Genomic DNA, 57,352 nt, shown 5'->3' with positions numbered 1-57,352 from the left:
TGACAGTCGCCAGTCGACGCTGGCCTCCACGCCGCGCACGCGGGCGCGCCCCAGGTTCTGGCGCTGTCGGCCCGCGTTGCCCGGCAGGGTGACGTTGGTGATGGGGTCCTCGAGCACGTTCCAGAAGCCGGTGACGCGCGCGGTGAGGGCGCGCAGGGGTTCGACCTCGACGCCGGCCTCGGCGCCCCACAGGCGCTCGGCGGAGAGGTCCGCGTTGGCGGCGGTGAGGACGGTGCCGACCTGGAAGGGGCGATAGAGCTCGTTGAGGGTGGGGGCCCGGAACGCGCGATAGCCGGAGGCGCGGAAGGTGACGGGGTCCCACGGGCGCACGCGCAGGCCCAGCCGTGGGCTGAGCTGGTGCTCGGTGCGGTCGTCGTACCGGGTGGTGTCCGTGGCGCCGTTGACGCGCTCCACGCGCTGCTGGCCGCGGGTGTTGCGCCACGCATCCAGGCGGAGCGCGGCGGACAGCTCCACGGCGGGGATGGGAGCGTAGAGGTCCTGCAGGAAGAGGCCGCCGCTCCACTGGGTGCCGCCGGCCTCGCGGGCGACGAGCGCCTCGGGGGCCTGGGTGGCGGGGAAGAGCTGCTCCTGCGAGGTGCCGGCCATGCGGCGGGCGTCGAGCCCCGTGGAGAGTTGATGGGTACCGCCCGCGCTCCAGGCGGGCGCGGTCCACACGAGGGAGGCGCCCTGGTCGTTGGCGGGGACGTCCTGGGAGGCGGCGCGGACCTCGGTGGCACGGTCCTGCGCCACGCGGGCGCGGTCCTGTTCGAAGCGGAGCGCGCGGCCGAAGAGGTCGAGGGTGAAGGTGCCGCGGGCCTCGGTCTGGAGGCGCGCGCTCGCGCCGAACTGCGCGAGCTCCACGCGGGCGGTGGTGAAGCGGGTGCCTCCGTTCTGGTTCTCGCGGAAGAGGTTGGCGCGGGCGGAGAGGGTGAGCGTGTCGGTGGGCTGGGCCTCGACGCGGCCGTTGAGCACGACGTGGTTGCTGGGCGTGTCGCCGTCGATGGCGCCGCGCTGGCCGGGGCTGACGATGCGGTAGCCGTCGCTGGTGAGCAGCTCGGTCTCCAGGGCGGCGGCGACGGGGCCCCAGCGCTGGGCGCCGCGCGCGGAGACGAGGCCGGTGCCGCGGTTGCCATAGGAGACGTCGGCGTCGAGGGCGGGGCCGGTGATGGGACGGGAGATGAGCTGCACGACGCCGCCGAGCGCGGAGCTGCCGTAGAGGGCGGAGCCGCCGCCGGGGACGACCTCGATGCGCTCCAGGCCCAGTCGTGGAAGCGAGCGCCAGAAGACCCAGCCTCCGAGCGGGTCGTTGACGGGGACACCGTCGAGGAGGACGAGCGTGCGCGCGACGCCGGAGGGCGCGAGGCCGCGCAGGTTGAGTCCCTGCGCGGTGGGGTCGGAGACGAGGCTCGGGGTCCGACGGAAGGTGGCGACGGACGGCAGCGAGCGGACCAGGGTGTCCTGGGTCAGCGTGGGGCTGCGGTCGATCTCCTCGCGAGGCAGCACCACGGTGGTGGCGGGCACGTCGCGGATGGGACGCGGCAGCCGCGTGCCCGTGACGACGGTGCGCGAGGTCGAGTCGGGTTCCGCGGGCTCAGGTGTGTCGTCGACGGGTGTCTTGCTCGTGGACGCGGGTTGCGCGACGACATGGCCAGGGAGGTGAGGACCTTCGTGCGCCGTCGGGGTCGTGCGAGTCGACGCGGCGGTGACAACGTCAAGCGGCGGGGGATTCGTCTCGGGGTCGGCGGACTGGGCCCAGGTCGCGGACGCGAGCAGCGCACCTGGAAGCAGGAGGCACCCACGGAGCTTCGACGAGGTGAGGCGAGACGACCTGCGAGGCATGTTCGGGTGGTCCCTTCCGGTGGGAGGCGAGGTGCCTCAGTATGCGCGGGGCGCGCACCGAGTCATGGCTTGACCATGGCGAGCGGTCCTGGTCCCGTGTGACTTCGTCCGATGGGCGACGCGAGGCGGAGAGAAGCACCCGATGTCCACGTCAGAAGAGACGCAGCGGGGAGGGCACGGCACGGGGGGCGTCCTGCGGATCCTCGAGGTCCGGAGACTCGACGCGCTGGACTGTGCGCTCGTCATCGAAGTGGCGGGGCTCCGCCATGAGCTGCGCGCCGAGCGCGTGGGGCAGAGCCCCTTGCTCGACATGTCGGTGGGTGACTTCTCTCCGTACCGGCTCTTCCGCGAGCTGCCGCTCAGCGCCCACCAGGTGCGGCAATGGGTTCGAGCCGCGGCCCTCGTTCACCGAGGAGAGACCCTGTCGCTGCCCTTGGAAGTCGCGGGCGAGACATCACCCGTCTGATTCACGCGGCGCGAGCCCGCGCACCGTGAGCACCGCCGTGTCCACCTCCGCGAGGATGCGGCGCGCGTGGTGCAGGAAGACCTCGCCAGCCGGCAGCAGGCGCATGCCCTGGCGCGTGCGCTCGAACAGCCGGGTGCCCAGCTCATCCTCCAGCGCGAGGATGTGCCGGCTGAGCGGCGGCTGCGTCAGGTGGAGCCGACGCGCGGCACGGCCCACGTGCTTCTCCTCGGCCACGGCGACGAAGGACTGGAGGTGCGTGATGCTCACGACCCCCACGTTATCGAGACCTCCCCCCGACGTGCACCCCCCATCCCCCGCCCCTGTTCCGAATCCAGCAGGAGGGCGACCGGCCGCCCGCTGATATCCTCGAATCCCTCATGTCGGACGGCAGGAACTGGAGCATGCGCGGGTGGATAGGGGGAACGCTCCTGATTCTGGGAGCGATGGCGCTCCTCTCATGGAAGCTGCTGGGCCCCGAGCAGTCCCAGCCCGAGGGCAACACCCGAACCCGCTCGGGCGGCACGCTCCCTCGCACCGCGCCCCCCAGGCCCCCCGCCGCCGCGGGGCTGCGCATCCAGGGCACCGTCGTGGACGCGTGGGGACAGCCCGTCACCGGCGCCCGGGTCTCCGCCTCCTGGCCCATCGAGGGCGAGACGATTTCAGCGCTGCCGTGCCCCGAGGACACGCCGCCTCCCGGGCCGGGGGACCCGGCTGAAGAGGTGGTGTCCGTCTTCCCGCGCACGCGGAGCCTGCCGTGGTGTCTGCCGTGGACGGAGGACCTCATCGTGCAGCGGCTCCTCGCGCGCGAGGGCGAGGCGCCCGTCTTCGCGCAGGCGGTGTCGGCGCAAGACGGCACCTTCGTCCTGGAGGGGCTTCCCGAGGGCCCTCAGTCGCTCTGGGTCCTCTCCGGGAGCGGCGCGACCGTGCACCCGGGCATTCCAGCAGGGAGCCGGGGTGTGCAACTGGTGCTCGAGGCGAGCACGCAGCGACAAGGAAAGGTCACGAGCGAAGGCGCACCGCTGCCCGACGTCTCCATCACCGTGGTGAGCCGCGGGCACACGCGCTTCTTCGACACGCGCACCGACAACGCGGGGCGCTTCCAGCTCGGTCCCCTGCCACGCGAAGACTATCTCGTGCTCGCGTCGAAAGAGGGCTGGTCCCCGGCGGTGACGACGGGGACCTCGGGATGGGACCTGGAGCTGCGTCCGGTGCGCGCTGTCTCCGGACGCGTGATGTCCCGCGGTGTGCCCGTGAAGGACGTGGAGGTCCGCGCCCTCAGGACCAGCGCCCCCGAGAATCCGAAGGCCACGAAGACAAGGACGGACGCCCGAGGCGCCTTCACCTTCGAGCTCTCGACGGGGCACCACACCCTCACCGCGGAGCACGAAGGTCTCTACGCCCTCACCCGACTGGACCTCGGTGCGTCCTCCCTTCGCGACGTGACGCTGGAGCTGGGCAGCGCGCTCCACGTCGAGGGCACGGTGTTCGACGACGCCTCCCAGCCGCTGGAGGGCGTGAGCGTGAAGCTGGCCTCCTCGGCGCAGCAGGGCGAGCCGCTGACGGCCGTCACCGACGCGCAGGGGCGCTATCGCCTGGGCCCCGTGGAACCCGGAGCCTGGGACTTCACCCTCCGGGCGAAGGGCTGGCTCGAGCCGTCAAAGGCCGAGCAGCGCCTCGTGTCCGCGGACACGGGCACGCAGGACTTCACGCTGGCGCGCGCGTACTCCCTCACCGGACGGGTCACGGATGGGGCGGGACATCCCGTCACCCACGTCCCCGTCGGGCTCCGCTGGGTCGGGGAGGGGAGTCGTCCGGAGCAGACCGAGGACGACACCACGGACGCCGAGGGCCGCTTCACGCTGGATGCCTCCGAGCCTGGTGACTACGAGGTCGTCGTCGACACACCGGACTTCCTCGACGCGCCCGTCCTCGCCAAGGTGCCAGCGCGCGACGTGCACATCATCGTGCGCGTCGGTGCGACGGTGGAGGGACACGTGGTGGATGGGCGTGGACACCCGCTCGTCGGGGGCGCCGTGGTGTTGAAACTCTTCACGGATGAGCTCAGGCTGAACGCGACGAGGACGGATACCCAGGGGCGGTTCACGCGCCGGGGACTCGCTCCGGGACGCTACCGGGTGGTCGTGGAGCGGACGACGGACAGCGTGGACCAGCGGGCCTGGAGCGACGTGGAGGTCGCGGCCGATGCGGTGACGCGCGTGGAGCTGCGCCTCGACGAGGGGCAGACGCGAGAGGGCCTTGTCGTCGACGCCGAGGGAGCCCCCCTCGAAGGGGTCCTCGTCCGCGCCGAACCGCGCGATGCGCTGCCCCCGGGGGGGCCCGCCATCCTCAAGATGGTGGAGCGCTTCGACCGGGGCGTTCCCACCGACGCGAGCGGCCGCTTCGTGCTGCGAGGGCTTGGCCCCAGCGCGCACGCCATCACGGCCTTCAAGCCCGGCTACGCGCTGCGCCTGGATGCCGCCACGCAGGCGGTGCTCCAGACCCACGGCGGTGTCCACCGCAGCCTCATCATCCAGGACACGCTCTACGAGCCCGCGCTCCGTGTGCCCTCCGGCACGACGCCGCTGCGGCTGGTGATGGACCGCCAGGCCTGGGTCCGGGGACGCGTCGTCGGCCCCGACGGAAGTCCCCTTCGTCGCTTCATGGCGGGAGGCGAGCTGGTGGAGTCCGAGGATGGGACGTTCTCGTTCCCCCGGAATCCTCACGTCTCCTCCAGGCGGTACTTCTTCGCGGCCGAGGGCCTGCGCTCCGCGGAGCGCCTCATCGACGGGGGCCCGCAGGAGCCGGACCTCGACCTGGGAGACATCAGGCTGGAGCGAGGCCGTCGTCTCCGAGGCCGCGTCGTGGATGCCCTGACGGACCAGCCATTGGCGGGAGTCACCGTCTCCGCGCGCGCGCAGGCCGCGGCTGCGGAGTCGAGGGAGCTGGAGACGCTCTCGGATGCGCAAGGCCTGTTCCTCTTCAAGGAACAGGAGCTGGCGCCGGGGCCGCTCACCCTGACGCTCCGTGAGCCGGCAGGCCACCATGTGCTGCGATTGTCGGTGGGCGAGGGGCAGGAGGAGGTGACGGCGAGACTGGAGCCCACGGCGCTCGTGAGCGTGACGGCGAAGGATGCCCGCGGCCGCCCCCTGGACGGCTACGTGGCGTACTTCAGTGCCCCGGATGGAGACTGGGCCACGAGTCCTCTCGAACGGGGACAGGCCTGGAAGGGTGGGCTGGCCCCGGGCACCTGGGTCGTCTCGGTGCTTCCCGCGCGGTACACGGAGCAGGAGTCCCCCACGTTCCTGCCCCAGCGCGTGGTGGTCCCCGAGCGCGGCCGGGCCTCCGTCTCCTTCCAGGCCCTGACGGCGGGTGCCACCGTGAAGCTGGTGGTGCCCTACCACGAAGACCTCAGCGTCGCGTTGGTGCTGGGGGGCGTCGCGCATCCGACGAAGGAGGAGGAGCTGGGGGCGTGCATGGCCCCGGGCCTGAGCGCGCAGTGGGGGGAGGACGCGCTGTATTTCCGACATGTCCCCGCGGGCCGGGCCACGCTCCTGCTCACGAGCAAGGCGCTGCCACGCTTCCACGTCAGCGACGTGGACGTGCCCAGGGAAGGCACGCTGGTGCTCACGCCTCGACTCGATTGGAAATCGCTCGCCGACGAGGCCGAGTAGGACTCACGCCAGGCCGCTGTCACTGGGCATCCTGGCGTGGGTTTCCACGATGGAGGCCCGGAGGGTCCGCTCGCTAGCCTCGCTCGGATGACACGATACAGCTGGCGTCTGGGGATGTCTCTGTTGCTTCCTCTCGTGGCCGCGTGCAACGGAGGAGACCCGGGTGAGGAGGACTTCGTCCCGGAGACGGCGGGGGCTTCGCAGGCGCTCGCCTGCGGCACCTCGCTGCACGGCACCATGGGGGACGGCTCTGGCTTCTCCTGTGCGGGGGCCTATACCACCGCGCGTATCGAAGCCCGGGTGAAGGCCAATGCCATCTGTCCCCAGGGTTTCTGCAACGTCGTCGAGACCCGGGGTGACTGCCGGGAGATCGACGACAGGGAGTTCTGGGCGGTCTACACCATGCAGTTCAACTGCTACACGCCCTGACGTCCGGGGACGATGCTGAAACAGCATTGGACGCTCCCGGGCGGGACGGTCACCTTGTCCCGCCATGGGAACTCCACTCTTCAAGGACGCGGAGGTCGAGCGTCTGCGGCTGGCGGGCGCGGCGGCGGCCGGCACGCTCGCCTGGGTCGCGCGGCGGCTGGCGCCGGGCATCTCCACCGAGGACATCAACCAGTGGGTGCGCGAGGACACGGCGCGGCGGGGCGGCATCCCCAGCCAACTGGGCTACCACGGCTTTCCGGCCACGGTCTGCACCAGCCGCAACCACGTCGTCTGTCACGGCGTGCCGGACCCGAACGAGCGGCTGGCGCCTGGTGACATCATCAACGTGGATGTCACCACGAACCTGAATGGCTATCACGGGGACACCTCCGCCACGTTCTGCATCGGCGAGGTGTCCGCGGACGCGAGGCACGTGGTGGACGTGGCCCGCAGGTGTCGGGACATCGGCATCTCCGTGGTGCGCCATGGCGCGAAGCTGGGCGACATCGGCGCGGCCATCCAGGAGCTGGCGGAGAAGGAGGGGTGCAGCATCGTGCGCGAGTTCGGCGGGCACGGCATCGGCCGCTCGATGCACGGGCCTCCTCACGTCGCGCACTTCGGCAAGAAGGGCACGGGCATCACCCTGCGCTCGGGCATGGTCATCACCATCGAGCCGATGGTGAACCTGGGGCGTCCCGACATCCGCATCCTGGAGGACGAGTGGACGGTGGTGACGGTGGACGGCAGCCTCTCCGCGCAGTTCGAGCACACCGTGCTGGTGACGCGCGAGGGCTGCGAGATTCTCACGCCCAATCCGGGCCTCCCGCTCTCAGTGGGTCCGATGCCGGCGTCCGCCGGGGCGCACCCGTGAGCGGGGCTTCGACGCGTCTTCGTTGAGCAGGACGCCTGTCGAGCCCCACCAGCTGAAGGGCCTCGTCGCATGTCTTCGCGCCGGCCTCTTGCGGCTCCAGGGAGGGGAGGTGCCGGAAGGGGGACGTCAAGCTCGCGGACAACAAGCTCCACACGGTAGCGGGTGTCCGTTGAGCGAGAGGGCCGCTCCTGGTCACGGGCGACCGAAGCTTTTCCGCCAGGCGCGTTGAGGTCCCGTCGGCCATGGGGCCGGAGGGCATGTGTCGGGTGAGAGAGGATTCATCCCGTGAGGGCATGTCCTGGCATGAGCACGGGGTGTTGGAGACCGGGCGGAGGTGGCCCTGCCGCCGCGTGGCCTGGGACGGGTGCTAGCATCAGGCGCGAGGGGGGCGGATGCGCGCACGAGCACGCTTGAGTGGAGTGATATTGGGCGCGGTGCTCGTCACCCTGGGCATCTGCGTGTCGGTGCCACCCGGGCGGCGTGAGGCGCCAGCCGCAGAGCCTCTTGCGGTGGCCACGTCCCCATCACCCGCGACGAACGACCCTCCGAAGGCGATGCCGGAGCCCGGGCTCCGTGTGGAGCAGGTGAAGGGCGCGGGTGGAGCGACGGTCCAGGTCGCGGGCCTCGTGCCCCCGGACTCCGCGCTGGCGCGCTTCGCGAAAGACGCGCTGGTGCCGCTGACGGCGGAGGAGCAGGCGCTGCTGCGCGAGGAGTCGGTGGATGACCTGTCCGCGCTCGTGGCGCGCACGGAGCGGGCCTTCATGGACGCCACCCCCGAGACGCGCGCACGGCTGGAGCGGCGCTACCACGCGGCGCTCGACCTGGTCGCGAAGCTCTCCGCCCCTCTCGCGGAGGATGCGCGGGCGCGCGAGGTGGATGCCCGCTACCGGCAGGCGCTCGCGCGGGAGCAGGAGAAGTGGCGAGAGCTCTCGCCCGAGGACCGAGCCCGGGCGCAGGACACGTTCAAGGAATGGTTCTTCCAGGGGGAGCAGACGCGATGAAGGGTTTCATGGGAGCGCTGCGCGCGGTCGTGCTGCTGGCACCGATGTTGGCGTGGGCAGGGCCGCACTACGTGGCCCCGAGGGACTGGGGCAGCTTCATCTGGCTGAGCACCTGGCTGGAGGCCGGACAGAGCTACACGTTCGAGACACGGGAGCTCTCGGGCTCGGCGCCGGACACGGTGCTGCACGTGTTGCGTGACAGGAGCGGCTGGAGCCAGGTGGCGGTGAGCGATGACTGCCTGGGCGGGACGCGCTCGTGCGTGACCTTCGTGGCGCCGGACACGGGCTACTACCGCGTCTGGGTTCGCGCCTACGCGGACGGGCGCGGCGGCACGGCGAGCGTGTACTGCAACAACGAGCGCATCCTGACGAATCAGCCCTTCGGGGGCGTGCCGGTGCTCTTCGCGTGGAATGCGAAGGACACCTTCCGGGCCTCGGCGGCCACGCCGGGAGGTGGAGACCACCTGCTCTTCCTGCTGCGCTCGAACACCGAGTACCTGCAGCACGATGACGACAGCGGCCCCAAGTACTACCCGCTCGTCACCGCGGCGAGCACGCAGAACGTGGGCGCGCAGCGCGTGGTGGTGGGCCGCTTCCCCGGGAGCACGGGCACGGCGAGCTTCATCCACGACGAGGAGCTCTGGTCCACCATCTTCGACGACAATGATGATGACGAGGACGGCCTGTCGGACGCGCTGGAGCCGCTCCTCGGGCTGCAGGTCGACGAGGAGGACTCGGATGGGGACGGCATCCCGGACACGCTGGAGGTGTTCGGCAACGACGGCTTCTCCTTCTCCGAGTGGGGGAGCCCCACGAAGCGGGACATCTTCGTGGAGGTGGACTGGATGCAGCACCCGACGAACCCGTACCTCACCCGGCAGCCCTATGCGGGGCTGGTGGCGGACGCGGCGGCGGTGTTCGCGCAGGACTCGGGTGGGAGCGTGCGGCTGCATGCCTTCATCGACAACCCGCTGCCGTGGAGCGAGGTGGTCTGCTACGGGAGCTGCACGGGCGGCGTGGACTTCTATTCACTGAAGGGCAGCCACTTCTCGTCGACGAACCCGGAGCGCCGGCCGTACTTCCACTATGCGATGTGGGCGTACCGGCACACGAGCCTCAGCACGTGCTCCTCGGGCAAGGCGGAGATGCTGGGCAATGACCTCATCGTCAGCATGGGCTGCTTCAGCAGCCCGAGCATCCAGGAGCAGCGAGGCACCTTCATCCACGAGCTGGGGCACAACCTGGACCTGGACCACAACGGCAACGACGTGGGGGGACAGTACAGCGTGGTGCACGACAGCGTGATGAACTACCGCTACCAGTTCACGGGCGTGAGTCACTCCGGCTGGCATTCGTACTCGTTCGGCGACAACGGCTGCGCGACGTGTGGCTCCTCGCCGAAGTACGAGTGTGTCTCCTGTCGGGACGGGTTCCTCGGATGCAGCTTCCCGGGGTGTGGCTCGTGTGACTGTGACGTGGGTGAGTGGGGCTCGCTGGAGGTCGACTTCACCGACGACGGGGATGCGGATGACGGCGCGGAGCGCGGCGTGAAGCGCTCGCTGCTCACGCGGTACGCGCCGGATGACAAGGGCGGGCCCGCGCGGTTCCAGCCTCGGGTTCCGCACGAGGAGCGCTCGGTGAGCCGCAGGCGTGAGGACGTCCGCCGCAAGCGGGAGCGATTGCTGGCGCGGGGGCGGGTGGAGGGGCGGGACTTCCACGTGTCCGCGGACGGGACGCTGCTGTACGCGGAGTGTCTCTGATGGGCCCGGACCGGAGGCCAGGCGGGACGACGAGACGCGTGCCTCGCGAGGCCTCTCGAAGTGGCCCCGCGCTCATGTTGCGCGTGGAACCGTCCGGGCGATGAAAAGGCATCCGCGATGATGAGGCGAGAGGTCGCATGTGACGGTTGGGGGCGGCCGAGGTGGCGCGCGGCGTCGCGCGTGCTCGTCGCGAGTGGGGGACTGGTGTTGGCGCTCGCCCACACAGCGTGCTTGTCCCGGACAGAGCCCGCGCGGTCGGACGCTGGCGAGTCGTCCACGACAGCGTCAGGTGGGTCCTCGCCTTCTTCGAACGATGGCGGTCGCGCGCCTGTCTCTCGGGAAGCGGGCGCCATGGTCATGGCGTCGCCGGAGGTCCGAACGCCGAGGGCCGCGTCGCCCGCTTGGGGCTCCTCCGCGACGACCGACTCGCATCGGGCCTGTGACGAGCTGTGGCCGGAGGCGAGGGTGGAGGTGGCCTTCAAGGAGGAGCCGGAGACGCTGGCGCTCGAGCGCGAGGGGCCTCGTTTGGAGCGTCAGTTCCAGGTGGCCCGACAGCTGCGAGGCGCCTACCGCCACGCGGACCAGTGGGCTTCGGTCCTCCAGTACGCGAAAGGCGAAGTGCACGGAGGCGTGAGCTACGGGCTCACGGTGCCGGAGGTTTTGGCGGACCTGACCGGGCGCATCTTGACGTGGGCCAGTCATCGCGAGCCCGCGAGCTGTCTGTCCGGTGATGGCGACCAACCCGCGCTCCTCGCGGGTGACACGCTCCGAGACGAACAGGGGCGCTTGCTGTTGCTCACGGTGCCGAGCGCGCCCACGACGCCGGACGGAGAGGTCCTGTTGCCTCCGGGGCTCGTGCCGGAGCTGAAGGTGCACTGGGAGCTGGCGGGCTGTGAAGCGAAGCCGGGCGAGCGGGCCCGTGGCGCGAGGCTGCGCTTCGAGGGACCACGGGGACGCGACTCGGCGCCTGTCACGGTCTCCGTGGGAGAGACGAAGCAGTTGCTGTTGAAGGGCCTCCGCTACGAGGTCCGCGTGGCCAGGGCCCGCGCGGATGCCTCCGACCGCTGCGGCCAGGCCGTGTTCACGCTGTTCCGCGAGGGGCTGCGCGAGCGTCTGTAGAAGGCGCTTCGATGGGACTTCACCCCACCACGTACAGCCGGTGGGGAACGTCTCCCGTCCCGTAGGGGATGATGCGCTCGAAGCGCAGCCCCAGTCGCTCCGCCACGCGGACGGAGGGCACGTTGTCGGGATGGATGATGGCGACCAGCGGAACCTCCGGCAGGTGCAGCCGCGCCTTCTCCAGCGCCACCCGGCTCACCTCGGTCGCGAACCCCGAGCCCCACGTGGACGGGAAGAACCGATAGGCCAGGTTCAACACCGTCCGCCCCTCGAGCGGCTTGTGCCGCACACCTCCGACTCCCACGACGACGCCGGGCGCCTCGCGCCGCTCCACCGCCCAGTACCCCACGCCCCGCTCGGCCCAATCCCCCAGCCACCGCGACAGCAGCTCCCGCGCTTCTTCCCGCGTACTCATCGCGGCGGAGGCATCGACCAGGTTCGTCCTCGGGTCGCTGTGCAGCTCGAACATCGCCTCCACGTCGCTCTCGCGGAAGGCGCGCAGCCGCAGCCGCTCGGTGTCCACCTGCTCCAGACCGTGAATCATGCGCCCATCCTGGTTCAGGGACCTGTCGCCCACCACCGACTTCGCACGCGCACCAGGAGTCTCAGGGCGGCAGGTTCGTCAGCTTGGGGACCGGGAGGCTCGCGAGCGTACTGGCCAGGTCCTGCTTGTGGCGGTGGAACGCCTTCAGGAAGTCGAGCGCGGGCCCGCGGGTCGCCGTGTGCACGTGTGAGGACGCCCACGAGCGCGGCTCCCCGGCACACACGTCGATGGCGTCCAGGAACGGCAGCACATCGTGAACGCCCATCAACAGTCGTACCGGGCGCCTGCCATTCATCACCACGTGGACCTGGCCATCGAAGCCCCGCCGCTTTCCCCAGCCCTGCGCGCACGCGCGCTTGAGGTATGCGTTGAACACCTTCTGTCCCTCCGGCAGGAGCAGCAGCTCGCGGAGCAACCGGGCCAACAACCCCCGCTCGGGGAGATGCCTGCGCTTCGTGCGCAAGCGCCACGCGGGCTGGTGCGCCAGCTCCGCGGTGCTCATGAAGTGCTCCTCGCGGCGAAGGTGCCCGAGCGCATGGGCGCCGATGACACCCTCCGGCACCGTGCCGCGGATCCGACTCAGGCGGGAGTCCCTCGGCTCCTCGGCGGTGCGGTGCTTCGCCCAGCGGATGAACGGGTTCACCTTGTCGGACCGGCGTCGACGGTGCACCACCCAGCCCATCTTCGACGCGGCATCCTCGTCGAGGTCGGCGCAGTCCTCGAAGAGGTCCGGCTCCAGCGCCAGCCGGGAGACGCGGACCCGGACGGCGCGCCGCGTGCTCCGGCTCTGGCTGGCCCGATACCAACGGGCCTGCTCCCGCCACTGCGAGGGCAACAGGCTGCGCGCCATCTGCAAGGACTTCTCGTCGCCGTAGAGCATGTCGCCCCTCTCGCGGGCGCGAGGGACGAAATGCCACGGCATTCCTGACACGGGCGCTACGCCTTCATCGACTCCGGCAGCACCCAGTCCGGCTTGAGCCGCTGGATGACCTTGGCCAGGTTCTCCTTGTCCTGGGCCTTCTCCAGCGCCGCGTCGGGCGTGATGACGTTGTCGCGCACCATGCGCTCCAGGTGCATGTCCAGCGTCTGCATGCCCTGGCCCTGGCCCGCCTGCATCTTGGACGCAATCTGGAAGACCTTGCCCTCGCGAATCATCGCCGCGATGGCCGCGCCGCCCACCAGGATTTCCAGCGCCGCCACGCGGCCCTTGCCGTCCGCCGTCTTGATGAGCTGCTGGGCGACGATGCCCGCAAGGCTCTCCGCGAGCATGCCGCGCACCTGCGCCTGCTCGTCCGCGGGGAACGAGTTGATGATGCGGTCGATGGTCGCCGGGGCGCTGTTGGTGTGCACCGTGGCGAACACCAGCACGCCGAAGCTCGCCAGCTGGAGCGCCAGCTTCATCGTCTCGTTGGTGCGCAGCTCGCCGATGAGGATGACGTTGGGGTCCTCGCGGCCCGCCGAGCGGATGGCCGTGGCGAAGCTCGACGCGTGCGGGCCCACCTCGCGGTGCGTCACCTGCGCCTTCGCGGACTCGTGGACGAACTCCACCGGGTCCTCGATGGTGAGGATGTGCGCCGGGCGCGTCTGGTTGATGTGGTTCACCATGCCCGCGAGCGTGGTGGACTTGCCGCTGCCCGTCGGTCCCGTCACCAGCACCAGGCCGCTGCGGCGCTCGGCCAGCTTGCGCACGATGTCGGGCGTCTTCAGGTCGTCGAGCGTGAGCACCTTGCTCGGAATGGTGCGGAACACCGCGCCCAGGCCCGTCTGCTTGTAGAAGTAGTTCGCGCGAAAGCGCGCCTTCGTCCCGTAGCCGTAGGCGAAGTCGAGGTCCAGCTCCTCGACAATCTGTCGCTTCTGCGCCGGGTTGACGATTTCGAAGAGCAGCCCCTCCAGCTCCTGCGTCGTCAGCGCCGCCTCGCGCAGGGGCGTGAGCTCCCCGCGGATGCGGCCCATGGGGGGATAGCCGACGCTCAGGTGCAGGTCGCTGCCCTTCTGCTCCAGCAGGATGTCGAAGAACTGGGCGATGCGTGGCGTGCTCATCTCAGCCCCCCTTCCTTCCCATCAGCGAGCCCATCTTGCTGAGCAGCCGCGCGCTGTCCTGCGGCGTCTCCGGCGCGGCCACCGCCGTGCCCGGCCTGCGTCCCGTCACCACCGCCTCCAGCTCGTCCGGGTTGTCCACGAAGCCCTTGGCCACCTCCAGCTTCACCTTGCCCGCGCGCACCAGGTCCGCCATCGAGTCCTCGAAGCGGACGATGCCCAGGCTCTTGCCGCGCTGCTGCAGCGAGGGAATCTGGTACGTCTTGTTGTCGCGGATGAGGTTGCCCAGCGCGACGGAGCCCGGCAGCACCTCCGCCGCGGCCACCATGCTCTTGCCGTCCGCGCTCGCCATCAGCCGCTGGCTGACGATGAGGCGCAGGCCGCTCGACAGCGACAGGCGCACCTGCTGCTGGTCCGCGGGCGGGAACAGGTCGATGAGCCGGTCGATGGTCTTCGCCGCGCTCGGCGTGTTCATGGTGCTGATGAGCAGGTGGCCCGTCTCCGCGGCCGCCAGCGCCATGCGCACCGTCTCCGTGTCGCGCAGCTCGCCCACGACGATGACGTCCGGGTCCTCGCGGAGGCTGCCCTTGAGCGCGCTGGCGAAGGTGCGCGTGTGCGCGCCCACCTCGCGCTGGCTGATGAGCGCCTTCTTGCGCGGGTGCACGAACTCGACCGGGTCCTCCACGGTGAGGATGTGGTGGGACGTGTGGCTGTTGATGAGGTCCACCAGCGCCGCCAGGGTGCTCGTCTTGCCATGGCCGGACGGGCCGGTGATGACGATGAGGCCCTGGTGGTGGTGCGTGGCCTTCGCGATGTCCTGGGGCAGGCCGAGCGACTCCAGCGTGGGGATGTCGCGGGCGATGACGCGGAAGGTGCCCTTGAGGCCCGTGCGGTGCCGCGAGACGTTGACGCGGAAGCGCCCCATCTCCGGCGAGTCGAGCGAGAAGTCGCAGCTGCCGTCGCGCTCCAGCACGGCGCGCAGCCGCTCCGGCACCACGGGCAGCAGCATGCCCTCCACGCGCGCGGCGTCGAGCACGCCGCCCTGGGGGACCAGGTCCCCGGCGAGGCGGAAGAGCACGGGGCGCTCGGCCACCACGTGCACGTCGCTGGCGCGCACGCTGCGGCCCTGCTCCAGCACCACCGCCAGGTCCCGGGCCCCACCCGTCAGCCGCGACGCCGCGAGGGTCCGCGCGGCCTCCTGCGTGCCCGCGCTCGAATACCCGCCCTGCGAGGGGGCATACCCGGTCGCGGTGTTCTGCGCCGCCGCGCCCTGTGCGCCGTAGCCCGCCGATGCGCCCGGTGACGAGGCCTGTCCCGCGTCGTGTGCGCCGTAGCCCGCCGAAGCGGGCTGCGCGCCGTAACCCGCTGAAGCGCCCGGCGACGTGGCCTGTCCCGTGGTGCCCTGCGCACCGTAACCGGCCGCCGCGCCCGGTGACGCGGCCTGCGCGCCGTGGCCCCCGGTGGCCACGTTCCTCACAGCCGACTGTGCGCCGTACCCGGCTGCCGCGCTCGTGGCCTGTCCCACACCTTGTGCGGCGTAGCCCGCCGAAGCGGCTTGTCCGCCGTACCCTGCCGCGCCCTGTCCCGCGCCTTGCGCGGAGGCGCCCGCCGAAGCAGCGGCTTGTCCGCCGTACCCTGTCGCGCCCTGCACGGCCGCGGCGGGAGCTCGCGCGGTCGCAGAAGCCGCCGCGGTCGATGCGGCCGGAGCCGCCGCCGTGGCGCCCGCCTCCGCCGCGCGCGACAGCCTCAGGTGCATGAGGTCGCCCCGGCGCTGGGCGGCGATGGACAGCGCGCCCAACCCGTTGGCGTTGACGGACCACTGCGACGGTGAATCCGACACGGTGGAGGCCCGGGCCACGCCCACCATGGCCTGCAGCGCGCGCACGACGTCCTCCGTCGTCACCGCCGCCGGGTCCACCGGCTCATAGCCACTGCTCCCCCGAATCATCGGCGGTCGGCCCGTGGCCAGGGTCAGCTCCGTCACTCCAGGCCGCGACAGATGGCGCAACAGCTCAGCAAGGGGTCTCATGCGGAAGTCGACTCGGGCTGGGGCGAAGCGCGAAGCGCGGGGGTGGTCCGCAGGATAGTCGACAACGCGTCGAATGCGCCCATCCCCCGGTCCATCCTGGTGCTTCTTCCCCCGCGCCACGCCCGCCTGCCGTCGCCACGCGCAGTGGGCCCCACACCCACCTGTCAGCGGTGGACGGAGTCGATTCGCCAGGGTGGGGGAGGGGGCTCCGGGGCCCCTGAGGGCCCGCTCGGAGCGAGGGCGGGAGGCAAGCGGCCTCCCGCCAGGTACACCATGGGCGCGGGACTACAGCTCGCGCGACATCAGGAGCCGCAGCTTGCCGGACTTCTTGGACACCACCGTGGCCACGGTGGTGAAGCCCGCCTTGCGGTAGAAGCCCACCGCGGGCGCGTTGGACGGGTCCACGCGCAGGGCAATGGTCTTGCGGTACATGTCCCGCGCGGCCCGGAGCGCCTGCTCCAGCACCACCATCCCCAGACCCTTCTTGCGCAGCTCCGGCTTCACCACGATGTTGCGCAGGTAGGCAGCGCCGGGCACCGGGCCGTCGCGCTCCACCGTGACGTAGCCGACGATCTGGCTCTGCAGCCGGGCCACGTGGATGAAGGGCTTGAGCTGGGTCAGGGCCTTGAGGCTGTCCTCCTGCGTCTCACCCCGGCTCTTCCAGGGTTCGGAGCTGGCGCGCAGGGCCGCCACCGCCGTCATGTCCTCGTCGGTGGGCAGGGTGAACTTCACCGCCGCCATCAGGTCGTTGGGGAGGCCCACCACATCCAGCACCGGGGCTGGGGCCATCTCCACGCCCGGGTCCACCTGCTTCATCGTCATCGCCATCTCCTCCGTCGCGCTGCGATCCTAACCGCACCCCCGCCACCGGTGCACGCGGTGATTCCGCGCACATTGTCTTCTCAAGTGAGGAGTTTGCCTCCCCCTGGCACGAGAGGGTCGGATTCGGGTCAACCCCACCTTCGCCGGCGCCATTCCAGGGCAGAGGCCCCGCTTCCACGGCCGCCATCCGGCCGGCCTTCCGCGAAGCAGGCGTTCCCACTATAAAAACCCTGGTCGTCACCGGAGGGCTGGCCTCTCCTCCCCTCGACTCCGCCTGCCCGAGCACCCCTTGCAACTGAACCACGCCCAGCGCGAGCTGACGCTCAAGATCGTCTACTACGGTCCCGGACTCAGCGGGAAGACGACGAACCTGCGTCAGCTCCACGCCCGCGCGTACCCGGAGGTCCGGGGGCGGTTGCTGACGGTGGACACACACGACGACCGGACGCTGTTCTTCGATCTGCTGCCTGTCTTCTTCTCCACGTCCTCGGGCTTCAAGGTGAAGGTGAAGCTCTTCACGGTGCCCGGGCAGGTCATCCACAACGCGACCCGGCGCATCGTGCTGCAGGGGGCCGACGCGGTGGTGTTCATCGCGGACAGCCGGCACAGCGCGACGGCGGAGAACAACGCCTACTGGCGCAACCTGCAGGACAACATGAAGGAGAACGGGCTGGACCCCGCGCAGGTGCCCGTCGTCATCCAGTTCAACAAGCGGGACCTGCCCGACGCGCGCACGGACGCGGAGCTGGAGGAGGCGCGCAAGCGCGGCGGCGAGGCCGTGGTGGGCGCGGTGGCCCTCAAGGGCGAGGGCGTGCTGGAGACCTTCCACGCCGTGGCGCAGGCGGCCTACCGGCGGCTGGACGCGCGCGCGCACCTGGCGCGCAACGTGGGCCTCACCGAGGCGGAGTTCCTGTCCCAGGTCTTCGGCCGCATGGACCTGTCGGGCACCGCGCTGGCCGGGCGCTACGCCGCCGTCACCCGCGATGAGCAGGTGGGGGGCGGGCGATGAGCGGCTATCAGGGCAGCGTGCCCCCGGAGGGCTCGCGCCGCGAGTCCGTGCTCCAGCGCCGGCTGTCCCTGGGAGAGATGCTGGACCTCCCGTCGTTCTCGGAGGTGGTGAAGAGCTTCAGCGAGCTGTACCGCGTGGGCATCAAGGTGCTCGACGCGCGCGGCACCAAGCTGGCCGACGTGAAGGTGGGCCACGGCGACTTCTGCGCGTACGTCTTCTCCTTCCCGGACGGCCGCTCGCGCTGCACCGCCACCGTGGCGCGCGTGAAGGACGGCCCCGTCGTCCCGCTCAACGGCGCGCGCGTGGCCCAGGGCGACGGCGCGGAGGAGGCGGGCCTCATCGCGCTGCCGTGCTTCACCGGCCTGCGCTACCTGGTGATGCCCGTGCGCTGGGAGGGCGACTTCCTGGGCCGCGTCATCCTGGGGCCCTTCACCCCCGAGGAGCTGGGCGACTTCCCGGACACGCTCACGGACATCCCCGCGCTGGAGCTCACGCGCGCCCAGGAGCTGGTGTCCAAGGTGCGCCGCGCGCCCGAGCGCACCGTGGTGCAGGTGCTGACGCACTTCGGTCAGGTGCTCGCCGCGCTCGTCGCCAGCGGCCACCGCACCTACCTGACGACGCAGCTGCACATCGAGGCGATGCTGGAGACGCACCGCGAGCTGGAGGCGCAGAACTCGCGTCTGGCGCAGGTGAACACGCGCCTCAAGGAGCTGGACCGGCTCAAATCCACCTTCCTGGGCACGGTGAGCCACGAGCTGCGCACGCCCCTGGCGTCCATCATCGGCTACTCGGAGATGCTCGCCGAGGGCCTGGCCGGCGTGCTCAACCCCGAGCAGCTGCTCTACGTGCGCACCATCGTCGAGAAGGGCGAGTCGCTGCTCAACCTCATCTCGTCCATCCTCGACCTGAGCCAGATTGAAGCCGGCAAGCTGCGGCTGTCGGTGGGGCCGGTGGACCTGGCCAGCGTCATCCAGACGGCGGTCTCCAGCGTGCTGCCCCAGGCGCAGAGAAAGGGCGTGGAGCTGGAGGTGCGCCTGCCGCCCGTGCCCAGGCCCCGGCTGGCGGGCGACGCGGACAAGCTGCGCCAGGTGCTGGTGAACCTGCTCGCCAACGCGCTGAAGTTCACGTCGTCCGGAGGGCGGGTGTCGGTGGTGATGTCGGAGGCGGGCGTCCAGGACGCGCTGGGCCTCACCGGCTACCGCGTCTGCGTGGAGGACACCGGCGTGGGCATCCGCGAGGACCAGTTCGAGCGCATCTTCCAGAGCTTCTATCAGGTGGACGGCAGCTCCACGCGCGAGCACGGCGGCGCGGGGCTGGGCCTGGCCATCGTGAAGAGCCTGGTGGAGGGCCACGGCGGCAAGGTGTTCGTGGAGAGCGAGTTCGGGCGCGGCTCGCGCTTCACGGTGGTGCTGCCCATGCAGCCGCCCATCCCCGAGCACGGCCTGCTGGCCGCCCCCGCGCCCGTGCCCGAGCTGCCCCCGGGGCCCGACCGCTTCTGACGCGGGAGGTCGACCGGGACCGTGCCTTCCCGGGCGCGGGATGTGGCGCGTCGTGGACGTGTCACACGCAATCCCCCCGGAAGGCATCGCCCGGGCGTATTGTCCGCGCCCATGCTCACCGGACGTCCTTCCGCCGCTTCCTACGTGCTCATCGATGCGGAGAACATCGACTGGGCCGTCTCCAACGTCGTCGGCCGTAAACCCGAGTCGCAGGACCGCGTGCAGTTCGACCGTCTGGTCGCCTTCTGCGAGACGTACTTCCCCGCGCCCGTGCGCTGCGTGGTGGTGCTCAACGCGCGCGGCGAGCAGCTGCCCGACGTGATGATTGGCTTCATCCGCGCGCTGAAGTCCGCCGGCTGCGAGGTGGCGCTGCTCTACGGACGGCCGGACCAGAAGGTGGTGGACCTGGGCATCCTCAAGCTCCTGGAGACCATCCGCACCCAGCGGCCCAAGGCGGCCGTGGGTCTGGCCAGCCACGACGGCGGTGACTTCGCCGAGGCCCTCAAGCCCATGCTCGAGGAGAAGCGCCAGGTGGCCGTGCTCGGCCTGCGCGAGTACGTCAGCCAGCGCTTCCGGGACCTGGTCCCCGCGGGCCTCAAGATTGTCGACCTGGAGCTCAACGCGAAGGTGTTCCAGCGCCCGCTGCCCCGGCTCCTGCCGGTCAACGTGGACGAGTTCGACCCGATGCTGTTCGTCTAGCGCGCCGCTCCCCGCGCACCGCCGGCCGGAGCCCCACCGAGGGCCCGGCCGACTTTCCACACGCTTCGCGAGCCGCGCCCCTCGCCGTGCGCGTCGCGCTTGCGGATGGTTAACGATGGCGTTAAATATTGCCCCAGCGGTTAACGATTCGTTCGCCAAGGAGACACGCCATGAAGCCGGTTCCCGAGGGGTTCTCACGCATCAGTCCCGGGCTGTTCTACGAGGACGCGCCCAAGGCCATCGACTGGTTGGAGAAGGCCTTCGGCTTCCAGACGCGGCTGAAGGTGGAGGGCGCGCCGGGCGTCATCGTCCACTCGGAGCTCGTGTATGGCGAGGCCGTCATCCTGGTGAACTCGGTCTCCCCCAAGTTCCCGGGCCGCACGACGGGGAGCACGAGCGCGTGCTACCTGATGGTGTACGTGGATGACGTGGACGCGCACTGCGCGCGGGCCAAGGCCGCGGGCGCCCGGATCACCCAGGAGCCGAAGACCACGGACTACGGCGAGGACTACTGGACGGACCGGGGCTACGGCGCCGAGGACCTGGAGGGCCACTCCTGGTGGTTCGCCCAGCGGATGTCCTCCAAGGGCTGACGCCATGGGAGCCGCCCGTCGCCTGGATGAGACCTTCGCCGCGCTGGCCGACCCCACCCGTCGAGGGGTCATCGACCTGCTCTGCGAGGAGCCCCGGCGCGCGGGCGAACTGGCCGCCGCCTTCGACATGTCCGCGCCCGCCATGTCCCGTCACCTGCGCGTGCTGCGCAAGACGGGGCTGGTGGAGGAGGAGGCCCTCGAGGACGACGCCCGGGTGAAGGTGTACCGGCTGCGCCCCGAGCGCTTCGGGGAGCTGCGCGCGTGGCTCGACGAGGTGGAGTCCTTCTGGAGCGACCAGCTCTCCGCCTTCAAGGCCCACGCCGAACGCACCCGCAAGAAGACCTGAGCCTCGAGGCCCCGAGATGACGACGCCGCAGACCGCCCGCGTGACGACCTTCCTCCGCCTGGAGCCCCAGGTGGCCTTCGAAGTCTTCACCGAGGAGACCAACCTCTGGTGGCGCAAGGGGCCCCGCTTCCGGGGCTCCCGCTCGCCCGACAGCGTGGTGCGCTTCGAGGGCGGCGCCGGAGGCCGGCTGGTGGAGGAGGACGCCGAGGGCGTCTTCGAGATTGGCCGCGTGCTGGCGTGGGAGCCGGGCCTCCACCTGCGCTTCGAGTGGCGCGGCAGGAACTTCGCGCCCGGCGAGCTCACCGAGGTGGAGGTGCGCTTCGAGTCCGCCGAGGGCGGCACCCGCGTCGTCCTGGAGCACCGCGGCTGGGAGTCGCTGCGCCCCGACCACCCCGTGCGTCATGGCCAGGACGTCGCCGCCTTCCTCGCGATGATGGGCCTGTGGTGGGCGGGCCTCACCACCGCGCTGCGCACCGTGGCCTCCCGCCCGACGCCACGCGTTGAATGACTGTCAGCGATTAGCCCTGTCATAAAATTCCAGATGCCGCCCTCGCGGGCATGTATGCTGTTGGCGTCCGAACGTGTGGCCCCGAGCCCCGTCGCGCGCGCCTGCCCGCGGACAACCCTCTGACACATGTCTCGCGTACTCACCGGACGCGCCCTCGCGTGCGTCCGGGACGCGGGCGCGCGTGTCCGCTCGGGACCCGGCGCGTCCGCTCCTGACGCCGCGTGCGTCCCATTGGGTGCGCCTGCGCGTGCAGTCTTGACGCACCCAGGGTCAAGTCTTCACATGTCGTGGGAATTCCGTAGAGCACCCGCATGGATGGCTGGGTGGGATTTGTGGTGAATCCGATTCTGTCTTGTAAATATTTGTTGAATGCTTCATAAGGGCGCGCGTTGGACAGACGTGGTGAAACCAGTTGTGTCAATCCGAAGAGGGGGAGCATATGGACAAGCGCATCCGGCGCTCGTGTCTTGCTTTGGCATCGATTCTGGCTCTCGCCGGCTGTAGCACGCAGGAGGACGTGGTGGAGGCCGAGGCCCCACCCGCCGCGCGGCCCGCGCCGTTGCACTCCGAGCGCGGCGGCATCGGCCTCTTGCTCGCCTCCGGCGACAAGTCGGCGATGAACACGGTGACGGTCAACACGTTCCGCTCGCTCATCGTCACCGAGACGGCCATCGTCAACAACTTCTCCCTGCGCGAGGTCATGGACCAGCTCGCCGTGCAGAGCGGCGTGGCGGGGATGACGGGCCTCAAGCTCTACCGCCAGCTCTGGGACACGCAGAACCCGACGCCGGGGCAGATCAACCCGAACCAGCACTGCAACGACCAGATGTCGGGCTCGCAGTCCGTCTTCAACAGCTTCCCGTACCAGTGCCGCAATGCGGAGGGCGCCCAGGCCGGCCAGGACCCGTTCAACGTCGCGACGCAGGGCTACCGGGCGGTGGGCCTGTTCAACCGCTTCGACCTGGCGCCCGCGGACGGCTCCAACTGCGGCGAGTACCGCATCGTCTTCGCGCGCAGGTCCGGAGAGACCAACGCCGGCCAGCGCAACTTCATGATCTTCGAGGCCGTGCTGCCCAACCCCCACCAGGACGAGGGGCTGGACGGGTGCCTGCCGGTGGCGGAGTTCTGGCAGCGGCTGACGACCAACCCGGATGTGGCCTCGCGCACCCAGCAGCTGCGGGCGTTCTATCTGCAGGGCCTGCCGGGCTTCCGGCCGGTGGTGCACATCGACAACTACGGCGCGGACCCGGCGACCGTCGCGGGCCAGATTCGCACCAACCAGTTCATGCAGGCCAACTGGCTCTTGCGTGAGTTCAAGCTGCAGAAGACGTGTCTGGCCGGCACGTGCACGTCGCTGAGGGCCATCCTCTCCACGGACAAGGTGAACCCGTTCGGCCCGCTGTTCAGCCCGACGTCCACGCACGCCCGGGCCGAGGACTTCCGCTTCTTCTTCGCCAGCCAGGTGGAGGCGCTGGCGCGCAACGACGTCAACCTCTTCAACATGGACGTGCAGGACCAGTTCAACGCGGGCCAGTCCGACGCGCAGGGCACGGAGAACAACTACACCTTCCACTTCGGCAACAACGCCTCCGCGCTGCGCACGCTCATCCAGAACGAGCTCACCCGCATCGGCAGCACGCTGACGCCCAACCAGATTGTGTCCCGCGCCAAGGCGCTGTCGTGCGCGGGCTGCCACGACCTGAGCAACGGCAACAACCTGGGCGGCGGCGTGGTGTGGCCCGCCTCGCTGGGCTTCACCCACGTGAGCGAGCTGACGGAGGAGGGGCCCGAGGGCACGCGCTTCCGCATCTCCCCGGCGCTCACCAACGTCTTCCTGCCGCACAGGAAGGCCGTCCTGGAGGAGTACCTGAGCCGCCCGCGCCCGTGCCACAACGTGTGCAACCCGGGCAACCCCATCGCCACCCACTGCTCGCCGTGCGCGGCGGCGGTGTGCGAGGGCGACCCGTTCTGCTGCTCGGGCTCCTGGGACGTCATCTGCGTGGAGGCGGCGCAGGACGTCTGCGGCCTGGCCTGCAACGCGCAGTAGTCAGCGACTCCAGGTGTCCCGGCGGGCGGTCGTCGCACCCCCGCGCCCGTCGGGACGCCTGGCCGTAGCGGTCATGCGCGGGCCTTTCGGCAGACAGGCCCGCCCTGGGGGGCAGCGGTCCACACGCAGGTCTGAGTGTCGTCGGTGTGGTTGTCGTCGTCGGCAGTCCACTGCAGCAGAGGGGGTTACACATGAAGCCGTGCTCGCGTTTCTCGGTGCCTGTTACCGCGGCCCTGCCGCTCGTCGCGCTCGCGACGTCCGCCTGGGCCGGCCCGTTGCGCTCCCCGGACCGGGGGTTGGACGGGGCCACGCTGGTGGAGGACTCGCAGTACATGCGCCGCGTCTTCGAGGAGAAGACCCGGGGCGCCGGTGGCGAGAGCATCGCCATCGACCTGGCCGACCCGGCCCAGTACCGCTTCGTGATGAACCGCCTGCGCGGCTCCGGGAAGACGGTCGCCAATTCGCCCCGGCTCTTCGAGCGGCTGGCGCTGGCGCAGAGGAAGGCCCTGGCGCACCAGGCCGCGGGCACGCAGGCCGCGCCGCTGGCCAACAACTGGGGCTGTGACCACTTCCTCAACCTGACCCGCGGCGTCACCAGCGGCTCGGTGCGCGTCTACGAGAGCAACCCCTGGGCCGCGTGCCTCAACGGCGCCAGCTACGTGTACACGGACATCGTCGCCTTCAACGCGAACAACGCGGAGACGCAGACGACGGTGGTGGACTCGGCCTCCGGCGAGGAGTACGCGGCCGGCCAGAGCTTCGACGACGTCATCGTGCGGCCGGCCATCCCGGTGAACCAGGACCGGCAGGTCATCCTCGACTCGATGATGATCGCCATGAACGAGAACACGGGTGAGGAGGTCGTCACCTTCGTGCGCGGCCAGTCGAGCACGACGACGGGCGGCGCGGACCTGGCGCTCGAGCACCCGCGCCTGTCGGTGCCCAACAGCGGCAAGCTGAACACGGAGCTGTGCCAGATGCGCGGCGGCATCGACTGTGACTACGCCGCGGTGGGCGCCACGCTGGCGCCCTCGGGGGCCAACACCCCGACGAGCATCGCGCTGCGCAACCCCGCCGTGACGGCCTCGTGGGTGGGGGATGCCAGCAACAACTTCCCCCTGACGCGCGCGTGGGACTGGAGCCACGTCTACGTGCCCACCAAGTTCACCTTCAACGCGGGCAGCAAGAACGGCATCGCCTGCGTCATCAAGGAGATCCTCCCGGGCTCGAAGGTGCGCCTGGTCAAGCCCATCACGGGCGGCACCTGCATGAGCCAGGCGGACCTGACGCCCTTCCTCACCAGCTCCATCAACAGCCAGACGGCGAACGTGACGCTGCTGGCGGACCTGACGCGGGAGACGTCCATCGCGGGCACGGGCGTCGAGAACTGCGCGATGCAGACCATCATCAACCAGCCGGTGGAGTACGTCATCACGGTGAGCACCAAGGTGAACTGCGGCACGGCGGCGAACACGCCGGCCTCGGTGACGGTGCGCATGCTGTCCGACTCGCGCTATCGCTATGGTGTGCAGGTGTGGAACTCCTGCATGGCGGAGGGCACGCAGGTGGTGCTGGCCGATGGCAGCGTCGTCCCGGTGGAGTCGGTGAAGCGCGGCCAGCGCATCGTGACGAACGCGAAGGGTGACACGCTCACCGTGCGCGACGTCCAGGTGGGTGGCGAGCGCGACGCGATGGTGAACCTGCGTGACGACAAGGGCCACGCGGTCAGCCTGACCGACAAGCACCCGGTCATCATGGCGGATGGCAGGCCGCTGGCGGCCGGCAAGCTGAAGGTGGCGGACCAGGTCAGCACCCGCGAGGGCGTGGCCACGCTGACCTCCGTCACGCGCGAGAAGTACACGGGCAAGGTCTACAACTTCAGCCTGGGGACGACCGAGGAGCTGGCGCGCGCGGGGAAGCACGCGAACACGATGTTCGCCAACGGCTTCCGCGTGGGTGACAACGCGATGCAGGGCGAGCTGACGGCGCCCGTGGCGGACTCGCGCGAGACGCTCGAGCGTCTGCCGGCCTCGTGGCACAAGGACTACGCCCTGGCCCCCGCGTTCGTGGCGGGGCAGCGCTAGCTCGCGGTTTCGAGGAACGAAGCACCGCCGCCCCACCGACGCGCCTGGCGCCGGTGGGGCGTTCTGTCTGGGTGGGCACGAGAGACAACCTGGTGACGACAGGAGCACGGATGCGGAACACGGTGGTGATGAGCGTGCTGGTGATGGGCTTGCTGGCCTGCGGAGACGCGCCACCCCGGCCACCGCCGCCGGGCTTCTGTCCGGAGCGTCCCGCCGCCGTGGAGCCCGGGAGGCCCGGTCAGGTGCCGCTGCGGGTGCGCCCGCCCGAGCGGCTCGAGGCGTGGAGGGCCCGCGTGGGGCTCGCGCGCACGCCGTCGGCGGTGGGGGCGCGAGCGCCCGAGCGGCTCGAGGCGGGGAGCGCCCGTGCGGGGCTTGCGCGGGTAGGGTCGTCGGGGTCGCCCGAGGCGTGGCGGGCTGGCGTGGGGCGCGCGCGCGCGTTGTCCGTGGAAGCGCCTGAGCACTTCGCTTCGTGGCGAACCCACGCGGAGCTCTCGCGGGCGGGGACTTCCGAGCGGCTCGAGGCGTGGAGTGCTCGTACGGGGCTCTCGTCCGTGGCGCCATCGGCGCAGACCGCGGTGGACCTGACGGGCCGCTCGTGGTGGGCCACGCCGTGTCTCGTGGGGACTCCGGGCCTGGAGGTGGCGACGCCCCGGGTGGCCGTGACGGAGTCCGGCCGCGCGATGGCGGTGTGGACCGAGAGCGACGGACTCGACGCGTGGCTGTGGGCCAGCGAGTACACGCCGACCACGGGATGGTCTTCCGCGCGCAAGGTGGACCTCTTCCGCGAGCTCCCGGACGACGAGCTCCGGGTGCGGCAGCCGCAGGTCGTCGCCGACGGCGAGGGTCGCGTGCTGTTGATGTGGCTCCAGAGCGAGGGCTCGACGGCGACGCAGCTGTGGTCCGCGCGGCACGTTCCGGGCGAGGGATGGAGCAAGGCGGACCGCGTGCTGGCGCATCCCCTGGGAGACGCGACGCACCTGGAGCTCGCGCGCGACGCGGCGGGCGGCTTCACCGTCATCTGGACGCAGTTCGACGGCGACACGTTCAGCGAGAACGTCTGGACCACCCGCGGCTCGCCCGCGACGGGCTGGGAGCCCGCGCGCCGCATCGACACGCCCGCGCCGGGCTTCTCCCTGGCGCCTCGGGTGTCGGTGAGCTCGGACGGCCACGTGGTGGTGGGGTGGGACCGCTTCGACGAGCTGGAGGGCATCCCCGTGGCGTGGTTCAGCCGGTGGACCCCCTCCGAGGGCTGGAGCGCCGCGGAGCGCCTGAGCCCTCCAGGCGTGGACGGCTTCTACGCGGAGCCCGTGGCGGGGCCGGGCGGCACGGCGCTCGCGCTGTGGAGCGGCCTGGGAGAGGTGGAGGTGGAGCTGTGGGCGCGGCGCTTCGTGCCCGGCTCGGGCTGGTCCACGCCCGAGCGCCTGGAGGAGGTCCTCGGCAGCTCCGGCGCGGCCCAGGCGACCGCGGAGCGGGAGGGACGCACCCTGGTGGTCTGGCCCCGCGCGCGCGACGGCGTCACCCGCTTGTCCAGCCGGCCCTTCGACTTCGCCCGCGGCTTCCGTCCGCGCGAGGACGTGGCCCCGCCGCCGAAGGGGCTCGTCGCCCTGGACCCGCGGGTGGTGTCGGTGAGCCCGTGGGAGTCGCTCGCCGTCTGGACCCAGGAGGTCGAGGGCGGCCGGCGCATCGCCGCCAGTCGCTACGTCCTCGGCCGAGGCTGGGGACCCGCGACCTGGCTCGACACGGAGACCTCCGCACAGACGGGCTTTGCGCACGTGGCCGTGGGCGCGCGGGGCGACGCCGTGGCCACCTGGCTGCACGGGGGCGAGGTGCCCGGCGTGGGCCTCAGCGTCTTCCAATAGACGCGCCCTTGGTCTTTGCTGTCGGACGATGCCTGGTGAGTTCGACTTCATCCGCCGCTTCCTCGGCCACTTCCCCAAGGCCCGGGTGCCGGTGGGCCCCGGGGACGACTGCGCGGTGCTCGCGCCCTCGCGCGGGGCGCTGTGCGTCACCACCGACGCCGTGGTGGAGGACGTGCACTTCACCCGCGCGTCCTTCTCCCCCGCGGACATCGGCCACAAGGCGCTCGCGGTGAACCTCTCGGACGTGGCCTCCATGGGCGCCACGCCGCGCTGGTTCGTCTGCGCGCTCGCGCTGCCCAGGGACTTCCCTCCCGCGCACCTGTCGGGCATCGCCCGGGGCATGGCGGCGCTCGCCCGCGAGCACCGCGTGGCGCTGGTGGGCGGCAACTTCACCTCCGCGCGCGAGCTGTCCATCACCATCACCGCCACCGGCGAGCTCTCCCGCCCTCCGCTCACCCGCGCGGGGGCCCGGCCCGGTGACTGGCTCTACGTGTCCGGCACGCTCGGCGACGCGAGGCTGGGGCTCGCCCACCTGCGCGCCGGGGTGAAGCGCGGCGCCAGCGTCCAACGCCAACGCCGCCCCCGACCTCGCGTCGCCCTGGGCCAGCTCGCCGCGCGCTTCGCATCCGCGGCACTGGATGTTTCCGATGGTCTTGCACAGGACCTGGGTCACCTGTGCACCGCGTCCGGGGTGCGCGCGGTGGTGGAGCTGGCGAAGCTGCCGATGTCGGCCGCGGTGCGGCGGGAGCTGGGCCCCGAGGGGGCGCTGGCGGGCGGGGAGGACTACGAGTTGCTCATGGCCGTCCCCCCGGCGCGGGGGCGTGCCTTCGAGCGGGCGTGTGCTCGGGGCGGCCATCCGGTGACGCGCGTGGGGGCGCTCTCGGAGGGGGTGGGGTGGGTGATCCACGACGAGTCCGGACGCGACGTGCGCCGGCCGGGCGGGTTCGACCACTTCCGACAAGCCTCCCGGGTGGATTGACCCTGCCCGACAGCAAGGCTAAACCCAGGGCGCTTCCGCCCCTCCCCCGAAAGCATCCCGTGCGCCGTCCCCTACGTGACGACACTGCCCCCGGATTGACGCCTCGCCGCGAGCCCCTGCAGCGCCTGGTGCGCGCCGCGGTGGACGGGCGTCGTACGACCAAGGTGGTCTCCCTCCAGTCCAGCATCACCAAGGGTTACGTGGTGCTGGGGCTGGCGCTCACCATCTGGATGGTCGCCTCGGAGCCGCTGGCGCAAGGGCTGGTCGAGATGCTGGGCCTGGACCAGGTGGCGGAGTGGAAGGTGGCCATCCGGATGCTCGGGGCCATTGGAATCACCGGCCTTGCCGCCTTCGCGCTGCCGTCGCTGCTGGCGCGCGTCACGCGCGTGAAGGTGCTGAGCAACTCCGCGTACGAGATTTCGCAGGGCGACCTGTCCAAGCCCGTGGCCGCCGAGGGCGGCAGCACGCGCGACGAAATCGACGAGCTGACGGGCGCCATCATCCGCATGCAGGAGAACCTGCGCGAGCTGGTGGGCAAGATCCAAGAGACGGCCAAGAGCGTGGCCGACACGGCCATCGACCTGCAGCGCTCGGCGGAGAACGTCAACGGCTCCACGGAGGAAGTGGGCTCGTCGATGAACATCATCGCGGGCGGCGCGGAGACGCAGTCGCAGCTGGTGTCCAAGGCCTCCAAGGTCATCACGGAGATGGCCAGCAGCATCCAGCGCACGACGGGCAGCGCGGAGGACGCGGCGCGCACGACGGCGGAGACGAGCAGCGCGGCGGAGGATGGCTCCAAGGCGGCGCGGCTGGCCGGCGACAAGGTGAAGAAGGTCTTCAACCGCATCGAGTCCGCCAGCCAGCAGGTGTTCGCCTTCGGCGAGAAGACGCAGGAGATCTCGAAGATCGTCGACGCCATCACCCAGGTGGCGCAGCAGACGAACCTGCTGGCGCTCAACGCGACGATTGAAGCGGCGCGCGCGGGTGAGTACGGCCGAGGCTTCGCGGTGGTGGCCGACGAGGTGCGCAAGCTGGCGGAGAGCGCGGGCCGTTCCGCCGAGCAGATCTCCAAGCTGGCGCGGGACATCTCCGGTCAGTCGACGTCCGTGGTGAGCGCCATGAAGGAGGGCATCGCGGAGCTGGCGGAGGGCCGCGAGGACCTCACCAACATCGTGCGCTCCATGGGCGCCATCACCGACACCATCCGCAAGGGCTCCGAGAAGGTGCACCTCATCTCCGAGAGCACCCGCGAGCAGCACAAGGGCAGCGAGGAGATGGTGAAGGCCATCGAGGAGATCAAGCTGGTGGCGCGCAACAACGCCGCCTCCACCGAGGCCATCCAGTCCGTCATCCAGGAGCAGACGGCCGCCGTGTCGCGGATGACGTCGCTGGCGAGCGAGCTGACCAACCTCTCCGTCGAGCTGCAGAGCGTGGTGCGCAGCTTCCGTCTGGGGCCATGAGCCAGGGCGCCACCGTCGTGTTGGGCGCCGCGGAGGCGCGGCTGCGCGAGGTGATGCTCGCCCTGCCGGACGTCACCGAGGAGTTCCCCTGGGGACACCGCACCGCGAAGGTGCGCGGGAAGATGTTCGCCATCCTCGTGCTCGACGAGGAGGGGCTGCGCGTCACCACCAAGCTGCCCACGTCCAACGAGGCGGCGCTGATGCTCCCGTTCGCCGAGCCCACGGGCTACGGCCTGGGCAAGAGCGGCTGGGTGACGGCGCGCTTCTCCCCCGGACAGGAGGTCCCGGTGGAGCTGATGGCCCTGTGGATCCAGGAGAGCTTCCGCGCCGTGGCGCCCAAGTCCCTGGGGGACGGTGCGTCCGTGGTGAAGAAGTCCGCCGCGAGCAAGACGAAGGCGGTGGGCGCGGAGTCGACGGTGTCGGGCGCGAAGTCGTCGGGCACGAAGGTGAAGCCCGCCGCCGCGAAGCTGACGACGGCGAGCGCGAAGGTGACGGCGACGGACGCGAAGCTGAAGCCCGCCGCCGCGAAGCCGAAGACGGTGAGCGCGAAGGCGAAGTCGACGGGCGCGAAGGTGAAGGCGGTTGGTGCGAAGGCGAAGTCGGCGAGCGCGAAGGTGAAGTCGTCGGACGCGAAGCTGAAGCCAGCCGCCACGAAGCCGAAGACGGTGAGCGCGAACGTGAAGTCGACGGGCGTGGAGGCGAAGGCCGTGGGGGTGAAGGCGGCACCCGCAGGCTCGAAGACCTCGGGCGCGCAGGTGAAGCGTCCTGGCAAGAAGGTGGCTGCGGCGGCAGGCAAACCGTCCGCGAGGAAAGTGGCGCCCGGGGGGAAGCGGCCCCGCACGGCGCGACGCGCCACGGCGTCCCGCTCAATGCAAAGCTGATACAACACGACCTCTGTGCGGCACGTCATCTTCCGGGTGGAGAAGGAGCGCTACGGACTGCCCTTGTCGGCGGTGCGGGAGGTCGTCGTGCCTCCGGAGCGCTTCACCCGGGTGCCGCGCGCGCCGGCTGCGATTACCGGGGTGATGAACCTGCGGGGCCGGGTGGTGACGGTGGTGGAGCTGCGCCAGCTGTTGGGGCTCCCGGATGGGGCCTCGCCCCCGTCCCGCGTGGTTCTTCTGGACCGCGGCCGGAGGGATCTGGGACTGTTGGTGACGGATGTGGATGGAATCGAGGCGGTCGAGCGGGTGAGCACGGCGCCGGGGAAGTCGACACCGGCCATCCGTGGCGTCGCCCGGCTGGGTGGGCTGGGAGTGACCGTGCTGGACCCGGAGGGACTGGACGCCGCGGTGGTTGCCTTGTTCACCCATTCCAAGTGAGTAGCCCCCTGGAAAGCGCGGGTGCTAGTGTGCGCGCTCCTCTAGGCTAGGCGATTCGGAGGCGGAGTTCTTCACATGGCTAAGCGGGTCCTGGTCGTCGACGATGCCATCTTCATGCGCAACATGATCAAGGACATCTTCGCGTCTGGAGGGTTCGAGGTCGTCGGCGAAGCGGCCAATGGCCTGGAGGCCGTGGAGAAGTACAAGGAGCTCAAGCCCGACCTCACGACGATGGACATCGTCATGCCGTTCAAGAGCGGCATCGAGGCGACGCGGGAGATCATCAAGCACGACAGCAGCGCGGTGGTCATCATGTGCTCCGCGCTCGGTCAGGAGAGCCTGGTGATGGAGGCCATCGAGGCGGGCGCCTCGGACTTCATCGTCAAGCCGTTCCGCGCCGAGGACGTGCTGGGTGTGGTGAAGAAGGTCCTGGGAGTGGGAGGGGCGTGAGCGACGTCGCCCGCGGGCGGTCACTCGGCGCTTTCTGAACGAGGTCGGGCATGACGATGGACATGTCCCGTTACCTGGGCCTCTTCATCTCGGAGGCCACCGAGCACCTCGAGGCGCTCGGCAGGGACCTGGTACAGCTGGAGCGCGAGGGGTCCTCGAGCGCCGTGGACTCGATGTTCCGCCACGCCCACTCCGTGAAGGGCATGGCGTCGTCGATGGGCTTCGAGCCCATCGCGATTCTGGCGCACCGGGTGGAGGACCTGGTGGACGCCGTGCGGCAGGACCGCAGCCGGCTGGACCGGGACCTGGTGGACCTGCTGCTGAGTGCCTCGGACACGCTGCTGGCGCAGGTGCGCGCCGTGGCCGAGGGACATCCTCCGGATGAAGCCGCCCCGCTCCTGGCGCAGCTCGCCGCCCGCGTCACCACGATGACGGGCCACGCCCCCACCGCCACGCGCGTCGCCAAGGTGACCGTGCTCAAGCCGGAGGGCTCCGACGGCGGAGATTCCTCGGGCGGCTCCGGGGGCGGCTCGGGCACGGCGGGTGGTGGCTCTGGCGCGAGTGGTTCGGGCGCGGGCTCGACGGGTGGCTCCGGCGCGAGTGGTTCGGGCGCGGGCTCGACGGGTGGCTCCGGCGCAGGCGGTGGTGGCGCCTCTGGCGCGGGCTCGACGGGTGGTTCGGGTGCCACGGGTGGTGGTTCCTCCGGCGCGGGCTCGACGGATGGTGGTGCTGGCGGGGGTGGCTCTGGCACGACCGGCGGCCCGGGGGCGGGCAGCAGGGGCGCGACGGGCGCGGCAGGTGGTGCGGGCTCGTCTGGCGGCGCGAGTGACGGTGCAGGCTCGACGAGCGGCGTGAGCTCGACGGGCGGCAACGGTTCACCGGGCGGCACGGCCAGTGGTCCAGCCTCTGCGTCCGGTGCCGCTCCCGGCACGTCCTCCCCATCGAACGGCCCCACGGGCACGAGCGGCGCGGACCTCGGTCCCCAGTCGCCGGTCCCCCCCCGACTGACCTCATTGGACCCGGGGGTCGGCGGTGTGCGCGAGGTGCTCGGCATCGGCGCGCCCGCGTCCTCTCCGCACGGCAACGCGTCCACGGGAGCCCCGCTCGGACTCGGTGACGTGGCGTTGAACGACCTGGGCACGGCGCTCAAGGCTGCCTCCACGGCGCCGCTGCCCGGCGAGCGCCCCGAAGGCGGCACGCAGCGCTGGGCGGTGCGGCTGCGCATCTCCCCCACGTGCCAGGTGCCCGGCGTGCGCGCCTTCCTGGTGCACAAGCGGCTCACCACGCTGGGCACGCTGGTGGACCTGCGGCCCGCGCTCGAGGAGCTCAAGGCCGGTCGCATCCCGGACGGCTACATCCAGCTGGAGCTGGAGACGTCCGTGGGCGAGGCGGGCATCCAGCAGTCGCTCAAGAACGTGGCCGAGGTGGACGTCGTCTCGGTGAAGCCCGCCGTGGCGGTCCCCCTCCCCGTGGTCGCCCCGGCGTCGGCGGCGGAGGCGGGGCGCGGCGTGGGCGCGGACTCCTCGTCGCGCACGGTGCGCGTGCGCACGGAGCTGCTCGACTACTTCCTCGACACCGTGGGTGAGCTGATGCTCGCCACGGCGCGCCTGCGCGAGGTGGGCAAGGTGCTGCCGGAGAACGTGCGCCCCGCGCTGGAGGAGGGCGTCTACCGGCTGCACACGCTGGTGAAGGACCTGCACGACAAGGTGATGACGGCGCGCATGACGCCGCTGTCGCTCATCACCGACCGGCTCCCCCGCGCCGCGCGCGACATCGCCCGGCGCAAGGAGCGCGAGGTCGACCTGGTCATCACCGGCGCCGAAATCGAGCTGGACCGCGCCATCCTCGACGAGCTGGCGGACCCGCTGCTGCACCTGCTGCGCAACTGCATCGACCACGGCCTGGAGTCGCCCGAGGAGCGCGTCGCCGCGAAGAAGGGCCCGCGCGGGCGCGTGCTCGTGGCCGTCAAGCGCGCCAGGGACCGCGTCATCATCGAGCTGGAGGACGACGGCCGCGGCATGAACCCCGCGAAGCTGAAGTCCGCCGCGGTGGCGCGCGGGCTGCTCACCCCGGAGGCCGCCGCGCGGATGACGGACCGCGAGGCCTTCATGCTGTCGTGCCTGCCGGGCGTGTCCACGGCCAAGGACGTGACGGACATCTCCGGCCGAGGCGTGGGCATGGACGCCGTCAAGCGCGTGGTGGAGAGCGTGGGTGGCACGCTCGAAATCGACAGCGAGACGGGCCGGGGCACGCGCTTCACGCTGCGGCTGCCGCTGACGGTGGCGGTGGTGCACCTGCTTCTCGTGGAGGTGGGCGAGGAGGTCTTCGGTCTGCCCATCGCCAAGGTGGTGGGCGCCACGGAGGCGGACAGCGACGCGCTCAGCCGCAGCCGCGAGACGGCGCTCCTGCCGCACGGCAACTCGCTGTTGCCCGTGCACGCGCTGGACTCGCTCGTCGGCGTGCCGGCGCCCGGCCTGCGCGGGGTGCGGCCCTTCGTGGTGATGGAGGGGGACTCCGGACGGGTGGCGCTGGGCGTGGACCGGCTGCTCGGCCAGGAGGAAGTGGTGCTCAAGCCGCTGTCGCGCCCGCTGGACCTGTTGCCCGGCCTCTCCGGGGTGACCATCCTCGGCAGCGGCCGTCCGGTCTTCATCCTGGATGTTCCGAGGTTACTGTCCGCGTGAGCCTGCCTCTTCCCAGCGATGCGCAGCTCGATGCCCTGCGCGAGGTGGCCAACATCGGCTGCGGCCATGCGGCCAACGCGCTCTCCCGGCTCATGGGCGGACGTCAGGTGGACCTGTCCGTCCCCCGCGTGGTGCTCACCGGTCCCGAGGACGCCGCGGGGCTGTTGGGCGGCGACGCGTCCGCGGTGGCGGCCTGGCTCGCCATCACCGGGGCCCTGCGGGGCGTGCTGATGCTGGCCCTGCCGGCCTCGGATGCGCAGGCGCTGGAGACGCTGCTGCTGGGCGCGCAGGAGTGCGGGCAGGCCGAGCGCGACAGCGCGGTGTCGGAGGCGGCGAACATCGTCGCGAGCGCGTGCCTGTCCGCCATCGGCAAGCTGACGTCCTGGCGGCTGATGCCGTCGGTGCCCACGCTGCGGCGGGCGAGCGCTCGCGAGCTGGTGGGCGCGGCGGTGGGGCAGGTGGAGGGCGACCCTGGCCGCGTGGTGGTGCTGGAGGCGCGCTTCATGGCGGCGGCCACGCCCCCGGTGAGCGGGCAGCTGTTGCTGGTGCTGGAGCGCGACAGCTCCCGGGCGCTCCTGGCGCGGCTGGGCGTGTAGCCCGTTTCGGGGTACAGGGGCGCCATGGATGAGAAGGCGCTGAAGCAGCTCTTGGGGAGCGTGAAGTCGGGCCGCGTCTCGGTGGATGACGCCGTGGGCAAGCTCAAGGACCTCCCCTTCGCGGAGCTGGGGTACGCGACGCTCGACACCCACCGCAACCTGCGCTTCGGCTTCCCGGAGGTGGTGCTGGGCGAGCCCAAGACGGTGGAGCAGCTGCTGGGCATCGTCGGCGCGCTGGTGGAGCGCAAGCAGACGGTGCTGGTGACGCGGCTGCAGCCGGACAAGGCGGAGGCGCTGGTGGCCCGCTTCCCCAAGGGCCTGTACCACCCGGTGGCGCGCATCTTCCATCTCAAGCAGGGCAAGGTGCGCGCGGGCCGCGTGGCCATCGTCACCGCGGGCACCAGCGACATCCCCGTGGCGGAGGAGGCCGCGGTGACGGCCGAGGCCATGGGCGCGGAGGTGCGCCGCGTCTACGACGTGGGCGTGGCGGGCATCCACCGGCTCTTGCGGCGCCGGGAGGAGATTCAGGAGTGCCACGCCGCGGTGGTGGTGGCGGGCATGGAGGGCGCGCTGGCGAGCGCGTTGGGCGGGCTCGTCGGCATCCCCATCGTCGCGGTGCCCACGTCGGTGGGCTACGGCGCCAACTTCAAGGGCGTGTCCGCGCTGCTGGCGATGGTGAACTCGTGCGCCTCCAACGTGGCGACGGTGAACATCGACAACGGCTTCGGCGGGGGCTTCTACGCCGCGCTCGTCTCGCGCACGAAGGGGCGGCGGTGAGCGGCATGCGGCGCATCCTCTACCTGGAGCCGGTGGGCGGCATCGCCGGGGACATGTTCCTGGCGGCGGGCATCGACCTGGGATTGGAGCCCGCGGCGATTGAGGCGGCGCTGCGGGGGCTGAGCGTCCCGGGCTGGAAGCTGGCGGTGGGCCGCGCGGTGCGCCACGCCATCAGCGGCACGCACCTGGACGTGGTGCTGGACGCGCGCGAGGCCCATCCGCACCGCGCCTACGCGGACATCCGCCGCCTCATCGAGTCCGCGTCCACGCTGCCGCCCCGCGCGAAGGAGCGGGCGCTCGCGGTGTTCCGCGCGATTGGGGAGGCCGAGGCGAAGGTGCACGGCGTCTCCATCGACGACATCCACTTCCACGAGGTGGGCGCCGTGGACTCCATCGTCGACATCTGCGGCGCGGCGGTGGTGCTGGAGCTCTTGGGCGACCCGGAGGTCCACGCGGCGCCGCCCCCCCTGGGCAGCGGCTCCATCCGCGTGGCGCACGGCATGATGCCCATCCCCGTGCCGGCCACGCTGGAGCTCTTGCGAGACGTGCCCGTGCGCTTCGAGGGCGTGGGTGAGCTGACCACGCCCACCGGCGCGGCGCTGCTCAAGGTGCTCGCGAAGATTGGCCACCCGCCCGACTTCATCGTCGAGAAGGTGGGCTACGGCGTGGGCACGAAGGACTTCCGCGACAGGCCCAACGTGCTGCGCGCGTCGCTGGGGCGGCTGGAGGACTCGCGCACCGAGGGCCTGTGGGTGGTGGAGGCGAACCTGGACGACGCCACGCCGCAGCTCTTGGGGCACCTGGTGGAGCGGCTGCTCGCGGTGGGCGCGCTGGATGCGTGGGTGGCGCCCGTCGTGATGAAGAAGGGCCGCCCGGGGCACCTCTTGAGCGCGCTGGTGGAGGGCGGCCTGCGCGACACCACGGTGGACCTGCTCCTGCGCGAGTCCACGTCCCTGGGCGTGCGCTACCACCGCGTCGAGCGTCAGGCCCTGGCGCGCGACTGGGTGGAGGTGCAGACGCCGTGGGGGCGCGTGCGCGTGAAGCGCGGCCTGCGGGACGGCGCCGTCCTCAACGCGCATCCGGAGTTCGACGACTGCCGCCGCGTCGCCGAGGCCGCCGGGGTCCCCGTGAAGCAGGTGGTGGCCGCCGCCCTGGTGGCGCTCGGCCTGCCCTCCTGACGTGACTCAGCCCGCGTCCAGATGACGGATGAACGCCGGGCCCTGGTCATGCGAAAACATTTCGAGTAGAATGTTTTCAGCAGAGGGGGAAATTACATGACTGATGCAATTCGTAGGGGTCTGGGTCCTATCATCCGCACCGTGGCGAACGCCACTGTCCAGCAGGCGGTGCCGCCCGCGATGCAGCCGGCGGCCAAGGCGGTGGTGGACTTCGCGGTGTCCTCGTTCGAGCAGGGCAAGCCCGCACGGGCTCCGGTGGCCTTGAACGTCATGCCGCCGCCGACGGTGATTCTCGGCAGCCCCACCGTCATCCCGCCTCCCGCCACCCCCGTCACCGCCGCCCCGGTCTCCGCGAACCAGGGGGATGGGCAGGTGCAGCCGGGGGACAAGCGGACGGTGACCACGGGGGATGACACGCTGAACCTCCGCCCCGAGGCGGGGACGTCCCAGAAGCCCACGGGCAGCTTCCCCTCGGGCGCGCGGCTGGAGGTGGCCACGCCGCCGGATGGCGGGTCGTCGGAGAAGAACGGCTTCATCTACGTGCGCGGGCCCGGCGGGGAGACGGGCTGGGTGAGCGCGGAGTTCACGCGGGAGCTGACGGCGGAGGAGGCCGCGCAGCCCGCCGCCACGGGTGGCATCACCACGCCGGCCGCCGCCGCGTACCAGAGCGTCTTCGTCAACCAGTTCGCCGCCGAGAAGGAGGTGGGCGGCGACGCCAGCAACGCCAACTGCGGACCTTCCTCCACGCTGACGGCGCTGCTCAACGAGGGGCTGGAGATTCCGGCCATCCCAGGCATCGAGCACAACGGCACCACGGGCGCGGACGTGCAGGCGGTGCGCTACTGGGGCAACCAGGCGGACGACACGGACAGCGACGGCGTCTACACGAAGGAGGACGGCACGCTGGCGTACTCGCTGGATGGGACGGGCAACGAGAACTCCACGTTCACCGGCTTCAAGGACGTGGAGAACGCGGTGGCCGCGGCGGGTGGGACGACGTCGAGCGTGGCCGCGAACTCGACGGCCATCATGACGGCCATCGACAACGGCAGCACCGTGGTCATCTCCGGCACCTTCGTGGAGAAGAAGCCGGCCCCGGAGGGGACGCCCGAGGCGCTGGTGAGCCCCGAGGGGAACCTCTACGTCGACAGCGACAATGACGGCGCGCCGGACCTGCGGAATGGCGTGCCCGACGAGTGGCACCAGAAGGCGGACACGTGGAAGGGCCAGCACGGCTCCACCCAGCACCTGGTCGCCGTGGTGGGCAGGACGCCCGAGGGCAACTTCATCGTCTGCGACCCCGCGCACACGAAGCCGACGGCGGCTCCCATCGAGCTGTCTCCCGCGGAGCTGGATGCCTTCATGCGCGGCAACGCCGGCGCCATCGCCGTCAACGGGGCGAGCACCCCGGAGACCGAGACCACCGGCGGGTAGTGCCCGTGTGAGCGCGACCGCTTCCTCGGTGCGAAGGGGGAGCGGTCAGCGCGAGCACCGCGAGGAACCGTGCGCACGCGGTGCCTCGCTGGCTCGACGGAGGCGCCAGCGGCGGCAGCAGTCGCGAGCGCGCTCCTTCTCCGGCTCGAAGAGGGCGGCGGTCAGCGCAGGCGCCAGCGGTGGCGCAACGCCGACCTGGGCACGAACAGCAGCACGAAGACGATGAGCAGCCAGGCGCCCACCACGCGGGTGTTGCCCGTCCCGAAGCGCATCAGGCCCGCGCACACGCCGACGCAGCCCGCCACCGTGAGGCACCGCGTGAGCGTGTTGGGCAGCAGCGCCAGCAGCCCCGTGCCCACGGTGGAGTGCCGCGCGAAGATGCGCCAGCCCCGGTAGGACTGCTCCTCGGCGCGCAGCTTCTCCAGGAGATACGCGTAGCGCTCCGAGTCCGCGCGGCGCTCCTGCTCCAGCCGTTCGAGCGCGCCCTGTCGCTCCTCGCCCAGTTCACGGGCGCGCGCCTCTCGCCGCTCCGCCGCGAGCCTGGCCCGATGCTCCAGTTGCTGCGGTGTCCCCAGGTCCGCGCCGCACTGCTGACAGAGCTTCGCGAAGCGACCGTTGTCGGAGTCGCAGATGGCGCAGCGGGGGAAGTCCCAGGCCTCCTCCATGCTCGCGGCGCGCGGCTCCAGCACCACGGGCGCCTCCGCCTTGAAGCGCTCCAGGTGGGCCTCGGGGACGTCGCCCTGGGGCATCGCGCCGCGCTCGGCGATGTCCTCGAAGCGGCGGCCACCGTCCTGCAACTGGGAGGGTTGCTCGCGCTTCGAGCGCTCACTCCGGTCCTTCTCCAGGTGCAGGAAGCGCGACAGCTTGGGACTCATGGCGCCCTCTCGACCAGCGCGCCCGAGGACGAGGCCGGACGCGTGCGCCCCTTGGCCCAGTCGCGCAGGCGGCGAATCTCGTCCCGCATCGTCACCGACAGCGGGAAGGTGTCCCGCAGGGTGCGCACCAGGTGCTGCTGCGCCAGCTCGGAGTTCTCCGCGAAGGCTTCATACAGACCGGCCACCACCACCTGCTCGATTTCGGCGCCGCTGAAGCCCTGGGTGAGCGTGGCCAGTTCCGCCACGTCGAAGTCCGAGGGCTCGCGCTTCCGGCGTCGCAGGTGGATGCGGAAGATGTCCTCGCGCTCGGCCTGCTCGGGCAGGTCGATGAAGAAGATCTCGTCGAAGCGGCCCTTGCGCAGCACCTCCGGGGGCAGGCCCTCGATGCGGTTGGCGGTGGCGACGACGAACACGGGCGCCGTCTTCTCCTGGAGCCACGTGAGCAGCGTGCCGAAGACGCGCGCGGACACGCCGCTGTCCGCGGTGCTCGAGGAGGCCACGCCCGACAGCCCCTTCTCGATTTCGTCCACCCACAGCACCACCGGCGCCACGCCCTCGGCCACGCGGATGGCCTTGCGCAGGTTCTCCTCGGACGAGCCGATGAGCCCGCTGAAGATGCGGCCCATGTCCAGGCGCAGGAGCGGCAGGTTCCAGTGCGCGCTGATGGCCTTCGCGGTGAGGCTCTTGCCGCAGCCCTGCACGCCGAGCAGCAGCAGCCCCCGAGGCTCGGGGAGGCCGAATTGTCGGGCCCGCTCGCCGAAGGCCGCGGTGCGCTGGCTCAGCCAGGCCTTGAGGTACTCCAGGCCGCCCACGTTGCCCAGGGACTCCTCGGGCGGGTAGTACTCGAGCAGCCCGCTCTTGCGAATCACCTGGCGCTTCTCGTCCTGGATGCGCTTGATGTCCTCGGGGCCCAGCTTGCCGTCATGGGCGATGGCCTTGGCGAAGGCGTTCTCCGCCTCCGACATCGTCAGCCCGAGCGCGGCCTTGATGAGCTGGTCGGCGTGCTCGCGCGACAGCTCGATGGTCGCCTTGTTCGTGCGGCGCACCACCGCGACGATTTCCCTCAGGAGCTTGAGCAAGTCGTTGTACCCGGGCATGGGCACGTCGATGACGGAGACCTCCTTCTCCAGCTCCACGGGGATGAGCAGCGTGGGCGACAGGAGGATGAGGGTGGTGAAGGTGCTCTTGAGGAAGTGCGCCAGCTCCCGCAGGGCGCGCACCACGCCCTTCTCCTCCAGGTAGGGATGGAAGTCCTTGAGGACCACCAGCGCGGGCTCGCCCAGCTTCTCGATGGCGGCCAGCGCGTCGAGGGGGTTGCGCGTGTCGTCGGGCAGCGGCGCGGCGCGCGTGGTGCCGGAGGCGCGCAGGCCCTTGGTGATGGACCACTGGAACAGCGCCTTGCCATGCGCGCGCGCCAGCTCCGCGAGGATGGCGTCCACGCGGTGCTCCTCCCACGACACCAGGTAGAGCAGCGGGTAGCGGGCCCGCACGAGGATGTCGAGCTCCTCGAGCCATGGCTCGGCGGGACGGTGGGCGTTGGCGCTGCCAGGGGTGGGGGACGACATTCCCCCGCTACTCTAGTGGGCCCCCTCGCCAGACGAAAACGAGGGCCCCCTGCAATGGCTTGCGCCCGACAGGGGAGCGAGCGCGAGGGTGGGGTCACCCGTGCTTGGAGGTGTGCGTCATGGGGACTCGACGCCCCTCGGAGTCGGAGCGGAGCGCCGCCGCGAGGACCTCCTGGACGAGGGCACCATCCTCCACGGTGGCGAGCCCGTCGCGAGGCGCGTGACCTCGCAGGCCGAGGAACCGGCGCGCGGTCTCCACGTGGGCCTGGGCCCAGGGCTCGAGCTGTCCGGGGTGGGGCTCGGCGCCGGGGGCGACGTCGCTCCAGCCGCCGTGCTCGAAGCCGCGGATGGAGGAGATGCACCAGCCTTCGCGTGAGGGCACATAGCCCGCGGAGAAGCCCACCTCCCAGTCCTGGCCGAGCAGGCTCCAGCCTCCGTGGATGCCGGGCTCCGCGCAGGCGGCGTGGGTGAGGACGAGCACCACGCCGTTGGAGAGCCCGACGTGCAGCGCGGCGGTGTGGACGGGGCGACCGGAGAGCGTGGCCTGCACCCACAGCGGCTTCGCGTCCGTCAGCCACATCGCGGCGTCGAGCACGTGGGACAGGCCGCCCCAATCTCCCGAGGCGTCCTCGACGTTGGATGGATGGCGCGAGACGAAGCCGGTGCGGAGCGTGACGACGAGGTGCTGCACCTTGCGCCCCGAGAGCCAGGACTTCAGGGCTCGGAGGGGTGGCAGCATGCGGTAGGGGAAGTTGACGGCGCTGGGGCTCGACAGCGCACGGGCGCGGAGGACGACGCGCCGAGCGTCCTCGACGGTGCGCGTGAGGGGCTTCTCGCACAGCACCGCGCGCCCGGCTTCGAGGGCCGTGAGCAGGTGGGGCGCGTGCAGTGCGTCGGGGCTCGCGACCACGACGGCGTCCACGGCGGCGCACAGCTCATGGACCTCCGTGGTGGCGAGGGGAATCCCCTCACGCTCGGCCACCGCGCGCGTGGACTCCGGTGAGCGGCCGCACAGCGCCACCACCTGCGCGCCCGTCGCGCGGAACGCACCCACGTGCATGAGTCCCCATCGGGTGCCGATGATGCCGATGCGCGTCGTCATGCGGCGCAGCCTGCCAGAGATGCCCCGCGTGCGTGCTCGTGAGTGACCTCATGCGCCTGCATGCCATGAGGCACGTTGTCCTGCCGTGCCGCCCGCCATGGGGACCCGCGTGCGCGTTTGAGAGTGATACGGAGGTGCCTCTCGCGCCTCCTCGTCATGGCGCCTCGTCATGCGGTACAGCCCGCGAGCGCTGGCGCGCGCGCGACCCGGCGACGCCCGTTCCATCTCCATGCCATGCTGCGCCGCGCCCGTCCTCCCCGAGTCCGGACATGACCGAGCAAAGGCCCGCCATGCAGCCCGCAGTCCCGCTCGACGCTCCCGCCGTCGACAGCGTCGCGCCGTTCTATCCGCCCGTGCGCGGGAGCCGTGAGGAGGCGCGCACCCCGCTGCTGCTCGCGGCCGTGCTCGCGCCCATCCTCGTCGCCACGTTCTTCCTCAGCCCCGCCGGCAAGCTCAACTGGTTGCTGGAGGTGGGCCCCGGTCTCGCCGGCATGATGGCGCTGGCCGCCACGTTCCGCCGCTTCCCGATGTCGCGCTGGGTCTACGTCTGCGTCTTCCTGCACATCCTCGTGCTGACCTACGGCGGCTACTACACCTACGCGCTCACGCCCCTGGGAAACTGGGTGCGCGACGCGCTGGAGCTGTCGCGCAATCCCTACGACCGGCTGGGGCACTTCGTGCAGGGCTTCTTCCCCGCGTTCATCATCCGCGAGGTCCTGCTGCGCTCCACGCCGCTGCGTCGGGGCGGGTGGCTCAACTTCCTCACCGGCTCGGTGGCGCTGGCCATCAGCGCCTTCTACGAGCTGCTCGAGTGGTGGGCCGCGCTCGCGCTGGACCCGGCCGGCGGTGACGCGTTCCTCGGCACCCAGGGCGACATCTGGGATGCGCAGTGGGACATGTTCCTCGCCCTCTGCGGCGCCGTGCTGGCCATGCTCCTCTTCGGCCGCGCCCACCTGAGGAGCGTGGAGCGCCTGGTGACCCGCGCCCGCGTCACATCCACTTGAGCGAGTAGCGCTGCATCCCCATGCGAGGCGTCGTCTTCGCCTCGGTGACAATCTTCCCGAAGCCCATCAGGAAGCCCCGGAACGTCCCCAACAGCAGCGGGGCCGGCAGCCGCGAGCCGCTCTCCAGCTCCGCCGCCAGCGGCATGAAGGCCACCGTGCGCGCGCTGTCCGTCGAGGGCAGCCCCTTCACCAGCGAGCGCAGCACCGAGTCGAAGTCTCCGAACACCTTCTCCACCGAGTCGAAGCCCCTGGCCCGCGCCAGCGGCAACGTGCGCATCCCCGAGCGCTGGGCGATGGCCTCCACCGCCCGGTCTCCCAGCGACTTGTGCAGCTCGCGCATGATGTGCACGTAGTCCTCCCACGCGTACCACGTGTCGTCACGCATGCCGTTGATGGTGCGCTGGTGCGTGGGAAAACGCGACGCCGCCGCCGTCATCGAGCCGAGGATGGCCTTGAACCAGGCGCCCTGGATTTCGCCGGACATGGAGTGCTCCCCCTGACGTGGAGACACTCCACCTTCATGCCGCGCCCGGAGCCAGTCTGGGGCCTCCGCCTGCGTGCACGGCTCGACGCTCGCCGTGCGCTTCCGTCACCCGGTGGATGCTCCGCGCGTGCGCCGGATGACAGCCGCCCTCACGCCGGCAGCCGCACCTGCACCCGCGTGTGCCCCGGCGCGGAGAGCACGCGCACGTCCCCGCCATGCCGCTCGATGATGCGCCGGCTGATGTCCAACCCCAGCCCCGCCGCGTTCGGCTTCGTGCTGAAGAAGGGCTCGAAGATGCGCGGCATCAAGTCCCGCGGAATGCCCGGGCCGTCGTCCGCCACCTCCACCACCAGCCCCCGCGCCTCCGTCCACGTGCGCAGCCGCAGCGTGCCGCCCCGCTCCCCCAGCGCCTCCAGCGCGTTGAGCACCAGCTGCGTCCACACCTCGTCGAGCGCGTGGGCCTCCGCCTGGAGCTTCGGCGCGTCCGAGGCGAACTGCCGCTCGATGCGGACGTGGTCTCCCTCCAGCCGGTGACGCAGCGCCGACAGCGCGTTCTCCAGGCCTTCGTGGACGTCCACCTCGGAGGGTTGCGCCCGGTCCATGAAGCTGTAGGCCTTCACGCCCTCCACCAGCGCGTGCACCCGCGCGCTGCCGCGCTCCACCTCCGCCAGCAGCACGTCACCGCTCACCGCGGCCACCAACCAGGACAGCGTGTCGCGCAGCAGCGCCTCACCCACGCGGCGCGCCACCGAGTCCAGCCAGGCCACATCCAGCCCGGAGGCCACCAGCGCGGGCGCCACGTCCCACGCGTCCGTCATCCCGCGAAGCTCCAGCCACGAGCCGATCTCCTCCTCGCGCTGCGTGCGCGCGAGCGGCTCCAGCGCCGGCGTGGCCCGCGCGCGGTCGGCGGCCTCGCGGGGCAGGGCCAAGAGCGCCCCGCGCTGCGCGGAGGACAGTCCGTGCTGCCCGAGCGCCATCGCCCGCGCGGACACCAGCCGCAGCGTGTCCCGCAGCCGCGACGCGCTCCGGTTCGCCGACGCCGCGGGGTTGCCCAGCTCCGGCGCGAGCCCCGCCACCATCTGCCCCGGCTTCAACGCCAGCGGCTGCTGCGTGGACACCACCTCCTGCGGCTGGGTGCGCTGGGCCGCGACCTCCATCAGCCCCCGGCTCAAGGACGGCGCCAGTCGCAAGAGCTCCCAGAAGGCGGCGGGCTCCAACCTCAGCAGGCGCACGTCCGTGTGCGCGTGCCCGGTGGTGGGGTAGGGCGAGTTCAGGAAGAGGATGAGCTCCCCGAAGATGTCGCCTGCCTCCAGCGCGCCGGTGGGCGTGTCCTGCTCGCCCACGCGGCGGGCCCACACCGTGCGGCCCTCGAGGATGATGGAGAGCCCGTCCGCCGGGTCGCCCTGCGCGGCGACGCGGGCCCCCGCTGGGAAGTGGAGCTGCCGCCCATGGCTGGCCACCCAGTGCAGTTGCTCGTCGCCCAGCCGGGAGAACAGCGGTACCCGGCGCAGCGCTGTGACGATGTCCTCGCTTCCCATGTCGCCTGGATGCTGCCTGGGTGGACGGAAGGGTGTCCATCTCCACCTGCACCCGAGGCCCGGAATCGTCCGAACGTCCGGTGCGCGCATCGCCCACCCACATCCGGACAGGGCAGGCAGCCGCCGCCCGAGGGCCCCTCCGGGAGGCGGACAGCGGAGCGCGGAGGACGGCGGGCACGGAGGGCGGGGCGCACTGTTCGGGGGAACCCCGTCGAAAAGGAGCCTCCGCATGGAGCCGCATGTCGCTCCCCCGCCACGCCCCGACGCCCCGGGTCCGGTGCCGCGTCCCACCCTGGCGAGCGCGGAGGACGGAGACGCGGCGGAGCGCTTCCTCGCGGAGCTGCGAAGCAGCACCCTCTTCTCGGAAGTGGACGAGGAGGAGGCCGAGCGCCTGCGCGCCGAGTCCACCCACCTGGAGCTCCAACCCCAGGAGTGGCTGGGCCACGAGGGCGAGCCCGCCTCCTTCTACCTCATCCTCGAGGGCGAGATTCGCATCACCAAGACCGTGGGCGGCGTGGAGACGCTCATCTCCGTGTTCCGCGCGGGCGACTTCTTCGGCGAGGTGCCGCTGCTGCTCGGCCAGTGCTTCCTCGCCAGCAGCCGCGCGCTCACGCACTGTCGGCTCCTGCGGCTGTCGCACCCGTCCTTCTGGCGGATGCTCGCGGACTGTCCCACGGCCAATCAGCGCATCCTGAGCAAGATGGCCGAGCGCATGAAGGCGCTCCAGTCCATCTCGCTCCAGCAGGAGAAGCTCGCCTCGCTGGGCACGCTCGCGGCGGGGCTGGCGCATGAGCTGAACAACCCCGTGTCCGCCGTGATGCGCGGTGTGCGCGCGCTGGGCGACCGTCTGCGCGAGCTGCCCTCGCTGGCCCTGTCCCTGGACTGCCGCACGCTGTCCGAGCCCCAGGTGCGCGCGCTGGAGGCCCGCGGCTCGGTGTCACCCGAGACGCTCAACCCGCTCGACAAGGGCGACGCGGAGGACGCGCTCGCGCGCTGGTTGGACGCGCGCGGCGTGGAGGAGGCCTGGGTGATGGCGCCGGACCTGGTGGAGTCGGGGCTGTCGCTCGAGAAGCTGGAGCACGAGCTGGCGTCGCTGTCGGGCGAGGTGCTGAAGGGCACGCTGCGCTGGGTGGCCGCCACGCGGGGCATCTCCGTGCTGCTCGACGAGGTGGGGCAGGCCGGAGGTCGCATCGCCTCGCTGGTGAACGCGGCCCGCGCGTACACGTACCTGGACGAGGCTCCGCTGCAGCGCGTGGACGTCCATGACGGACTGGAGAGCACGCTGGCGGTGCTGGGCCACCGGCTGCGCGGCGTCCATGTGGTGCGCGAGTACGACCGGAGCCTGCCGCCCATCACCGCGTACGGCACGGAGCTCAACCAGGTGTGGACCAGCCTCATCGAGAACGCGGCTGACGCCATCAAGGAGCACGGCGGCGGCACGCTGCGGCTGCGCACGCACCGGGACACGGACCACGTGGTGGTCGAGGTGGTGGACGACGGGCCCGGCATTCCGCCCGAGGTGCTGCCGCGCATCTTCGACCCGTTCTTCACCACGAAGGGCGTGGGCGAGGGCACGGGCCTGGGGCTGAGCATCACCCACCGCGTGGTGTCGCTGCTCCACCAGGGCGAGGTCATCGTCACCTCGCGCCCCGGCGAGACGTGCTTCCAGGTCCGTCTGCCCTTCGAGCTCGACGGTGCCTTCATCCCCGAGCCCGCGCGTCCTCGCGCGCCCTCGCCGCGTCAGCGTCCGGAGCCCGAGGAGCTGCGCGGCGCGTGAGCCTCACTTCAGGGGCAGGCGTATCTGGAAGGCGGTGCGGCCCGGCCTCGACTCCACGCGAACGTCGCCGTGATGCCGGTCCACGATGACGCGGCGGATGATGTCCAGGCCCAGGCCGGTGCCCTGGCCCATGGGCTTGGTGGTGAAGAAGGGCTCCCAGATGCGTGGCAGCAGCTCGGGCGGAACCCCGGGCCCATCGTCCACCACCTCCACGAGGAGGGAGTCTTCGTCCTTCGCGGTGCGCACCGTGAGGTGGCCCTTGCCGCCCATGGCGTCGATGGCGTTGTCGACCAGGTTGGTCCACACGTGGTTCAGCATCCCGGGCAGCGCCTGCACGCGCGGGAGGCTCCGGTCGTACTCGCGCTTCACCTCGACGCCGTGCTTCAGCTTGTAGTTGAGCAGGAGCAGCGTGTTCTCCAGCCCCTCGTGCACGTCCACGGGCTCGGGCTGCTCCTTGCCCGCGTGGGTATAGGACTTCACCGCGCCCGCCAGCTCCGACAGCCGCGTGGTGCTCTGCCGCACCTCCGCCAGCAGCGCGCGCGTGCGCACCAGGGCCTCCAGCCACGCGAGCGCGTCCGGCAGCGCCTGGGCGGGCAGGGCCTGGGTGAGCGGCTCCAGTTGCGCCTCGCCGATGCCCGCGTCCAGCAACGTGGGGGACAGGTCCCACGCGTTCACCACGCCCTTCGCGTCCATCCACGTGGCCAGCGCATCCTCGGCGTCTCCGCGCGTGAGCGGGTCCATGTCGCGGGTCGCGCCCCGGCCCTGGCTCTGGCGACAGGTGCGCAGCAGCAGCTGTCGCTGGGCCTGTGTCAGTCGCCACTGGTCCAACGCGACGGACAGGTCCTCCTGCGCGTCCATGGCCTGGGTGAGCTGCTCGGTGGCGCGTCGGCCCGCGGAGGCCGGGTTGTTCATCTCGTGCGCGAGCCCCGCCGCGTGACGCCCCAGCGCGGCCAGCTTCTCCTGGCGCAGCACGGTGTGCTCCAGGCACCGCAGTCGCTCCTGGGGCTGCTTCGGGTCCACGGACACGTCACACCTCGCTCAGGTACTGGTGGATGAAGGAGATGGCGATGGAGCCCTCGCCCACGCCGGAGGCCACGCGCTTGATGGAGGCGTGGCGCACGTCGCCCGCGGCGAAGATGCCCGGCACGCTCGTCTCCAGCAGGAAGGGCGCCCGCTCCGGCTTCCACCCCTTGGGCCGCTGTCCGGCCGGCATCAGGTCCGGGCCGGTGAGGATGTAGCCGCGCTCGTCGCGCGCCACCAGCCCGTCCAGCCACTCCGTCCGGGGCACCGCGCCAATCATCACGAACAGCGTGCTCGCGGGCACGGTGCGCTCGGGCTGTCCGCGCGTGGCCAACGTGACGGACTCCAGATGCGCGCCGCCCTCCACGCGCGTCACCTCCGTGTCGAGCAGCACCGTGACGTTGGAGAGCGAGCGCACCTGCTCGACCAGATAATGGGACATGCCCTTCTCCAGCGAGTCCCCCCGCACCACCAGCGTCACCCGACGGGCGAACTGCGCGAAGTAGAGCGCGGCCTGTCCGGCGGAGTTGGCGCCGCCGATGATGTAGACCTCCTCGTCCTTGCACGACAGCGCCTCCGTGCGCGACGAGCCGTAGTAGACGCCCGCTCCGGTGAGCGCCTCCATGCCGGGCGTGGAGAGCTTCTTCCACTGCACGCCCATGGCGAGCAGCAGCGCGTGGCAGCTGAGCTCCGTGCCGTCCGCGAGCGTGACGATGCGGTACGGGTCCTCCACGCGCAGGTGGCTCACCTCCTGCGGCGTCAGTATCTCCACCCCGAAGCGCGCGGCCTGCGCCACCGCGCGCCGCGCCAGGTCCGAGCCGCTCAGCCCCGCGGGGAAGCCCAGGTAGTTCTCGATGCGCGAGCTGGTTCCCGCCTGTCCTCCCGGCGCGCTGCGCTCCACCATGACGGTGCCCAGCCCCTCGGACGCGCCGTACACCGCGGCCGCCAGCCCCGCGGGACCTCCGCCGATGATGACCAGGTCGTAGAAGGGCTTGGTGGCGCGCACCTTCAAGCCGATGCGCTCGGCCACCTCCAGGGTGGACGGGCCCATCAACCGCGTGCCGTCCGGGAAGAGCACCAGCGGCAGCTTCTCCACGGCGGCGCCTCCGGCCTGCGCGAGCAGCAGGCGGCCCTCGTCGCTGCCCTCCACGTCGAGCCACTGGTAGGGCACCTGGTTGCTGCCCAGGAAGTCGCGCAGCGCATGCGAGCGAGGGGCCCAGCGGTTGCCGAGCACGCGGATGCCCTCGAAGGTCGGCGGGTGGTGGGCCCACCACTCCTCCAGCAGGTCCGTCAGCACCGGGTACAGGCGCTCCTCGGGCGGCTCCCAGGGCTTGAGCAGGTAGTGGTCCAGCCGCACCTCGTTGATGGCGTGGATGGCCGCCTGCGTGTCCGCGTACGCGGTGAGCAGCACGCGCCGGGCCTCGTCGTAGAGCGTCTTCGCCTGCTCCAGGAACTCCACGCCGGACATGCCCGGCATGCGCTGGTCCACCAGGAAGAGCGCCACCGGGTCGCCGCGCAGCCGCAGCTGGCGCACCGTCTCCAGCGCGGCCTCTCCCCGGTCCGCGCTGAGCACCCGGTACTCGCGGCCGTACTGGCGCCGCAAGTCGCGCTCCACCGCGCGAAGCACCTCCGTGTCGTCGTCCACCGCGAGGATGACGGGCTTGGCCATGCGCACGCTCCTCCGGGAAGGAGCGCATCGGCGCGGCTTCGTGCCCCAGGCGACGGGACGGGCGGCCCGTGGCGCGCTCGGAGGGCGGGCGTCAGCGGGCGGGGCTCAAGGGGGCGTGCACACCGCCGTCGTGTCGTTGCCGTAGAGGGAGCGCTCGTCCTCGGGGCCGGTGAAGACGGCGTCCGCTCTCGCGGTGACGTGGCATTGGGACAGTTGGGGGTTGTCGCGCACCACGAAGGAGCTCCGGACCTGCGTCAGGGCCTGGAGCCCGAACTCGGTGAGGGCCGGGTTCTCGCGCACCGACAGCGTGTCGAGGGTGCGGAGGTTGTGCAGGCCCGCGAGGCTCGGCAGTGCGTGGTTCTCGTTGATTTGCAGGTGGGTCAGCGATTCGAGGGGCTCGAAGGCCATGAGGCTCGTGAGCTTCGGGTTGCCGCCGATGGCGAGCGTGCCGTTCAAGGCGCGCAGCCCTTCGAGCCCCGTGACGAGGTCCAGGTTGTCGTTCAGGACGAGGACGAAGGCGTGCCCCGTGTCCCGCAGGGCGGGGAGCGGGCCGAGGGTGGTCAACGCCGGGTTCTGCGTGATGAACAGGCCCTCGACCCGGGAGAGCCGGGGCAGGCTGACGTGCTTCAGGTTCGCGTTGGTCTCCAGCACGAAGGCTCCGCCCACGGCCTCGAGGCGGGCCAGCGCCGCCACGTCTGCCAGCAGGCCATTCTCCATCACGGAGAAGTCGCCACCGACGCCGCGCAGCAGGTCCAGCCCCTCGAGCGACGTCAGGCTGGGATTGTCCCGGAGGAAGAAGTTCGCGCCGACGTGGGTGAGCTGGGAGAGCTTCAGTTTCCTGAGGAGCCGGTTCCGCTCGATGACCACGTCCCCCGAGAGCGTGTCCACGAAGGGCAGGGGGCCCAGCTCCAGGAGGGAGAAGTTGTCCGTCACCCGCAGACCTTTGCGCGGCGCGACCGAGGACAGACCGGCCCAGGGCAGCTGGAGGTTCCGCTCCACCCGCAGGGAGCCGCCCACATACACGGGTTGCGGCACGGGAGCGTTGGTGGGACCGAGCGACACCAGCCGCAGGACGTCGTGGTCGGAGAACGACAGGTCCTCGCGCACGAAGCGAAGGGAGGTCAGGACCACGCGGGAGAGCTGTGGGTTCGACTGGATGCGCAGGCTTCCGTCCACGGCTTCCAGGCCTGGCAGCGCGAGCTCGAGGAGGCTGGGAGAGGAGACGACGAGGTCGCCCCGGATGCGGGAGATGCCCTGGAGGGCCGCGACGTCCGCGTCCGTCGTCACGACATAGTCGCCGTCGTAGGTCGCGGAGGGATGGCAGACATACGCGACGTCGAGGACCTCGCTCTGTTGGAGCACACCGTCCTGGTCGAGGTCATTGCCCGCCGCCACCACGACGCCGCCAGAGACGCAGTTCATCCCCGCGGGCTCGTCGGCATGGCGCCACGACAGCGTGTTCATCGTCGAGGCGCAGAGCTGACTGACGGCCCTCACCTCGTCGTCGTCGAGCGCGCCGTCGCCGTCGTGGTCCGGTCCCGACTCCACCGCGTACCTGGACTGGGTGCCGCATGCACCGCCCACGCCCAGGGCCTCGAGCCGCGAGAGGACCCGCGCGGGCTCCATGCAGCCCACGACCTCACGGGAGATTTCACCGGCCTGGAGCAGTCCGTCCCCGTTCGCGTCGAGCCCCGCCTGGGTGACCTGTCCTCCAAGCGGGCAGGTCTCACCCATGGGCTCGCGCCGCAGGTGCACCAGCACGCCGGGGAGGGGGGTGGCGCAGAAGTAGTCGACGTCGTCCACCTCGTCGTCCTCGAGCGTGCCGTTCGCGTTGGTGTCCACGCCCGTCTCCACCGCGAGACCACCATGCTCGCAGTGCTCGCCCGCGGGCTCGCCGCGGGTGCGCAGCCTCGCCTGGGGCGGCGCGGGCGTGCACAGGTACTCCGCGCGGGTGACCTCGTCGTCGGCGAGCAGGCCGTCGCCGTTGAGGTCCTCGCCCGCGTACGCCACCTGCCCGCCGTGCGCGCAGTGCTCGCCGGGTGGCACCCCCTCCTTGCGGCTCAACGTCGGGCGCGACTCGAGGAAGCTGCCCAGTCGGATGTCATCACAGCCGCACAGCCAGGCCAGCGGCACCAGCCAGTACCACCGCATGGGAGCCCCCTTTCTTCCCGGGCACGGAGGCCCGGCTCGCACGACGTTTCGCCTTCAGGGACAGGTGGCCGCGTCGTCGTTGCCCGCCACCAGGTAGACGTTCCCCGGACCGGTGTAGACGCGCTCGCCGAAGGCCCTCACCCGGCACGTGGGGAGCTGGGGATTGCGCTGGATGGAGAAGTACCGCGACACCTGCTGCACCGCGGGCAGCCCCAGCTCCGTCAGGACGGGGTTGTCCAGCAGCATCAGCGACTCCAGGGTGCGCAGGCCCTTGAGGTCCGCGAGGCTGGTCAGCGCGCCGTTCTGCTCCGAGGCCAGCCCCGTCAGCCGCTCCACGCCCGCAAGCCCCGTCAGCGTCGTCAGCGCGGAGTTGTTGTAGAGGCTCAGCCACGACAGCATCCGCAGCGACTCCATGCCGCGCACCTCCACCAGGCGCGCGTGGGCCTCCAGCGAGAGGGTGCCTCGCATGCCCTGCAGCCGGGGCATGTTCCCCCACCACGCCAGCGCGTCGTTGCGCGAGAAGAAGATGCTCTCCACCTGCGCGAGCGAGCCCAGCCCGTGGCTGTCGACGAGCGCCGCGTTGAGCCGGACCTCCAGCGTCACCCCGATGGTGTGCAGCGCCCCCAGCCCCGTCAGCGTGCGCAGCGCGGGGTTGTTCGTCACCTCCAGGTTCTTGCCGATGTGCTCCAGCCGCGTGCCCTCCAGGGTCGTCAGGCGCGCGTTGTTCTCGATGAGGACGCTCTGCGCCACGCTCGTCAGGTTGGGCAGCGGCAGGAGCTCCAGCGCGGGGTTGTCCTTGATGCGCAGCGAGCCCGTCAGCGTCTGGATGGCGCGCAGTCCCAGGCCCTCCGACGAGTGGGTGAGCCGCGCGTTGTCCTCGATGAGCACGCCGCCCCGCGGCACCACCGACTGGAGCCCGTCCAGGCTCTGGAGCCGGGGGTTGTGCGCCACCTCCAGATGGGTGCCCACCCAGGAGGTCTGTCCCGTCGCGCCGCCCACCGTCACCGTCTCCAGCGCGGCGTTGTTCAGCACGCTCAGCCCCTGGCCGATGAAGCGCAGCCCGGGGAGCTCCAGCCGCGTGAGGGACGCGTTGTCCTGCACGTACAGCGTGCCGTCGACGACCTCCAGCGCGGTGAGCTGGATTTCGGCGACCGGGGTGTTGCCCGTCCTCACCTCCAGGTTGCCCCGGATGCGGGAGATGCCCTTCAGCACGGCCACGTCCACCGGCCCCCGGATGACGAAGGTGCCGTCGAACGTGTTCAGGTCCTCGCAGATGGGATTCGAGGCGAGCACCTCCTCGTCGTCGAGCACCCCGTCCGCGTCCAGGTCCATGCCCGCGCTGACGCGGGTGCCCCCGGCCGCGCACGTCGGCTCCCAGGCGCGCGTGATGAGCAGGCGGGAGGTCTCCACGCAGACCTCCAGGCGGGTGCGCACCTCGTCGTCGCCGAGCACCTCGTCGCCGTCCTCGTCGTGGCCCGCCTCGACGACGGTGAGCGTGGTGGGCTCCAGGCAGACGCGGGAGGAGGGCGTGGCCGCTCGCGTGCGCGTGAGCAGCTGGGCCTCGGCGATGTCGCGGCACGAATACACCTCGCGGGCGACCTCGGGCGTGTCCAGCACGCCGTCCTGATTGAAGTCGTGGCCGGCGCGGGTGACCCACCCCCCGCCCGGACACCGCTCGCCCGGGGGCACCGGCTGCTGCTCCACCCGCATCTGCGTCTCGGCGATGGCGCAGACGAGCGTCGAGCCCGTGACCTCCTCGTCGTCGAGCACGCCGTTGCGGTTGTCGTCCGTGCCCACCAGCACGTCGCGGCCTCCCAGCTCACACCTCTCGCCGGGCAGCTCCACCACCTCCCGGCTGAGCGCTGTCGGGTGGTCCATCAGGTCGCGGATGCGCAGGGAGTCACACCCCGCCGCGAGCGGCAGCAGGGCCAGCCAGGTCCATCTCATGGTGCGTCTTCTCCAGCGGCGGCCCCGCGGGCCGCGACCGGCTCTCCGGGGAGGAGCAGGGGCGAGGAGCAGGGCGTCTGCTCGTCGTTGTCCTGGACCGTGCGCGTCCCGCCCCGGAGGGCGCGGTCCGCCAGCTGGTTCGCCAGACATGACGGCAGCGACGGGTTGCGCTGGATGGTCAGCGTGGCGCCGACCTCCGTCAGCCCGTCCAGGTCCAACGTCAGCAGCCGGGGGTTGTCCTGGATGGTCAGGTCCGACACGGACAGGAGCTTGCGCAGGCCCGCCAGGCCTTGCAGGGAGGCGTTGTCCCGCACCACGAGCGAGCGCAGGCTCCGGACGCGGTCCAGGCCCGAGACATCCCACAGCAAGGCGTTGTCCAGGAGCTCCAGGCCGGCGACCGACTCCAGGCGCGGGAAGGCGCCCAGGCTCGACAGCTTCGGGCAGTAGGCCACCACGAGCTGGCCGCGGATGGACTGGAGGTTCGTGAAGTCGAACGCCTCCAGCCGAGGGCTGTTCATCAGCATCAGCGAGCCCACGTGGTTGAGCCCCGGCATCGCGTCGATGGAGTGCAGGGACTCGTTGTTGCTCACCATGAAGACGTCATGGACCGCGCGCAGGGACGACAGCCCCGACAAGCGGCTGAGCGAGGCGTTGTTGCCGATGTCGATGGACTGCCCCACCTCCAGCAGGTCGGGGAAGCTCATCGTGGTCAACACCGGGTTGTTGTGGATGGCGAGCGAGCCCCCCACCGTCCGGAGGTTCTGGAACGGCAGGCGGCTGAGGCTCTTGTGGTCGGCGACGGAGAGCGTCCCCCCCAGGTCCGTGAGGTCCCACGACACCAGGCTCTGCGCCGAGTCGTTGTAGGCGAGGAAGAGGTCCTGACGGACGCGCACGCTGCGCAGCCCGTCCAGGCTCTCCAGCCGGGGGTTGTTCCAGACCGAGAGGTTGTTCTCCAGCCACACCGGCTGGGGCTGCGTCGCCGCGCCGAAGCGCAGCACCGTGAGCTCCAGGTTGACGAAGATCTGCACCTCGTTGCCCACGAAGCGCAGCGCGTCCAGCTCCAGGCGCGTCAGCGCGGCGTTCTCCGACACGATCAACCCGCCGGAGATCTCCGCCAATCGCGGCAGCACGAGCTGCTCCAGCGGCGTGCGGAAGAGCACGAGCGAGCCCTCGATGCGGACGAGCGTCTTGAGCAGCGCGAAGTCCTCCGCGGTGGTCGCGAAGAGGTCTCCGTCGAGGATGGGCGCTCCCTGGCACACCCGCCTGCGCTGGGTGACCTCCTGCTCCTGGAGGACGCCGTCGGCGTTCTGGTCCGCTCCGGAGTCCACCCGGTGGCCGCCCATCGCGCAGCGCGCCCCGACGGGCTCGCTCTCCAGCCGCGCCAGGATTCGCGAGGGGGCTTCGCCACAGTGCACCGCCAGGGACCTCCGCTCGATGGCCCCGAGCTGGCCGTCGCCATCCAGGTCGGGCCCCGCTTCCACCAGCGCGCCTTCTCCTTCGCACGCGGGATATCCCTCCGCGACGCCCCGCACCCGGACGTTCACCGGATACACTCCCGTGCAGTCGAGCCGCTCGTGGGTGACCTCCGCGTCGCTCAGCTCGCCGTCGCGGTTCTGGTCCAGTCCGGAGCGCGTGCTCACGCCGCCCAGGGGGCACGAATCGGTGGGCTCCACGGGGCGCGCCTGCGTCACCCAGTCCAGCGGCTGGCCGTCGCAGTCGTAGTGCTCCGACATGACCTCGGTGCCGGTCAGCAGCCCGTCCTCGTTCTGGTCGATGCCGGTGAGCACCCGGTCCCCACCGAACGGGCACCGGCCTCCGGGAGGCTCGACCTCGAAGCGGGTCAGCGGCGGGTAGCGCCAGGTGAGCTGCGACAGGTTGATTCCGTCGCAGCCGGCGAGCAGCAGGCCCAGCAGCGTCACTCCCAGACGTCGCATCATGAGGCCCCCTGAGGCCGCTCGGCGCTTCAGCGTCGGAACGCGAGCTCGAGACCGAACATCGTGTCCCACGCGTCATCGCCATCCAGCGTGACGCGGTCCGCGGAGGCCGTGGCGGCCAGCCGCAGGTGCATGCCCAAGAGCCGTCCCGACGCCCCCGCCGCGAGGTGGCCCGTGGAGACGGTGAGGTCTCCCATGCGCTTGTTCGGCGACGACACCCCGAGCATGCCCCAGCCCGCTCCGGCCTCCACGAACAGCGGGGTGCGCCGCACGTCCCGGGTGCCCACCAGCGCCAGCACCGTGGCGCGGTGCGTGCGCACGTTCTCGAACCGCTTGGGCATCACCGTGTAGCTGGCGCGCCCGCCGTAATAGAAGTTCGAGTCGCCCTGGCTGCGCCACGACAGGCTGGGGCCGGTGGCGTACGCGTCGAGCCCCAGCGGCGCCTGCTGGCCCACCAGCCCCACCTCCAGGCCGGAGAAGAACGGGTGGGGGGCCGTCAACACGAGCGAGCGGGGCACGAAGCCGCCGCCCTCGGCCGGCGGGAAGGCGCGGGAGAAGTCCACCGGCACCAGGCCCGCGGCGGCCACGTACTGGTCATAGAAGTTCTTGTCGAGCGGCACCGCGAACAGGCCCCGGCGCAGCGCCTCCTCGGCGGGGCCACGCTCCTGGAGCTCGCGCGGCTTCAAGTCCAGCACCCCCTGGCTCAGCTCCGCCAGGGTGATGCGCGCCTCGCTGGTGGGGGTGCGCAGCCAGTACACGTCGCGCTCGGGCAGCCGCAGCATCACGTACTGGTCCTCCGTGCGCCGCACGTCCGCGAGCCGCCGGCCCTCCGCGTCCTCCACGGACACGCGCGACTGGCCGAAGTTCGAGCTCAGCACCAGGCTGGGGCCCGCGGGCGCGGCGCCGACGAGCGGCCGGCGCGGCTCGCCGGTGGGCGCGAAGGCGTGGATGCTCAGCCGCGCGGGCAGGCCCTTGACGCCCTGCAGTGACGCGGACACGAAGGCGCCCAGCTCGCTGTACTCCACCTGCCCGTCGCCGTTGATGTCGGCGGCGCCCAACAGGCCCGAGCGCGCCACGTGGCTGAAGACGCCGGCGCGGATGCGCGACCACTCGTGCGTCTCGCCGTCGTCGCTCTCCGCGAACACGGCGCCCACCATGGGGCGCGTGGCCAGCTGCTCGCGCGCGAGCATGCCGCGCAGCTCCGCCAGCACCGCCGCCTCCGTCTGCCCGCCGCGGCTGCCGACGACACCCGAGGCGCGGCACGCGTCCACGATGAGGTGCACGTAGTCGGCGGCGAGCGGGTCCACCACGTCCGCGTAGAGGCTCGACTTGTCCAGCCGGCCCCCGGCCAGCGTGAAGTAGGCGCGGCCCGCCTCGTCCGTGTTGCCGTGGCCCACGTACACCACGAGCACGTCCGTGGCGCGGCCCGCCTCGTCATCGGCCAGGCTGGCGGCGCGCAGCCGGGCCACCTCGCGCTTCACTTCTTCCGGCGTGGGCGGCCGCGCGCCCGCGAGCACGGGCCGTCCCCCCGCGCGCGTCGCCGCGTCGGGGTCCACCAGCAGCGTCGTCTCCACGCCCAGCCGTTGCAGCGTCTCCGCCCACAGCACGCCGTCATCGTCGGCGAAGCGCAGCGCGGGCAGCGACGGGTCGTCGCTCCCGTTGTGGGCAATCACGAGGGCACGTCGGACCAGGGCATCCGCCGAGGCGTCGCGGGCTGCGAAGAGCGCGGCGACCCCGAGGAGCACTCCCAGCTTGTTCATGGACCTTCCTCTACCCTCAGTGTCTGCTTGAGCACCACTGCCCCCCCCTGCTCCTCGCCGCGCAAGGCCGCCAGGGCCGCGGACGGGCTGCCGGCGAACGCGGCGGTCACCTCCGCCTCACCCACCGTCTCCGGCAGGGGCACCGTCAGCTCCAGCGGTGCCTCCTGACCCGGGGTGCCCGTCAGCACGAAGGGCCCGGCCATCAGCTCCGCCCGTTGGGTGCCGCGGACCTGGAGGGCCACGTGGGTGTAGGGCGCCTGTCCTCCGGCGGCGAAGGCAAGCATGGCGCCGGCGGGGCAGGCCTCGCTCGCGTGGAGCTCCTTGAGCGGCTGGCCGGGCGTGGCGCAGAAGATGCGCAGCGCGACGCCGGGTGGGGGCGTGCCCAGGCCCCGCGAGCGGAACTCGTCCCGGGGCAGCGAC

At 71.3% G+C, this 57,352-nt stretch carries 47 protein-coding genes (2 of these 47 only partly in view); 28 read left to right on the top strand and 19 right to left on the bottom strand.

All coding sequences use genetic code 11. The features are described 5' to 3' along the window. A protein-coding gene (locus K8625_RS11800) for a TonB-dependent receptor (RefSeq protein ID WP_370640425.1) crosses the window boundary here: on the bottom strand, window positions 1-1,521 show its 5' portion. It extends 393 nt beyond the left edge of the window; the window shows 1,521 of its 1,914 coding nt (coding positions 1-1,521); its start codon is at window positions 1,519-1,521; its stop codon lies off the left edge, out of view. A 460-nt stretch (window positions 1,522-1,981) separates the two neighbouring features. Here K8625_RS11800 and K8625_RS11795 point away from each other — a divergent pair, with 460 nt between their 5' ends. Next, window positions 1,982-2,305: a hypothetical protein gene (locus tag K8625_RS11795; RefSeq protein ID WP_223782767.1), complete on the top strand. Its 324-nt coding sequence runs from the start codon at window positions 1,982-1,984 to the stop codon at window positions 2,303-2,305. Here K8625_RS11795 and K8625_RS11790 read toward each other — a convergent pair. Beyond that, window positions 2,294-2,572, bottom strand: coding sequence for a LysR family transcriptional regulator (locus K8625_RS11790; protein ID WP_046718573.1), 279 nt, complete (start codon window positions 2,570-2,572; stop codon window positions 2,294-2,296). The genes K8625_RS11795 and K8625_RS11790 overlap by 12 nt on opposite strands. A gap of 176 nt (window positions 2,573-2,748) precedes the next feature. Here K8625_RS11790 and K8625_RS11785 point away from each other — a divergent pair, with 176 nt between their 5' ends. From K8625_RS11785 to K8625_RS11760, 6 genes are all read left to right on the top strand, one after another. Beyond that, the gene (locus K8625_RS11785) at window positions 2,749-5,976 is read left to right on the top strand and encodes a carboxypeptidase-like regulatory domain-containing protein (RefSeq protein ID WP_223782766.1); all 3,228 of its coding nucleotides are present in this window, start codon (window positions 2,749-2,751) and stop codon (window positions 5,974-5,976) included. Window positions 5,977-6,090: 114 nt separating this feature from the next. Next, complete coding sequence (locus K8625_RS11780) at window positions 6,091-6,405, top strand: hypothetical protein (RefSeq protein WP_223750675.1); 315 nt, start codon at window positions 6,091-6,093, stop codon at window positions 6,403-6,405. Between the two features lie 64 nt (window positions 6,406-6,469). After that, window positions 6,470-7,276, top strand: a complete 807-nt coding sequence (gene map / locus K8625_RS11775) for a type I methionyl aminopeptidase (protein ID WP_223750676.1) — start codon at window positions 6,470-6,472, stop codon at window positions 7,274-7,276. A gap of 419 nt (window positions 7,277-7,695) precedes the next feature. Then, window positions 7,696-8,277, top strand: coding sequence for a hypothetical protein (locus K8625_RS11770; RefSeq protein WP_223782904.1), 582 nt, complete (start codon window positions 7,696-7,698; stop codon window positions 8,275-8,277). Then, the gene (locus tag K8625_RS11765) at window positions 8,274-10,037 is read left to right on the top strand and encodes a hypothetical protein (protein WP_223782765.1); all 1,764 of its coding nucleotides are present in this window, start codon (window positions 8,274-8,276) and stop codon (window positions 10,035-10,037) included. The genes K8625_RS11770 and K8625_RS11765 overlap by 4 nt, the downstream gene beginning before the upstream one ends. Window positions 10,038-10,388: 351 nt before the next feature. After that, a complete protein-coding gene (locus K8625_RS11760) occupies window positions 10,389-11,156 on the top strand; it encodes a hypothetical protein (RefSeq protein ID WP_223782764.1) in 768 nt (255 codons plus the stop codon). 19 nt (window positions 11,157-11,175) lie between these two features. Here K8625_RS11760 and K8625_RS11755 read toward each other — a convergent pair whose 3' ends face one another. The 5 genes from K8625_RS11755 to K8625_RS11735 all read right to left on the bottom strand — a co-directional run bounded on the left by K8625_RS11755 (window position 11,176) and on the right by K8625_RS11735 (window position 16,588). Continuing rightward, window positions 11,176-11,700, bottom strand: coding sequence for a GNAT family N-acetyltransferase (locus tag K8625_RS11755; RefSeq protein ID WP_141326689.1), 525 nt, complete (start codon window positions 11,698-11,700; stop codon window positions 11,176-11,178). Between the two features lie 61 nt (window positions 11,701-11,761). Beyond that, window positions 11,762-12,580 carry a hypothetical protein gene (locus K8625_RS11750; RefSeq protein WP_223782763.1) on the bottom strand — a complete coding sequence of 273 codons (819 nt, stop codon included), beginning with the start codon at window positions 12,578-12,580 and terminating at the stop codon, window positions 11,762-11,764. A 56-nt stretch (window positions 12,581-12,636) separates the two neighbouring features. Then, window positions 12,637-13,740: a type IV pilus twitching motility protein PilT gene (locus K8625_RS11745; protein WP_223782762.1), complete on the bottom strand. Its 1,104-nt coding sequence runs from the start codon at window positions 13,738-13,740 to the stop codon at window positions 12,637-12,639. Window position 13,741: 1 nt separating this feature from the next. Beyond that, entirely contained in the window at window positions 13,742-15,766 is a 2,025-nt protein-coding gene (locus tag K8625_RS11740) for a type IV pilus twitching motility protein PilT (protein WP_223782761.1), read from the bottom strand. A gap of 285 nt (window positions 15,767-16,051) precedes the next feature. Next, the gene (locus K8625_RS11735) at window positions 16,052-16,588 is read right to left on the bottom strand and encodes an N-acetyltransferase (protein ID WP_141331932.1); all 537 of its coding nucleotides are present in this window, start codon (window positions 16,586-16,588) and stop codon (window positions 16,052-16,054) included. A 289-nt stretch (window positions 16,589-16,877) separates the two neighbouring features. Between K8625_RS11735 and K8625_RS11730 the strand changes: the two genes are divergently transcribed. From K8625_RS11730 to K8625_RS11640, 19 genes are all read left to right on the top strand, one after another. Beyond that, on the top strand, window positions 16,878-17,597 hold the full coding sequence (locus K8625_RS11730) for an ATP/GTP-binding protein (protein ID WP_223750683.1): 720 nt from the start codon (window positions 16,878-16,880) through the stop codon (window positions 17,595-17,597). After that, entirely contained in the window at window positions 17,594-19,096 is a 1,503-nt protein-coding gene (locus K8625_RS11725; protein WP_223750684.1) for an ATP-binding protein, read from the top strand. Before K8625_RS11730 ends, K8625_RS11725 begins: the two co-directional genes overlap by 4 nt. Window positions 19,097-19,207: 111 nt before the next feature. Further along, window positions 19,208-19,795 (top strand): NYN domain-containing protein, encoded by a 588-nt coding sequence (locus tag K8625_RS11720; protein WP_046716512.1) that lies wholly within the window; start codon window positions 19,208-19,210, stop codon window positions 19,793-19,795. A 170-nt stretch (window positions 19,796-19,965) separates the two neighbouring features. After that, entirely contained in the window at window positions 19,966-20,388 is a 423-nt protein-coding gene (locus K8625_RS11715) for a VOC family protein (protein ID WP_223750685.1), read from the top strand. Window positions 20,389-20,392: 4 nt separating this feature from the next. Then, on the top strand, window positions 20,393-20,734 hold the full coding sequence (locus K8625_RS11710; protein WP_223750686.1) for a helix-turn-helix transcriptional regulator: 342 nt from the start codon (window positions 20,393-20,395) through the stop codon (window positions 20,732-20,734). A 16-nt stretch (window positions 20,735-20,750) separates the two neighbouring features. After that, the gene (locus tag K8625_RS11705; RefSeq protein WP_223782760.1) at window positions 20,751-21,242 is read left to right on the top strand and encodes an SRPBCC domain-containing protein; all 492 of its coding nucleotides are present in this window, start codon (window positions 20,751-20,753) and stop codon (window positions 21,240-21,242) included. A gap of 439 nt (window positions 21,243-21,681) precedes the next feature. Then, a complete protein-coding gene (locus K8625_RS11700) occupies window positions 21,682-23,289 on the top strand; it encodes a hypothetical protein (protein ID WP_223750688.1) in 1,608 nt (535 codons plus the stop codon). A gap of 191 nt (window positions 23,290-23,480) precedes the next feature. After that, a complete protein-coding gene (locus tag K8625_RS11695) occupies window positions 23,481-25,373 on the top strand; it encodes a Hint domain-containing protein (RefSeq protein ID WP_223782759.1) in 1,893 nt (630 codons plus the stop codon). A 110-nt stretch (window positions 25,374-25,483) separates the two neighbouring features. After that, the gene (locus K8625_RS11690) at window positions 25,484-27,232 is read left to right on the top strand and encodes a hypothetical protein (protein WP_223782758.1); all 1,749 of its coding nucleotides are present in this window, start codon (window positions 25,484-25,486) and stop codon (window positions 27,230-27,232) included. A gap of 28 nt (window positions 27,233-27,260) precedes the next feature. Further along, window positions 27,261-28,211: a thiamine-phosphate kinase gene (gene thiL, locus K8625_RS11685; protein WP_223782757.1), complete on the top strand. Its 951-nt coding sequence runs from the start codon at window positions 27,261-27,263 to the stop codon at window positions 28,209-28,211. Window positions 28,212-28,327: 116 nt separating this feature from the next. After that, window positions 28,328-29,671: a methyl-accepting chemotaxis protein gene (locus tag K8625_RS11680; RefSeq protein WP_255653669.1), complete on the top strand. Its 1,344-nt coding sequence runs from the start codon at window positions 28,328-28,330 to the stop codon at window positions 29,669-29,671. Beyond that, a complete protein-coding gene (locus K8625_RS11675) occupies window positions 29,668-30,552 on the top strand; it encodes an MmcQ/YjbR family DNA-binding protein (protein WP_223782756.1) in 885 nt (294 codons plus the stop codon). The genes K8625_RS11680 and K8625_RS11675 overlap by 4 nt, the downstream gene beginning before the upstream one ends. 15 nt (window positions 30,553-30,567) lie before the next feature. Then, complete coding sequence (locus K8625_RS11670) at window positions 30,568-30,990, top strand: chemotaxis protein CheW (protein WP_046716504.1); 423 nt, start codon at window positions 30,568-30,570, stop codon at window positions 30,988-30,990. Between the two features lie 75 nt (window positions 30,991-31,065). Next, a complete protein-coding gene (locus tag K8625_RS11665; protein ID WP_046716503.1) occupies window positions 31,066-31,440 on the top strand; it encodes a response regulator in 375 nt (124 codons plus the stop codon). Window positions 31,441-31,490: 50 nt separating this feature from the next. After that, complete coding sequence (locus K8625_RS11660) at window positions 31,491-34,121, top strand: chemotaxis protein CheA (protein WP_223782755.1); 2,631 nt, start codon at window positions 31,491-31,493, stop codon at window positions 34,119-34,121. Next, window positions 34,118-34,717: a chemotaxis protein CheC gene (locus K8625_RS11655; protein WP_223750695.1), complete on the top strand. Its 600-nt coding sequence runs from the start codon at window positions 34,118-34,120 to the stop codon at window positions 34,715-34,717. The genes K8625_RS11660 and K8625_RS11655 overlap by 4 nt, the downstream gene beginning before the upstream one ends. A 24-nt stretch (window positions 34,718-34,741) precedes the next feature. Continuing rightward, window positions 34,742-35,494: a nickel pincer cofactor biosynthesis protein LarB gene (gene larB / locus K8625_RS11650; RefSeq protein ID WP_046716500.1), complete on the top strand. Its 753-nt coding sequence runs from the start codon at window positions 34,742-34,744 to the stop codon at window positions 35,492-35,494. Between the two features lie 5 nt (window positions 35,495-35,499). Beyond that, complete coding sequence (larC, locus tag K8625_RS11645; protein WP_223782903.1) at window positions 35,500-36,672, top strand: nickel pincer cofactor biosynthesis protein LarC; 1,173 nt, start codon at window positions 35,500-35,502, stop codon at window positions 36,670-36,672. Window positions 36,673-36,813: 141 nt separating this feature from the next. Further along, window positions 36,814-38,106, top strand: coding sequence for an SH3 domain-containing protein (locus K8625_RS11640; RefSeq protein ID WP_223782754.1), 1,293 nt, complete (start codon window positions 36,814-36,816; stop codon window positions 38,104-38,106). A gap of 161 nt (window positions 38,107-38,267) precedes the next feature. Here K8625_RS11640 and K8625_RS11635 read toward each other — a convergent pair whose 3' ends face one another. The 3 genes from K8625_RS11635 to K8625_RS11625 form a co-directional block, all read right to left on the bottom strand. Next, window positions 38,268-38,981, bottom strand: a complete 714-nt coding sequence (locus K8625_RS11635) for a hypothetical protein (protein WP_223782753.1) — start codon at window positions 38,979-38,981, stop codon at window positions 38,268-38,270. Further along, complete coding sequence (locus K8625_RS11630) at window positions 38,978-40,546, bottom strand: AAA family ATPase (RefSeq protein ID WP_223750699.1); 1,569 nt, start codon at window positions 40,544-40,546, stop codon at window positions 38,978-38,980. Before K8625_RS11630 ends, K8625_RS11635 begins: the two co-directional genes overlap by 4 nt. Before the next feature lie 94 nt (window positions 40,547-40,640). Continuing rightward, window positions 40,641-41,648 carry a Gfo/Idh/MocA family protein gene (locus K8625_RS11625; protein WP_223782752.1) on the bottom strand — a complete coding sequence of 336 codons (1,008 nt, stop codon included), beginning with the start codon at window positions 41,646-41,648 and terminating at the stop codon, window positions 40,641-40,643. A 269-nt stretch (window positions 41,649-41,917) separates the two neighbouring features. On the opposite strand from K8625_RS11625, the gene K8625_RS11620 reads away from it, so the two are divergent. Further along, entirely contained in the window at window positions 41,918-42,652 is a 735-nt protein-coding gene (locus K8625_RS11620; protein WP_223782751.1) for a DUF2238 domain-containing protein, read from the top strand. Here the strand turns inward: K8625_RS11620 and K8625_RS11615 are convergent. Together K8625_RS11615 and K8625_RS11610 are read right to left on the bottom strand one after the other, a co-directional pair. After that, window positions 42,639-43,136, bottom strand: coding sequence for a hypothetical protein (locus K8625_RS11615; protein ID WP_223782750.1), 498 nt, complete (start codon window positions 43,134-43,136; stop codon window positions 42,639-42,641). The genes K8625_RS11620 and K8625_RS11615 overlap by 14 nt on opposite strands. 149 nt (window positions 43,137-43,285) lie before the next feature. After that, a complete protein-coding gene (locus tag K8625_RS11610) occupies window positions 43,286-44,674 on the bottom strand; it encodes an ATP-binding protein (RefSeq protein ID WP_223782749.1) in 1,389 nt (462 codons plus the stop codon). Between the two features lie 229 nt (window positions 44,675-44,903). Between K8625_RS11610 and K8625_RS11605 the strand changes: the two genes are divergently transcribed. Then, a complete protein-coding gene (locus tag K8625_RS11605; protein WP_223750703.1) occupies window positions 44,904-46,451 on the top strand; it encodes an ATP-binding protein in 1,548 nt (515 codons plus the stop codon). 3 nt (window positions 46,452-46,454) lie between these two features. Here K8625_RS11605 and K8625_RS44425 read toward each other — a convergent pair whose 3' ends face one another. From K8625_RS44425 to K8625_RS11570, 7 genes are all read right to left on the bottom strand, one after another. Further along, window positions 46,455-47,477: an ATP-binding protein gene (locus K8625_RS44425; RefSeq protein ID WP_223782748.1), complete on the bottom strand. Its 1,023-nt coding sequence runs from the start codon at window positions 47,475-47,477 to the stop codon at window positions 46,455-46,457. Window position 47,478: 1 nt separating this feature from the next. Continuing rightward, window positions 47,479-49,140: an FAD-dependent oxidoreductase gene (locus tag K8625_RS11595; RefSeq protein WP_223782747.1), complete on the bottom strand. Its 1,662-nt coding sequence runs from the start codon at window positions 49,138-49,140 to the stop codon at window positions 47,479-47,481. 105 nt (window positions 49,141-49,245) lie between these two features. Beyond that, window positions 49,246-51,291, bottom strand: coding sequence for a hypothetical protein (locus K8625_RS11590; RefSeq protein ID WP_223782746.1), 2,046 nt, complete (start codon window positions 51,289-51,291; stop codon window positions 49,246-49,248). A gap of 54 nt (window positions 51,292-51,345) precedes the next feature. After that, complete coding sequence (locus tag K8625_RS11585; RefSeq protein WP_223750707.1) at window positions 51,346-53,238, bottom strand: hypothetical protein; 1,893 nt, start codon at window positions 53,236-53,238, stop codon at window positions 51,346-51,348. Continuing rightward, window positions 53,235-55,175: a hypothetical protein gene (locus tag K8625_RS11580; protein ID WP_223782745.1), complete on the bottom strand. Its 1,941-nt coding sequence runs from the start codon at window positions 55,173-55,175 to the stop codon at window positions 53,235-53,237. The genes K8625_RS11585 and K8625_RS11580 overlap by 4 nt, the downstream gene beginning before the upstream one ends. Window positions 55,176-55,201: 26 nt before the next feature. Beyond that, window positions 55,202-56,932, bottom strand: coding sequence for a caspase family protein (locus tag K8625_RS11575; RefSeq protein WP_223782744.1), 1,731 nt, complete (start codon window positions 56,930-56,932; stop codon window positions 55,202-55,204). After that, window positions 56,929-57,352 carry the 3' portion of a hypothetical protein gene (locus K8625_RS11570; RefSeq protein WP_194869257.1) on the bottom strand. 323 nt of this gene lie beyond the right edge of the window, so only the last 424 of its 747 coding nucleotides appear in the window; its start codon lies off the right edge, out of view; its stop codon occupies window positions 56,929-56,931. Before K8625_RS11570 ends, K8625_RS11575 begins: the two co-directional genes overlap by 4 nt.

It is taken from the genome of Myxococcus sp. AS-1-15 (assembly GCF_020037055.1).
Taxonomy (GTDB): domain Bacteria; phylum Myxococcota; class Myxococcia; order Myxococcales; family Myxococcaceae; genus Myxococcus; species Myxococcus fulvus.
This window is presented reverse-complemented; position numbering and strand designations above follow the sequence as displayed.

Coding starts and splice junctions, on each gene's coding strand:
- K8625_RS11590 (WP_223782746.1), bottom strand. CDS start 51,291: ATGCGGTGGTACTGGCTGGTGCCGCTGGCCTGGCTGTGCGGCTGTGAT.
- K8625_RS11715 (WP_223750685.1), top strand. CDS start 19,966: ATGAAGCCGGTTCCCGAGGGGTTCTCACGCATCAGTCCCGGGCTGTTC.
- K8625_RS11580 (WP_223782745.1), bottom strand. CDS start 55,175: ATGATGCGACGTCTGGGAGTGACGCTGCTGGGCCTGCTGCTCGCCGGC.
- K8625_RS11785 (WP_223782766.1), top strand. CDS start 2,749: ATGGCGCTCCTCTCATGGAAGCTGCTGGGCCCCGAGCAGTCCCAGCCC.
- K8625_RS11705 (WP_223782760.1), top strand. CDS start 20,751: ATGACGACGCCGCAGACCGCCCGCGTGACGACCTTCCTCCGCCTGGAG.
- K8625_RS11595 (WP_223782747.1), bottom strand. CDS start 49,140: ATGGCCAAGCCCGTCATCCTCGCGGTGGACGACGACACGGAGGTGCTT.
- K8625_RS11795 (WP_223782767.1), top strand. CDS start 1,982: ATGTCCACGTCAGAAGAGACGCAGCGGGGAGGGCACGGCACGGGGGGC.
- K8625_RS11620 (WP_223782751.1), top strand. CDS start 41,918: ATGACCGAGCAAAGGCCCGCCATGCAGCCCGCAGTCCCGCTCGACGCT.
- K8625_RS11660 (WP_223782755.1), top strand. CDS start 31,491: ATGACGATGGACATGTCCCGTTACCTGGGCCTCTTCATCTCGGAGGCC.
- K8625_RS11760 (WP_223782764.1), top strand. CDS start 10,389: ATGGTCATGGCGTCGCCGGAGGTCCGAACGCCGAGGGCCGCGTCGCCC.
- K8625_RS11665 (WP_046716503.1), top strand. CDS start 31,066: ATGGCTAAGCGGGTCCTGGTCGTCGACGATGCCATCTTCATGCGCAAC.
- K8625_RS11780 (WP_223750675.1), top strand. CDS start 6,091: ATGTCTCTGTTGCTTCCTCTCGTGGCCGCGTGCAACGGAGGAGACCCG.
- K8625_RS11630 (WP_223750699.1), bottom strand. CDS start 40,546: ATGTCGTCCCCCACCCCTGGCAGCGCCAACGCCCACCGTCCCGCCGAG.
- thiL (WP_223782757.1), top strand. CDS start 27,261: ATGCCTGGTGAGTTCGACTTCATCCGCCGCTTCCTCGGCCACTTCCCC.
- K8625_RS11635 (WP_223782753.1), bottom strand. CDS start 38,981: ATGAGTCCCAAGCTGTCGCGCTTCCTGCACCTGGAGAAGGACCGGAGT.
- K8625_RS11690 (WP_223782758.1), top strand. CDS start 25,484: ATGCGGAACACGGTGGTGATGAGCGTGCTGGTGATGGGCTTGCTGGCC.
- K8625_RS11725 (WP_223750684.1), top strand. CDS start 17,594: ATGAGCGGCTATCAGGGCAGCGTGCCCCCGGAGGGCTCGCGCCGCGAG.
- larC (WP_223782903.1), top strand. CDS start 35,500: ATGCGGCGCATCCTCTACCTGGAGCCGGTGGGCGGCATCGCCGGGGAC.
- K8625_RS11755 (WP_141326689.1), bottom strand. CDS start 11,700: ATGATTCACGGTCTGGAGCAGGTGGACACCGAGCGGCTGCGGCTGCGC.
- K8625_RS11615 (WP_223782750.1), bottom strand. CDS start 43,136: ATGTCCGGCGAAATCCAGGGCGCCTGGTTCAAGGCCATCCTCGGCTCG.
- K8625_RS11720 (WP_046716512.1), top strand. CDS start 19,208: ATGCTCACCGGACGTCCTTCCGCCGCTTCCTACGTGCTCATCGATGCG.
- K8625_RS11740 (WP_223782761.1), bottom strand. CDS start 15,766: ATGAGACCCCTTGCTGAGCTGTTGCGCCATCTGTCGCGGCCTGGAGTG.
- K8625_RS11585 (WP_223750707.1), bottom strand. CDS start 53,238: ATGAGATGGACCTGGCTGGCCCTGCTGCCGCTCGCGGCGGGGTGTGAC.
- map (WP_223750676.1), top strand. CDS start 6,470: ATGGGAACTCCACTCTTCAAGGACGCGGAGGTCGAGCGTCTGCGGCTG.
- K8625_RS11605 (WP_223750703.1), top strand. CDS start 44,904: ATGGAGCCGCATGTCGCTCCCCCGCCACGCCCCGACGCCCCGGGTCCG.
- K8625_RS11700 (WP_223750688.1), top strand. CDS start 21,682: ATGGACAAGCGCATCCGGCGCTCGTGTCTTGCTTTGGCATCGATTCTG.
- K8625_RS11710 (WP_223750686.1), top strand. CDS start 20,393: ATGGGAGCCGCCCGTCGCCTGGATGAGACCTTCGCCGCGCTGGCCGAC.
- K8625_RS11625 (WP_223782752.1), bottom strand. CDS start 41,648: ATGACGACGCGCATCGGCATCATCGGCACCCGATGGGGACTCATGCAC.
- K8625_RS11675 (WP_223782756.1), top strand. CDS start 29,668: ATGAGCCAGGGCGCCACCGTCGTGTTGGGCGCCGCGGAGGCGCGGCTG.
- larB (WP_046716500.1), top strand. CDS start 34,742: ATGGATGAGAAGGCGCTGAAGCAGCTCTTGGGGAGCGTGAAGTCGGGC.
- K8625_RS11695 (WP_223782759.1), top strand. CDS start 23,481: ATGAAGCCGTGCTCGCGTTTCTCGGTGCCTGTTACCGCGGCCCTGCCG.
- K8625_RS11575 (WP_223782744.1), bottom strand. CDS start 56,932: ATGAACAAGCTGGGAGTGCTCCTCGGGGTCGCCGCGCTCTTCGCAGCC.
- K8625_RS11735 (WP_141331932.1), bottom strand. CDS start 16,588: ATGACGATGAAGCAGGTGGACCCGGGCGTGGAGATGGCCCCAGCCCCG.
- K8625_RS11745 (WP_223782762.1), bottom strand. CDS start 13,740: ATGAGCACGCCACGCATCGCCCAGTTCTTCGACATCCTGCTGGAGCAG.
- K8625_RS11750 (WP_223782763.1), bottom strand. CDS start 12,580: ATGCTCTACGGCGACGAGAAGTCCTTGCAGATGGCGCGCAGCCTGTTG.
- K8625_RS11610 (WP_223782749.1), bottom strand. CDS start 44,674: ATGGGAAGCGAGGACATCGTCACAGCGCTGCGCCGGGTACCGCTGTTC.
- K8625_RS11765 (WP_223782765.1), top strand. CDS start 8,274: ATGAAGGGTTTCATGGGAGCGCTGCGCGCGGTCGTGCTGCTGGCACCG.